At 44.3% G+C, this 57,671-nt stretch carries 57 protein-coding genes and 5 tRNA genes (1 of these 62 running past the window's edge); 16 read left to right on the top strand and 46 right to left on the bottom strand.

From position 1 onward, the window contains the following. Window positions 1–1,024, bottom strand: partial view of a deoxyribonuclease IV gene (locus NSQ66_RS05815; RefSeq protein WP_036681702.1) — the 5' portion only. It extends 86 nt beyond the left edge of the window; the window shows 1,024 of its 1,110 coding nt (coding positions 1–1,024); its start codon is at window positions 1,022–1,024; its stop codon lies off the left edge, out of view. A gap of 172 nt (window positions 1,025–1,196) precedes the next feature. On the opposite strand from NSQ66_RS05815, the gene NSQ66_RS05810 reads away from it, so the two are divergent. Then, the gene (locus NSQ66_RS05810) at window positions 1,197–1,658 is read left to right on the top strand and encodes a DUF2621 domain-containing protein (protein WP_036681700.1); all 462 of its coding nucleotides are present in this window, start codon (window positions 1,197–1,199) and stop codon (window positions 1,656–1,658) included. A 48-nt stretch (window positions 1,659–1,706) separates the two neighbouring features. Then, entirely contained in the window at window positions 1,707–2,609 is a 903-nt protein-coding gene (locus NSQ66_RS05805) for a TIGR01777 family oxidoreductase (RefSeq protein WP_305953632.1), read from the top strand. A gap of 27 nt (window positions 2,610–2,636) precedes the next feature. Here NSQ66_RS05805 and NSQ66_RS05800 read toward each other — a convergent pair whose 3' ends face one another. The 15 genes from NSQ66_RS05800 to NSQ66_RS05730 form a co-directional block, all read right to left on the bottom strand. Then, the gene (locus NSQ66_RS05800) at window positions 2,637–4,214 is read right to left on the bottom strand and encodes a DUF6382 domain-containing protein (RefSeq protein WP_076142339.1); all 1,578 of its coding nucleotides are present in this window, start codon (window positions 4,212–4,214) and stop codon (window positions 2,637–2,639) included. A gap of 18 nt (window positions 4,215–4,232) precedes the next feature. Further along, entirely contained in the window at window positions 4,233–4,742 is a 510-nt protein-coding gene (locus tag NSQ66_RS05795) for a prepilin peptidase (RefSeq protein ID WP_036681695.1), read from the bottom strand. Window positions 4,743–4,767: 25 nt separating this feature from the next. Beyond that, window positions 4,768–5,748, bottom strand: a complete 981-nt coding sequence (locus tag NSQ66_RS05790) for a TadE/TadG family type IV pilus assembly protein (RefSeq protein ID WP_036681693.1) — start codon at window positions 5,746–5,748, stop codon at window positions 4,768–4,770. Between the two features lie 18 nt (window positions 5,749–5,766). Next, on the bottom strand, window positions 5,767–7,995 hold the full coding sequence (locus tag NSQ66_RS05785) for a hypothetical protein (protein WP_051491202.1): 2,229 nt from the start codon (window positions 7,993–7,995) through the stop codon (window positions 5,767–5,769). Between the two features lie 27 nt (window positions 7,996–8,022). After that, a complete protein-coding gene (locus NSQ66_RS05780; protein ID WP_235219464.1) occupies window positions 8,023–8,694 on the bottom strand; it encodes a TadE family protein in 672 nt (223 codons plus the stop codon). Continuing rightward, a complete protein-coding gene (locus NSQ66_RS05775) occupies window positions 8,691–8,879 on the bottom strand; it encodes a Flp1 family type IVb pilin (protein WP_036681690.1) in 189 nt (62 codons plus the stop codon). Before NSQ66_RS05775 ends, NSQ66_RS05780 begins: the two co-directional genes overlap by 4 nt. Before the next feature lie 13 nt (window positions 8,880–8,892). Continuing rightward, window positions 8,893–9,765: a type II secretion system F family protein gene (locus NSQ66_RS05770; RefSeq protein WP_036681688.1), complete on the bottom strand. Its 873-nt coding sequence runs from the start codon at window positions 9,763–9,765 to the stop codon at window positions 8,893–8,895. Between the two features lie 13 nt (window positions 9,766–9,778). Then, complete coding sequence (locus tag NSQ66_RS05765; protein WP_036681687.1) at window positions 9,779–10,582, bottom strand: type II secretion system F family protein; 804 nt, start codon at window positions 10,580–10,582, stop codon at window positions 9,779–9,781. Window positions 10,583–10,611: 29 nt separating this feature from the next. Continuing rightward, the gene (locus tag NSQ66_RS05760) at window positions 10,612–11,844 is read right to left on the bottom strand and encodes a CpaF family protein (protein ID WP_036681685.1); all 1,233 of its coding nucleotides are present in this window, start codon (window positions 11,842–11,844) and stop codon (window positions 10,612–10,614) included. Further along, window positions 11,837–13,000, bottom strand: a complete 1,164-nt coding sequence (locus tag NSQ66_RS05755; RefSeq protein WP_076142338.1) for a hypothetical protein — start codon at window positions 12,998–13,000, stop codon at window positions 11,837–11,839. The genes NSQ66_RS05760 and NSQ66_RS05755 overlap by 8 nt, the downstream gene beginning before the upstream one ends. Window positions 13,001–13,185: 185 nt before the next feature. Next, entirely contained in the window at window positions 13,186–13,623 is a 438-nt protein-coding gene (locus NSQ66_RS05750) for a DUF6526 family protein (protein WP_256716522.1), read from the bottom strand. Window positions 13,624–13,655: 32 nt separating this feature from the next. Next, window positions 13,656–14,561: a copper amine oxidase N-terminal domain-containing protein gene (locus NSQ66_RS05745; RefSeq protein ID WP_076142337.1), complete on the bottom strand. Its 906-nt coding sequence runs from the start codon at window positions 14,559–14,561 to the stop codon at window positions 13,656–13,658. A gap of 79 nt (window positions 14,562–14,640) precedes the next feature. Then, window positions 14,641–15,060, bottom strand: a complete 420-nt coding sequence (locus NSQ66_RS05740) for a thiol-disulfide oxidoreductase DCC family protein (protein ID WP_036681680.1) — start codon at window positions 15,058–15,060, stop codon at window positions 14,641–14,643. A 94-nt stretch (window positions 15,061–15,154) separates the two neighbouring features. Beyond that, on the bottom strand, window positions 15,155–15,433 hold the full coding sequence (locus tag NSQ66_RS05735) for a hypothetical protein (protein WP_036681678.1): 279 nt from the start codon (window positions 15,431–15,433) through the stop codon (window positions 15,155–15,157). Between the two features lie 190 nt (window positions 15,434–15,623). Next, the gene (locus NSQ66_RS05730; RefSeq protein ID WP_036681676.1) at window positions 15,624–16,046 is read right to left on the bottom strand and encodes an organic hydroperoxide resistance protein; all 423 of its coding nucleotides are present in this window, start codon (window positions 16,044–16,046) and stop codon (window positions 15,624–15,626) included. 180 nt (window positions 16,047–16,226) lie between these two features. On the opposite strand from NSQ66_RS05730, the gene NSQ66_RS05725 reads away from it, so the two are divergent. Next, window positions 16,227–16,706 carry a glutathione peroxidase gene (locus NSQ66_RS05725; protein ID WP_036681674.1) on the top strand — a complete coding sequence of 160 codons (480 nt, stop codon included), beginning with the start codon at window positions 16,227–16,229 and terminating at the stop codon, window positions 16,704–16,706. Between the two features lie 171 nt (window positions 16,707–16,877). Next, complete coding sequence (locus tag NSQ66_RS05720; protein WP_051491200.1) at window positions 16,878–17,387, top strand: GyrI-like domain-containing protein; 510 nt, start codon at window positions 16,878–16,880, stop codon at window positions 17,385–17,387. Between the two features lie 67 nt (window positions 17,388–17,454). On the opposite strand, the gene NSQ66_RS05715 is transcribed toward NSQ66_RS05720, so the two are convergent. Both NSQ66_RS05715 and NSQ66_RS05710 read right to left on the bottom strand, forming a co-directional pair. Further along, window positions 17,455–17,537, bottom strand: a tRNA-Leu gene (locus NSQ66_RS05715). Between the two features lie 88 nt (window positions 17,538–17,625). Further along, window positions 17,626–17,991 (bottom strand): helix-turn-helix domain-containing protein, encoded by a 366-nt coding sequence (locus NSQ66_RS05710; protein ID WP_036681672.1) that lies wholly within the window; start codon window positions 17,989–17,991, stop codon window positions 17,626–17,628. A gap of 227 nt (window positions 17,992–18,218) precedes the next feature. Between NSQ66_RS05710 and NSQ66_RS05705 the strand changes: the two genes are divergently transcribed. Next, on the top strand, window positions 18,219–18,842 hold the full coding sequence (locus tag NSQ66_RS05705) for a hypothetical protein (protein ID WP_051491199.1): 624 nt from the start codon (window positions 18,219–18,221) through the stop codon (window positions 18,840–18,842). 87 nt (window positions 18,843–18,929) lie between these two features. Here the strand turns inward: NSQ66_RS05705 and NSQ66_RS05700 are convergent. From NSQ66_RS05700 to NSQ66_RS05635, 14 genes are all read right to left on the bottom strand, one after another. Next, window positions 18,930–19,012, bottom strand: a tRNA-Leu gene (locus NSQ66_RS05700). Window positions 19,013–19,018: 6 nt separating this feature from the next. Beyond that, window positions 19,019–19,090 (bottom strand) — tRNA-Glu (locus NSQ66_RS05695). A 138-nt stretch (window positions 19,091–19,228) separates the two neighbouring features. Beyond that, window positions 19,229–20,419: an ABC transporter substrate-binding protein gene (locus tag NSQ66_RS05690; protein WP_036681667.1), complete on the bottom strand. Its 1,191-nt coding sequence runs from the start codon at window positions 20,417–20,419 to the stop codon at window positions 19,229–19,231. 71 nt (window positions 20,420–20,490) lie between these two features. After that, a complete protein-coding gene (locus NSQ66_RS05685) occupies window positions 20,491–21,192 on the bottom strand; it encodes an ABC transporter ATP-binding protein (RefSeq protein WP_036681666.1) in 702 nt (233 codons plus the stop codon). A gap of 6 nt (window positions 21,193–21,198) precedes the next feature. After that, window positions 21,199–21,981 carry an ABC transporter ATP-binding protein gene (locus NSQ66_RS05680; protein WP_036681664.1) on the bottom strand — a complete coding sequence of 261 codons (783 nt, stop codon included), beginning with the start codon at window positions 21,979–21,981 and terminating at the stop codon, window positions 21,199–21,201. Then, window positions 21,950–22,918 (bottom strand): branched-chain amino acid ABC transporter permease, encoded by a 969-nt coding sequence (locus NSQ66_RS05675; protein ID WP_036681661.1) that lies wholly within the window; start codon window positions 22,916–22,918, stop codon window positions 21,950–21,952. Before NSQ66_RS05675 ends, NSQ66_RS05680 begins: the two co-directional genes overlap by 32 nt. 11 nt (window positions 22,919–22,929) lie before the next feature. Then, window positions 22,930–23,835, bottom strand: coding sequence for a branched-chain amino acid ABC transporter permease (locus NSQ66_RS05670; protein ID WP_036681658.1), 906 nt, complete (start codon window positions 23,833–23,835; stop codon window positions 22,930–22,932). A 471-nt stretch (window positions 23,836–24,306) separates the two neighbouring features. Continuing rightward, a complete protein-coding gene (locus NSQ66_RS05665; RefSeq protein WP_038569085.1) occupies window positions 24,307–24,768 on the bottom strand; it encodes a DinB family protein in 462 nt (153 codons plus the stop codon). 34 nt (window positions 24,769–24,802) lie between these two features. Further along, complete coding sequence (locus tag NSQ66_RS05660) at window positions 24,803–25,348, bottom strand: O-acetyl-ADP-ribose deacetylase (protein WP_212592233.1); 546 nt, start codon at window positions 25,346–25,348, stop codon at window positions 24,803–24,805. Between the two features lie 242 nt (window positions 25,349–25,590). Continuing rightward, on the bottom strand, window positions 25,591–26,196 hold the full coding sequence (locus tag NSQ66_RS05655) for a class I SAM-dependent methyltransferase (RefSeq protein ID WP_038569083.1): 606 nt from the start codon (window positions 26,194–26,196) through the stop codon (window positions 25,591–25,593). Window positions 26,197–26,298: 102 nt separating this feature from the next. After that, window positions 26,299–26,745 carry a hypothetical protein gene (locus NSQ66_RS05650; protein WP_038574166.1) on the bottom strand — a complete coding sequence of 149 codons (447 nt, stop codon included), beginning with the start codon at window positions 26,743–26,745 and terminating at the stop codon, window positions 26,299–26,301. A 177-nt stretch (window positions 26,746–26,922) separates the two neighbouring features. Then, a tRNA-Ser gene (locus tag NSQ66_RS05645) sits at window positions 26,923–27,011 on the bottom strand. Window positions 27,012–27,018: 7 nt separating this feature from the next. Further along, a tRNA-Asn gene (locus tag NSQ66_RS05640) sits at window positions 27,019–27,094 on the bottom strand. 143 nt (window positions 27,095–27,237) lie between these two features. Beyond that, the gene (locus NSQ66_RS05635) at window positions 27,238–27,990 is read right to left on the bottom strand and encodes an MBL fold metallo-hydrolase (protein WP_038569081.1); all 753 of its coding nucleotides are present in this window, start codon (window positions 27,988–27,990) and stop codon (window positions 27,238–27,240) included. A gap of 129 nt (window positions 27,991–28,119) precedes the next feature. Here NSQ66_RS05635 and NSQ66_RS05630 point away from each other — a divergent pair, with 129 nt between their 5' ends. Then, entirely contained in the window at window positions 28,120–28,548 is a 429-nt protein-coding gene (locus NSQ66_RS05630) for an Lrp/AsnC family transcriptional regulator (protein ID WP_038569079.1), read from the top strand. Window positions 28,549–28,969: 421 nt separating this feature from the next. On the opposite strand, the gene NSQ66_RS05625 is transcribed toward NSQ66_RS05630, so the two are convergent. Then, window positions 28,970–35,815 (bottom strand): S-layer homology domain-containing protein, encoded by a 6,846-nt coding sequence (locus tag NSQ66_RS05625; protein ID WP_076142452.1) that lies wholly within the window; start codon window positions 35,813–35,815, stop codon window positions 28,970–28,972. Window positions 35,816–36,019: 204 nt separating this feature from the next. Between NSQ66_RS05625 and NSQ66_RS05620 the strand changes: the two genes are divergently transcribed. After that, the gene (locus tag NSQ66_RS05620) at window positions 36,020–36,658 is read left to right on the top strand and encodes a pentapeptide repeat-containing protein (protein ID WP_076142449.1); all 639 of its coding nucleotides are present in this window, start codon (window positions 36,020–36,022) and stop codon (window positions 36,656–36,658) included. On the opposite strand, the gene NSQ66_RS05615 is transcribed toward NSQ66_RS05620, so the two are convergent. Further along, the gene (locus NSQ66_RS05615; protein WP_081383940.1) at window positions 36,648–37,109 is read right to left on the bottom strand and encodes a SprT family protein; all 462 of its coding nucleotides are present in this window, start codon (window positions 37,107–37,109) and stop codon (window positions 36,648–36,650) included. The two genes, NSQ66_RS05620 and NSQ66_RS05615, sit on opposite strands and share 11 nt — an antisense overlap. Window positions 37,110–37,229: 120 nt before the next feature. Here NSQ66_RS05615 and NSQ66_RS05610 point away from each other — a divergent pair, with 120 nt between their 5' ends. The 3 genes from NSQ66_RS05610 (at window position 37,230) to NSQ66_RS05600 (ending at window position 38,370) form a co-directional block, all read left to right on the top strand. Then, a complete protein-coding gene (locus tag NSQ66_RS05610) occupies window positions 37,230–37,592 on the top strand; it encodes a hypothetical protein (protein ID WP_036686808.1) in 363 nt (120 codons plus the stop codon). A 64-nt stretch (window positions 37,593–37,656) separates the two neighbouring features. Beyond that, window positions 37,657–37,788: a cortex morphogenetic protein CmpA gene (gene cmpA / locus NSQ66_RS05605; protein WP_094903512.1), complete on the top strand. Its 132-nt coding sequence runs from the start codon at window positions 37,657–37,659 to the stop codon at window positions 37,786–37,788. 96 nt (window positions 37,789–37,884) lie between these two features. Beyond that, window positions 37,885–38,370: a hypothetical protein gene (locus tag NSQ66_RS05600; RefSeq protein ID WP_076142446.1), complete on the top strand. Its 486-nt coding sequence runs from the start codon at window positions 37,885–37,887 to the stop codon at window positions 38,368–38,370. 26 nt (window positions 38,371–38,396) lie between these two features. Here NSQ66_RS05600 and NSQ66_RS05595 read toward each other — a convergent pair whose 3' ends face one another. From NSQ66_RS05595 to NSQ66_RS05565, 7 genes are all read right to left on the bottom strand, one after another. Then, window positions 38,397–38,591, bottom strand: coding sequence for a hypothetical protein (locus NSQ66_RS05595; protein WP_036686806.1), 195 nt, complete (start codon window positions 38,589–38,591; stop codon window positions 38,397–38,399). 122 nt (window positions 38,592–38,713) lie between these two features. After that, on the bottom strand, window positions 38,714–39,604 hold the full coding sequence (locus tag NSQ66_RS05590) for a carbohydrate ABC transporter permease (protein WP_036686804.1): 891 nt from the start codon (window positions 39,602–39,604) through the stop codon (window positions 38,714–38,716). A 13-nt stretch (window positions 39,605–39,617) separates the two neighbouring features. Next, a complete protein-coding gene (locus NSQ66_RS05585; protein ID WP_036686803.1) occupies window positions 39,618–40,499 on the bottom strand; it encodes a sugar ABC transporter permease in 882 nt (293 codons plus the stop codon). Window positions 40,500–40,600: 101 nt separating this feature from the next. After that, the gene (locus tag NSQ66_RS05580; protein ID WP_076100035.1) at window positions 40,601–41,923 is read right to left on the bottom strand and encodes an extracellular solute-binding protein; all 1,323 of its coding nucleotides are present in this window, start codon (window positions 41,921–41,923) and stop codon (window positions 40,601–40,603) included. A 111-nt stretch (window positions 41,924–42,034) separates the two neighbouring features. After that, a complete protein-coding gene (locus NSQ66_RS05575; protein ID WP_339279623.1) occupies window positions 42,035–42,823 on the bottom strand; it encodes a response regulator in 789 nt (262 codons plus the stop codon). Further along, window positions 42,802–44,580 carry a sensor histidine kinase gene (locus NSQ66_RS05570; protein ID WP_339279621.1) on the bottom strand — a complete coding sequence of 593 codons (1,779 nt, stop codon included), beginning with the start codon at window positions 44,578–44,580 and terminating at the stop codon, window positions 42,802–42,804. The genes NSQ66_RS05575 and NSQ66_RS05570 overlap by 22 nt, the downstream gene beginning before the upstream one ends. A gap of 300 nt (window positions 44,581–44,880) precedes the next feature. Further along, the gene (locus tag NSQ66_RS05565; protein WP_036686798.1) at window positions 44,881–45,375 is read right to left on the bottom strand and encodes a DinB family protein; all 495 of its coding nucleotides are present in this window, start codon (window positions 45,373–45,375) and stop codon (window positions 44,881–44,883) included. A gap of 220 nt (window positions 45,376–45,595) precedes the next feature. On the opposite strand from NSQ66_RS05565, the gene NSQ66_RS05560 reads away from it, so the two are divergent. Continuing rightward, complete coding sequence (locus tag NSQ66_RS05560) at window positions 45,596–46,159, top strand: CGNR zinc finger domain-containing protein (protein ID WP_076129523.1); 564 nt, start codon at window positions 45,596–45,598, stop codon at window positions 46,157–46,159. A 141-nt stretch (window positions 46,160–46,300) separates the two neighbouring features. On the opposite strand, the gene NSQ66_RS05555 is transcribed toward NSQ66_RS05560, so the two are convergent. From NSQ66_RS05555 to NSQ66_RS05545, 3 genes are all read right to left on the bottom strand, one after another. Further along, window positions 46,301–46,780 (bottom strand): hypothetical protein, encoded by a 480-nt coding sequence (locus NSQ66_RS05555; RefSeq protein ID WP_076142444.1) that lies wholly within the window; start codon window positions 46,778–46,780, stop codon window positions 46,301–46,303. A gap of 308 nt (window positions 46,781–47,088) precedes the next feature. Then, the gene (locus NSQ66_RS05550) at window positions 47,089–47,613 is read right to left on the bottom strand and encodes a GNAT family N-acetyltransferase (RefSeq protein ID WP_076142442.1); all 525 of its coding nucleotides are present in this window, start codon (window positions 47,611–47,613) and stop codon (window positions 47,089–47,091) included. A 311-nt stretch (window positions 47,614–47,924) separates the two neighbouring features. Continuing rightward, window positions 47,925–49,904, bottom strand: a complete 1,980-nt coding sequence (locus tag NSQ66_RS05545; RefSeq protein ID WP_038569059.1) for a TetM/TetW/TetO/TetS family tetracycline resistance ribosomal protection protein — start codon at window positions 49,902–49,904, stop codon at window positions 47,925–47,927. A gap of 175 nt (window positions 49,905–50,079) precedes the next feature. On the opposite strand from NSQ66_RS05545, the gene NSQ66_RS05540 reads away from it, so the two are divergent. The 4 genes from NSQ66_RS05540 (at window position 50,080) to NSQ66_RS05525 (ending at window position 54,339) form a co-directional block, all read left to right on the top strand. Beyond that, entirely contained in the window at window positions 50,080–50,871 is a 792-nt protein-coding gene (locus tag NSQ66_RS05540; protein ID WP_038569057.1) for an SDR family NAD(P)-dependent oxidoreductase, read from the top strand. Window positions 50,872–50,956: 85 nt separating this feature from the next. Further along, entirely contained in the window at window positions 50,957–51,931 is a 975-nt protein-coding gene (locus NSQ66_RS05535) for an S-layer homology domain-containing protein (RefSeq protein ID WP_051491481.1), read from the top strand. 676 nt (window positions 51,932–52,607) lie between these two features. Continuing rightward, complete coding sequence (gene trxA, locus NSQ66_RS05530; protein WP_076142441.1) at window positions 52,608–52,922, top strand: thioredoxin; 315 nt, start codon at window positions 52,608–52,610, stop codon at window positions 52,920–52,922. Continuing rightward, window positions 52,891–54,339, top strand: a complete 1,449-nt coding sequence (locus NSQ66_RS05525; RefSeq protein WP_081386716.1) for a DHA2 family efflux MFS transporter permease subunit — start codon at window positions 52,891–52,893, stop codon at window positions 54,337–54,339. Before trxA ends, NSQ66_RS05525 begins: the two co-directional genes overlap by 32 nt. A gap of 884 nt (window positions 54,340–55,223) precedes the next feature. Here NSQ66_RS05525 and NSQ66_RS05520 read toward each other — a convergent pair. Next, the gene (locus tag NSQ66_RS05520) at window positions 55,224–56,000 is read right to left on the bottom strand and encodes a hypothetical protein (protein WP_036686786.1); all 777 of its coding nucleotides are present in this window, start codon (window positions 55,998–56,000) and stop codon (window positions 55,224–55,226) included. Between the two features lie 169 nt (window positions 56,001–56,169). On the opposite strand from NSQ66_RS05520, the gene NSQ66_RS05515 reads away from it, so the two are divergent. After that, entirely contained in the window at window positions 56,170–57,225 is a 1,056-nt protein-coding gene (locus NSQ66_RS05515) for a GIY-YIG nuclease family protein (protein WP_076141957.1), read from the top strand. A 48-nt stretch (window positions 57,226–57,273) separates the two neighbouring features. On the opposite strand, the gene NSQ66_RS05510 is transcribed toward NSQ66_RS05515, so the two are convergent. Continuing rightward, entirely contained in the window at window positions 57,274–57,606 is a 333-nt protein-coding gene (locus tag NSQ66_RS05510) for a DUF6468 domain-containing protein (RefSeq protein ID WP_076141956.1), read from the bottom strand. Between the last annotated feature and the right edge of the window lie 65 nt (window positions 57,607–57,671).

Here is a 57,671-nt window from a genome sequence, read left to right as displayed (position 1 = left end):
CGTATAAACGCTCCAGTGGTTCACGTGGATCAGCTTTTTTAGCTTTGGCATCGTTCTTCAGCAGCTCCCAGACATTAAGTACATATTGACGGGAATCAATCTCCTGCTTGGCAAAAAATTCACGTAATGTTTCAACATCCTGCACGAATTCCGGTCCAAAGCGTTCAGCTACGTTACCACGCAGCAAAGCGATCTCCACCTCATACATCGGACGTTGTGTCTTAGCATCTTTACCAATCCACGGGGTCTCCAGAATGAAAGGCAGACCTTCCAGCTTTTCATGATGTACGATTTTGTTAATCGTATCAAAGCCAATCCAACCCGAGCCAATTGGAGTGTGACGGTCTTTGCGAGCGCCACATGGATTTTTACTGTCATTAATGTGGATTACACCAAGACGGTTCAATCCGATAGTCTCATCAAATTTGTTGAGAACACCGTCCAAATCATTAACGATATCATAGCCAGCATCATGAATGTGGCAAGTATCAAGACAGACCGATAGACGTTCATTATGTTCGACCTTTGCAATAATAGAAGCGATTTCTTCAAAACTGCGGCCGATCTCTGTTCCCTTACCAGCCATAGTTTCTAAAGCGATATGCACTTCCGTTTCGTTCGTGCCTCCAAGCACCTCATTCAGGCCATCTGCAATCCGCTGAATACCATATTCAGCATCTTTATCAGTGAACGCACCTGGATGTAATACAATATGCTTGACCTCAAGTGCATGGGTACGGCGAATTTCCTCTTGCAGGAAATCAACAGCCAGTTGATACGTATTCTCTTTATAGGAAGCGAGATTAATAATGTAAGGTGCATGGACAACAATCTCCTCTACACCATTCTCTTTCATAACCTGCTTCCCTTCGTTGGGATACATGGCATCAATCGGCTTGCGGCGCGTATTCTGCGGCGCTCCTGTATATATCATAAACGAGCTGGAACCATACTCATTTGCTTCATTTGCTGCGGTCAAAAGACCCTTGTCCGAGCAAGACACATGTGAACCTATTTTCAGCATACTTCTTCCCTCTTTCCTTCACGAATTAACCCCTATTCTACCGTGATCGGAAAAATAAATCTAGACGAGGCCAATATGCCGGGTTCTGCTTCGCAAAACTTTGGAAATAAGCTATACTTTAATATGAGAATAATTCGTGTGAGAATCCTCATTGCCAAAAGGTGGTGTATGCATGTTTATCCAATCAGGACTTGGTTTATTATCCACACCGAGCAATTGGTTTATGAACTCTATCGCTTTCTGGACATTTATGCTGCTTGGTTCCATGTGTATCGGCGGTTTTTTTATGTTCCGCAAATTCCTAAAGGTCCTGCCCAAAGCTGATGGAAAGTCAAAGCTAGACTGGCAAAATTACTGGGTGGAACGTAGCCGCCCGCTCTGGAGTGACGAAACAAAGGCCTTTTTGGACCAGCTTGTTCAACCTGTACCTGGGCCATTTCGTGATATTGCGAAGCATTCTATTGCTGCCGAGATCGGAAAAATCGCCGTCGAGAGCAATGCAAAAGAAGTTACTCGCGATCACTGTATTAAAGGTTACATAGTTGCCACACCGCGGCGCGATAACCGTTTTCTTGTCAATTTTCTCGAGAAGAATAAAATCGATTACTCTGCTTACCAGCATTTGTTTAAGTAATTTTTAATGAATTGTACGATTTAGAACGGAGGCCCTCCTTTGAAATATGTGATATGTGGCGGCACCGGTTTTATAGGTAGCGAACTAGCAAAATACTGGCTGCAAGCAGGTAATGAAGTTGCTATTGTAGGTCGGAATTTACCAAAAGACGCAACAACAATTCATCCTAAGCTGAGTTACCACACCTGGGACAGTCTAAGTTCTAATCCCGCTCCAGTGGAAAATGCAGCTGCCCTAATTAATCTCGCCGGAGCTTCCCTTAGCCAGCGCTGGAGTCCAAGTCGCAAAAAAGCGATTATGCAGTCCCGACTTGCAACCGTTTCCGCAGCAGCTAAGTTAGTAGATCAAATGAAGCAAAAGCCTTCCGTAATCATTCAGGCTTCCGCCGTGGCGATTTACGGTACCTCTTTAGAGGATACTTTTAATGAGTCCTCACCAGCCCAGGTCATGGATTTCCCTTCAGAAGTAGTTAAGACATGGGAAGAGGCTTCAGATGAAACCTACCATGATATCCGCGTGGTCAAGCTGCGTACCGGAGTTGTGCTCGGCAATGAGAGCGGAGCATTCCCCAAAATGAAGCTGCCTTATTTATTAGGTTTTGGCGGAAACATTGGCTCTGGAAAGCAGTGGCTCTCTTGGATCCATCTGACGGATATCATCCGTCTAATTGATTTCTGTACGCAAAATCCAACGATTAACGGACCTGTTAATGCGACTGCTCCACATCCGGTAACGAACGAAGAGTTCGGCAGAACGATCGGCACAGTCTACAAACGGCCACATTGGTTCCCTTTACCAGCCTTCCTGTTAAAAACAGCAGCCGGAGAATTATCCGAAATCTTACTTAAAGGTCAGCGCGTCCTGCCCGCAGCGGCATTAAATCATGGCTTTGACTTTACCTTCCCTACACTTCAAGTCGCTTTAGAAGATTTGAAAAAACAAAAATTGTAGAGCCACATTCATCGTTAGAACTCACCTTCATACTGTATGAAATGTGTAGCTTCCTTTTATAATTTTAAATGTGGTCCCCTCTGTTAGTGGATACTCTTTATACGGGACCATGGCTTCACCTTGAAAAAGCGTTCCATTTCTGGAGTCAAGATCCTTCAGAATATATCCGCTGGTGCTTCTAGATATCTCAGCGTGTACTCTAGAGGCGCCTTCTGATCTTTCCACATATTGAGCCACCTCTGCCGATCGGCCGATAATGAAGCTAGTTCGATTTAACTCGATCATCTCTGCCTCTTCGCCCTCCTCACCGCTTCTTTGGAGATAAGGAATACTCCGATCCAGCTTTTCGATTTGTCGTCCTTGCTCAGGCGGTTTCTCCTGTGATAATAAGGTTGTTGGAGCTATTGCTTCTGGTGCTTTAACAGAACTTTGTTCCTCTGCTAGTGATTCATAACGTGTCGCCGGAACGCTAGCTGCTGAATCAGAGGATTGCGGAGTTATCTTTGGAATTGTTGCTGGAGAACGCGTAGAAGTCACAGGGTTCCTGCCAAAATTCCACTCCAATTCTTTTCGACTCGGATTACAGTTAGTATCTTCAGAATCCTCACCCAGGCCATCAACATCTTCTTTACCAACCTTTAGCCTTCCGCTCCAAACCATCCAGCTTAAAACAGCCAATACAATCGTCACAACTCCACAGACGGCAAGCCATAACGGCTTGGGACTATCCAAATATAGAAACTTCCACAGTAGTGCATCGCCTAATAGAAACCCTAGCACTATATAGGTTCTTGAGCTTGAGGCTTGTGGATTCGTTACCTGCTCATCCTCCAAGCTTAGAGACAGGCTCTCCTCCTCTTTTATCTTAAGATTAGGATAGCTGCTGATCCAAGGAGTAGCAGTCGGCTGCAGCTCCAATTCCTTATCTTCGCGATGCTCATATATTTTTCTTAATGGTGGAGCTGCTGCCTCTTTCACTAGATATTCTTTTACGCCTTCATGAAGCTGTCTTTCAGGTGTAACGGGCTCTCTTTCTGTCAGCAACTCTGATAAAAGAATCTTTAAGCCAGCTGGAGTAAATCCCTCTTCACTGCAATATTGCAATAGTCTTTGCACACCACTGCCAGTTAGCTCTGTGATAGATGCCATTAACACCATGATTAGTGACTTGAGTGACTCTCCAAGCTTTGAACCAGACTTATTCTCCTGAATGGGTATGTAGGTCAGGTATACTTTACCGCTCTGTAACGACCCTTCAATAAAAATGTAATCTGCATGCAAAGCATACTGTTCCGCCCGCAGCATATATAACCTGCCATCTTCCATGCCTTGGGCAATTTGCAGCAATAACCCGAAAAATGAGCTCATACTTAGCTTTTCTCCTTTGAGTAGATGACTAAGCATTTTTTTGCGTAAAACAGCGTATTCCATAGTAACCTTCATATCTATTTCTCTAAGTAACAGCCTCAAATGATGAGGAATGTCGGTGTTCATCAGCATGCGTGCCTGAATCAAATTAAGCTTCTCCGCAGGTATTCCTTCGGGTTCACCAAGGATCATATATATACCATCCTGTTGTATAAAATCACGGGTTAATCCGAACAACAAACATCAGCTCCCGAACTAAAAGTATAGATAAGCGCATATGGAACCAGGGATAACAGCCAGCATGAAAGGGAATTTCAACAGTTCACTATCGTTATTTTTTAATAGAAACGGGCTCTTCCATAAAATAAATCCAGAAATTCTGCTGATGATCTTACGCGAACGACTGACCGCCTCCCGTCTCTTTAAAACAATTAACCAGCCTATTAAAGCACCAAATAGTACGGAGTACATGACGACTTGCAGCGTAAACAACATCCCTGTCCACGCGCCGATTCCAGCAAAAAGCTTAACATCCCCCGCGCCAACCGCCCCTATTAAATGCATGATCAGAAGGACTGTAAATCCTACAGCAGCTCCCCCGAAAGCCCACAGCAGTCCATGCCAGCTATTGATCACCCCTTGTGCAAGCAGACCGGTGAGCAAGCCTGACAAGGTGATCCAGTTTGGTATTCTCATCGACTTCAAATCTGTAATCAGTGCCGCTGCTAAAAACGGTAGACATCCCCAAAATGTCCACTCTGCCATTTATTACACTCCTTTTTCCACCCTTTCACTTCACTACTGTGAACATAACCTCAACAGATCTACCATCATCCAGTTGTATAACAAACGGCCACGAGCCCGGTGTGGTATTTACACCAATTTTCCATTCCCACTCGATATATCCATCTTCATCCGCTTGTTTCCAGCCTAAATATTTGGCAGTACTGCCCCCGCTCTTATAAAAGACTGACAAGCTGGCAGAAGCATTCGGCGGTATTCTGGCACGAACCTTGCCTTGCTTATTCGCTACAGCCGGGTTCGGCTTTTCTAAGATTTCAATGAATTCATCTGGTTGGCCAGTACCGTTCCCCTCCTTGGCTGTGCCTTCTCCCGTGTCCCCGATCCAGAGACGTTCAACAGCACTTGCTTCTAAAACAATACTTTGGTTTAGAAAGGGGACCTTCATCGGCAGCTTATAACTAACCACTAGCCCAAGGTAGGGACGAGTACCCTCTTTTAGCTCCGGCACCATAACATTAGATACATGAATTCGCTCATAATCCAGTAAATCTGATGTCAGGTATGGTTTCAATAAAGGTTTGATCGCAAGATCAAGTACACTTTCACTAGTCTCTGCCTGAAGCTTCTGCAACGGTCCCTCACCACTTTCTAAAGCCGACATAACCCACTCATTTAACGGCTTGGGTAAAGACTCAGCATAACTATCGCCCCAATCAGTAAGTGACAAGCGAGGAATAGTCCAATTCAGGCCAGCAGAATGATCACTGTCATCCCCTCCTGAATCATCACTTACTTCGCTGAATATTCCCCATTTCTGCACCGCCAAAGCCGTAGGATACATATGAGTTGAAATAGACTTTACAGTGTCTGATGCTGTACTTTGCAAAGCTGTCGAATACAAGGTCATCTGTACGATAGAAATCAGGAACAGGACGAATAGCAGGAAGAACGGAAGAACCATCGCCGCTTCTACTACCATGCTACCTTCTTCCTTGTCTTCCCCTCTGATTCCATACCCATCCCCCATCTCCTTACCAACCTCCCGCTAATAAGAATAATCAGCTTTTACTGCCCTCAGATACTTATTCCCTTGTACCCCTCCCGGAAAACCAGCAGTATAATTCAACATTTTAACTACACCTGGCAGAAACCATAACTGCATTTGGAGCTTAATGTCCGATGATACATAGGTGTTTCTTTCCTCTGGATTTATTCCTGTGTTCAGTTGAATCAGAGCCAGCATCCGCGATAGCTGCAATTCCCCGCCTCCATGCATTATCATGAACAGTCGCAGATGATCACGGTAAGTCAGCTGCGCCGGCATATATTTAGATAAAGGAATCGCATCCTTCTCACAAAGCTGCAACATATCCTGAATGGCATGCTGGATTCCATACAACAGTGCCGCCGCTAGAACAGCCAGTGGATTTCCCAAGGTTGCCTTCTCTATAAAACCTTCCATAGTGCGAATGGACAACCTCATCGCGAATATTTCGGCATAGGCTGCGGCCACATTCCCCGCGGGATTATGAAATCCGTATAAAATGTATTCCAGCTCCTGAGCGCGAGGATCAAGCTGATCTGTGAGCTCACTAGTGTCTTCCAGAGAATTCAGTGCCAGACTAGCTAACTTTGAAACATCAAAATGCTGAAAATAAAGCGCGGAATACTCCGTTTGAAAAAGCCTGTCTCTAGCGCCCCCCATAATGCCACTCATTGCTGCATAAATCCCGTCAATATCCTTCATCGCCGAACTTCCAGCAGCATAGGGATCTGAGGATACTTCAGATTTATCAGAGGATTGAGACTCCAATCCGTTGTTAAATGAAACATTGTCCTCATAAAATTGATGAAGGATTTGATAACGTTCCATCGAAGCTGCCGCTCCGCTACCTAGCATTCTAATTTTGTCCAGCAGTGCTCTAACCTCGCCCAGCTTGGATTTGGCTTCCCACTCTACTTGCTTACGTGCTTTATCCGAGCTGCGATGCTGTTCAAGAAAAGCCAAATCACTAGCGATAACACTTCCCTTCTTACCGTATTTTTTATAATAGTTGTCCACTACATGCGAAGCCCCTAGAACAGAGGAAATCATTTGGTAGGAATCGCCGTTGACTCCCAAAGCTTCATGCAGCTCTGCTGACAATCCTGTTACCGTCGGTTCAATGGATTCGTACACACTTTGTTGCATAAATAAACTATTCTCCATACTACTAATGTCAGCCGAAGAGAGGATCAAGGCATCTTCCTGTTCATGCAGCTTTTTAAGTGGCTCAGCACTTATTTCCCCTGAACTTCCCGGAATATCCCAGTCTTTAGCAGGATCGTCCGCCAGATTTACGCCACTTATTCGGGAAGCTGCCAAAACATCTCTCATCTCGTCATTCAATTGCTGCGCCTTGTTTAACGCATCCTTCGCTTCCTCCATTGATTGTCCATGTTCTTCACGAAAGGTTGTTAATAAGGCTGGGAGCCGCGATAACATCTCTGAAGTTCGGCTCTGATAAAGTGCCAACTGATAAGTGTACTTTGCAGGCTTTTTACTATCATGATACAGATCGTCGTAATATTTCCCGAGATAGTCACTATACTGTGCTGGTATATCCGCGGCTGCTTGCATGCTTCCGAGCGAATGGGCCGAGATAGAATCCCCGGGCGGATTCATAATCCATAGCAGTATTCTTCTTCCACTCTCCGCCGCTTGGCTTCTCCGCTCTAACATTAGATCCAAATTCTCTTCACGTTCATCATATAAAGGTTGCAGCTTACTAAGTAATTCGGTAGCTCTTGAGGTCTCTGCCATTACGCCTGACAGCGGTTTGAATTTACCTGCCAGCTCCAAGGCGAAATCTACCGGAGCCTTATACTTCATCTCTTCCAGTATTTGATGACGAAAAACATCATAACTTCCCAGCGGCCGGCTCCATTCCAAGGAGGAGGATTCCAGTGCAAAGGGTAAGAGATTGAACGTATCCCCCCGCCCACTTTTATGCAAATTTTCGTTGAGCACTTTGGACAGCAGCATATCTCCATTGCTATCACCAAATGCAAACAAACCGTACTTCTCTCGTAATTCAACATGATATGAAGACATAACAGAGCGGACACTGGCTCTCGCTAATCGTTCCTCCTGAACGTTGAACGCAGCAATTCGCGCATAATCAATCAGCACAGCAGTAAAAAGAAAGACGAAAGCCAGCACCATGATTAGAAAAATTGTAACTGAGCCTTCTGTTTTGCCCTTAGCAGGACAACCGGTAAATTTACTTTTCATTAAAACCCCCTCCCTTGAGCAGAGATTTTACTTATCCTGAAGCTTGGTCAGCATAGCAGAAGCATCCTTCTTATCCATGTAAACTGCTGATCCACTGCCCTCAGGGCCCCCTTTAAATTTAGCTCCGAAATAACGCATCAGATCGACCGTACGAATAAACTCAACAGGCTCAACAATGATAGACTGGGCTTCAACAGTTGGTTTAGCCTCATCCGATAGAACCTTATCAAGCACAGGTAAGCTCAGTAGACGGTTTAACTCAGCACTTACTCTCCGTCCTGTAAGGCTGTGAGCATAACGCATAGTTCCTGGCATATTGTCCGGAATCATGGTAGACGAATGGCCCAGTTTAAGCACTGGCAAATCACCCTTATCTGATACTTCACCGGGCAACTCTATTGTCACGCCAGCACTGCCAGCTTCTGCACCGAATAATGAGGCTAGCAAGGCATCATCCCCAATTCTCCAATAAAGGGAGTCATACTCACCAGCCATGTAAGAACCAGAGACCTCCTTGTGACTGTTGTCCCAGTTGTAAGCCGCCCGCTCAGTAGCTCCTGAGGCCACTTGCAACAGCATGGACTTCTGATAGCTATACAAGCAAAAAAACAAAAGAAGCATCGTAATAAACATGACGATCGGCAACAGAAGTGAAGCTTCAATGGTAAAGCTGCCTTGATCACCCTTAAGCTTGTTCAATCGAATACTTCCTGGCTCTTTTCACCCGCCGTTTTAATTAAGGCTTCTACTACCTCTTGAATTTTGTCCTTAAACAAAAGAACAACCGCAATCAACACAGCAATAATCAAAATCATCTCCAAAGTTCCTAACCCTTCCTCGTCTTCCCAAAAGTTCTTCATACTGTCCAACATTGTTGATACCATCAGCTTCAGCCTCCTACATTTTTAACATCAAAAATGCTGGCGTTCCCACCAGTACAATTACTATTAAAAAGATAACTACCATCGGAAAAACTAATTTGGAGGATGCCTGCTCTCCGCGCGTCCGGCTAAGTGCCTTTCGTTTATCCCACAGCATCCGCGACAGATCACGTAGCGATAGCACAAAATCCGCTCCACCTCTGCGATAATTCAGCAAAACTGTCGTTGTGAATACCGATACCTCCTGCACAGCGCATCTCTTGCTGAAATTTTCAAACGCCTGCTGGAAGGAATATCCGCCCTCCCATTCACTAGTCATAGTCATTAGCTCCTTATACAGAGGATGATTCGTATCCCCTCGGTGGCTTTCCACACAGCGAATAATAGCTCGTTGCACGGTCTCTCCTGCGCCAACCAACAACACAATACTGTTCAGCAGCTCTGGCAATTCGAGCATAATATTCTGCTCCCTTACCCTCACCTTTTTGTGCAGATCACTGACCATAGCGGTTGGTAGAGCAATTGCCAAAAATAGACCCAATATCATACCTGCCTGTTCGCCACTAAATGCTGTAATCAAGCTTCCACCTACAAGCAACAGCCAGCTGTAACTTATCATCTCACCCATGAACAGCAGGGTCCGCTCTGCGCTATAACGCATCCCATAACTGCGCTGTAGAGAACGCTGAATTCTGAACAGCAGTGAGGGAAACCGACTGGCGATACCACTCTTCTCAATAAGCAGTAATAACGGTTCGCCTAACTTCCGAAGCCGTAATCCTTCCATAGGAAGACTGCGTAACGCGACATATCTGTTGCCGCATTGAATTCGCAGTAGAACCCAGACTATTAGCAAAATAACAGTAACCACCGCACATAGCCAGCGCATGTTTTCACCCCCTTCACAGTGGAATGTCCATTATTTTAGTAGTCCAGAGATAACATAGGAATAAAGCAACAAGCGCTATTGTCGATATGGCTATACCCGCTCCTGTATACATAGGTTGCATATATTCTCCAGCCGTCAAACTCATAAACATCACCATGATCAGCGGAGATATCAGCAGTGCCTTAGCCTCAAATTTCTTCTGAGCAATACTTACAGCAATATCCTGCTGAATATCCAGCTTCTCACCGATAATCGTTGATGTACGGCGCACCACTTCTACAAGATCACCACCAGTACGTTTACAGACCGAGAACACATCCGCGAATCGCTCGATGTCCTCCATTCCCGCTCTTTCACTAAAGTTCCGCAGCGCTTCTTCCACAGGCTGTCCATATTCCATGCGTGCACAGATAATGTTTAACTCGGAGATCATATCACTGCTTCCCTCCGGGTCGAGCATACGTAAATCCTGAACCGCCTCTCGGAATGCATTCTCCACCGAACGCCCAGCTGAAAGGGAGGAAGACAGCGAAAATAACGTCTGCTTAAATTGTAAATTCAGTGCATTTCGACGTCTTTTCAGTAGATAGTTACGCAGTATATGGGGGGCATAAGCTCCGCCCGGCATAAGCAGCAACGACAGCAGCCAATGATGATAAAAAAGATATCCAATTCCATACATCAGCAGTCCACCTGCAATAAGGGTCAGAATCCTCTGCTGCAAGGTCAATTCGTATACCTTATAATCTGGTAATAACGAAGGACCGTCAGGATCCGCTTCTACAGGCTTTGCAGCAACAAATTTAAACTTAAGCATGACCTCCCCCCTTCTGGAATTTTGAATCTCTATTGAGCCAATGGATAGGAGGTTACGCCAGCCATCCTAAGCTTCGTTGTATGCAACAATGGGTTACCACAGGGAAGCAGCCCCCCTTGCACCCTTCCCTCTCGTTCACCAGCTTCTTGAAATTCATATAAAGGATTCAAGATTACTTCCCCGTCTTTCAGCCCCGCAACCTCACTGATCTCCATCACCCGCCTGGAACGATCACGGAGACGTGATAAGTGTACGAAGATATCAATTGCCGATGAAATTTGCTGGCGAACAACAGCTACCGGAAGCTCCGCAGCACTCAGCACCATCGTCTCCAGTCGACTGACCATATCGTGTGCGCTGTTACTATGGCCCGAAGACAAGCTTCCATCGTGTCCGGTGTTCATCGCCTGCAGCATATCGAGACATTCCGCTCCCCGTACCTCCCCCACAACAATCCGGTTGGGCCGCATTCGCAGGGAAGAACGAATCAAATCCCGGATGGAAATCTCCCCTCTACCTTCCGTGTTGGCATTCCTGGTCTCCAGTGAAACAAGGTTCGGCACCGTAACAATCTGGAGTTCAGCGGAATCCTCTATCGTAATGACCCTCTCCTGTGGGGGGATATACTGAGATAACGCATTAAGAAATGTGGTCTTCCCAGAGCCGGTCCCGCCACTAATAAAAATATTGTATTTAGCAGCCACTAAGATCTGCAGCAGCTCTGCGGCTTCCAAGCTTAAGGCTTCACGACGGACTAAATCCTGCATCGTCATCGGTGTTTCAGGGAATTTACGAATGGTCATCGCCGGGCCCTTCAGAGCTACTGGCGGAAGCACGATATTTACACGCGATCCGTCTTTTAGCCGAGCGTCAACGATAGGAGAAGAGTCATTTACAACCCGATTCACACCGGATACAACCGTCTGGATAATATCCTCTAACCTGCTGCTGGACTCAAATTCCAAATGAAGGCGACGAATCTGACCCTCCTCTTCTACAAAAATCTCAGTATGGCTGTTAATCATAATCTCAGTGATCGACGGATTATCCACTAAGGGCTGAAGCACATCCAACCCTCGAAAAGAATCGAACAATCTCTTCACGAGCTCATGTTTCTCCTGTGCTGTTAAATAACGCAGATTTTCGCTGTCCAAAATTGTCCTTTCAATATATTGGGTGAGTTCACGATTTCCAACTGCAGAAGTAACATCTAATCCTGCCCGGATGTCACTACGAAGTGCCTTAAACATTTCCTCATTCATGTAAACCCTTACCAGTGAATACTTGCGGAAGCGACGGTTCTATAATCTGCTTGCACAGCTGTAAGATCTCCCTTTGGAATTGTGGTGAGTTCAGAAAAAGCTCCTCACGATGCTGCAGTGTCCAAGATGGGATATATGGAAGTACACCTTCAACGGTTATTCCTTCGGGAGGTGCCCACACCTCCAAACCATCTGCAGCAAAATTCACTGCAAATCTACTTTTATCCATCACTTGGGAGGGCATACCAGAATTAGGAGCATTGCAATGGGATAGCCATCTCATGGTCTTATGAATGCTTACCTCGTCATTTCTAACTACCCACAATAGAATTCCGCATTTATGTAACACAGCTTTGGCACGTTCTTCTTCAATACTGCCGGTATCTATTATAACTACGTCAAAATTTCTTTCCGCAACCAACAGCGCCAACAAATCTAGCGTATCCTGCGTAGTCATCTGCAGCATTTCTTTTACATTAATAATTGGCCTAAAAGCAGCACTTCGAAGGTGATCATACCTAATCACGTATTGCCCCAAATCAATCGTATCGGCTCCACCCTTATCCCGGCTGGCTTTGATTTCATAAAGGAGCCGCTCTAGTCCAGGCGTATTTCCTGCAGGGGGCCGTAAAAATAATCCACTGCTGTCCACACTTTCAAGATTCAAATAAAAGACCGAAAGCCCCAATTCACCTAGCTGCTTAGCCATATTCATAGCTACTGTGGTTTTGCCCGTGTTCCCGCTTGAGGAGACGATACCGAGCAGCAGCGTTTCATCTAATACAGAGGAACCTCTAGCTCGTTTCACTTCACATAGTTGAATAAATGCTCCCAGCAGAGAAGGCAGTGCCTGATATTTCGCAATCATGATGCCTCCAGCCAGGCTTTTAGAACCCCTGCTAAGATAAGCTCCCTCCTCACTCAAAACTGCCCAAGGCACCTTAGTTCTTCCCTCCACAAGCCAAGCCTCGATAAAAGTAACGTCACCTACAACAGCATCCGGCATATCCTCTCCCCTCATAAAATCGATAAAAGCATCCAGCCGACTAAAAGCCGTGATTCGCAGCATTTCTCCATACTCACTATGATGAAGATAGTGTAGCAATGGTTCGATATATTGGCTTTCACGCACTGCGAGTACAATCCTTGCCGCCATAAAACCTCTCTCCTTTCGCAAGAAATTCATAAATATTGTCAAAAAAAAGACAGCAAAAAAGCACCGACAATAACCGTGGATACGGTACATTGAACGGTGCTTCCGTTACTATCCCTTTAATTTACAGCTATAGTAGCATATATATAAGAAGGCAGCAATAAGTTTTTTCGCACATCAAGTGGTTTTTAGACTCTCATCGTATCTTCACGCCAATTCTTGATGGCAGACCGGATATCGGCAGGACTAAGCTTTTCCTTCACCGCCCGCTGACATAGTGCCGGAAACTCTTCATCTCCTGCATACCGAAGTGCAATAATCTGAGCTAATTCAAGCTTTGGATTTAATGCTTCGCCTGTCAATCGGAAATACCGGAACTGCTCCTCCACCCTCACTACTCGATCCTGATTTTTTGTGGCATAAATTCGAATTCGAGTAATCGCAAATAACAGGCATAGAGATAAACCAAATAATAGCAAGGGCACTGTTAAAGCACCATCATCACGTAACACCTGAACGACATAAATTCCCGACCACACAAATATAATCAGCGCTAGCGGCATAGTTACAAAATGATAAGGCCAATCAAAACGCATAAAACCTTTAGGCTTCCCCTTGTTCATCATTCATCTCCATATTTATATGACTTGTATATTGCTTAAAGCTTAGTCTCTCCGGGAATAGCTACGACAAAAGGTTCATTATTCCCCCAGTACAGAGACTGTCCTGAAACTTTAGTAGTTCCATCCGCATTAACCATTCCATAAATAATCTGACTTCCCCAAACACTCGTATAAAAAGAGGCATAGGATGGAGCTAGAACAGGTGCTTTACCATATTCCTTCGCAACTGGGTAACCGAATATCGCGGTAAAATCTTTATTTGTAGCCTCTTTGGACATATCCAGATCAGCTTCCCAAACTACTTTTACAATATTATCCTTGATCTCATAATACTTTACGAAATGTCCATACAATATAAAATAACCATCAGATCTGCCTTCAGGAAAATAATACGTCATTGACAATGCTTCATTATCACCCGTCAATTTGGAGGGTTCTCTTTCTTCAACCGGGAATTGCAGAGCAGCTATGCGGGAAACAACTAAGTCATTACTATTATAATTCTGCACAAGTTTAGCATTGGCCCGTTCCTGAACCCAGACTGTATTCGTAGCAGCATCTACTGTTACTCTCGCTCCAAGAGCCTCCGCAATAAACCGCAGGGGTACCGCTACTCTTCCATCCACTATTTTGGCCGATACATCCAGTTGTACAGCATCCGAGTTCTTCCAAGCCGTCCGTGAGCCAACCGTAAGCTTAATCTTCATAGAATCTCTAGCAATCGTAGCTTGCTTGGTATTGGCATCCCATTGAATAGAAGTATTCTTGAATCTTTCAAAAGCTTTCAGCGGAACCAGCGTCTGCCCCGACACGATTTGCACACCAACATCCACACTTGAATTGTTCACCATAATACGAAGCTTGGGGGCAGCTGAGGCCGTACCGATCATACTTAAAGATAACAACATGACTATAAAAAGCAGAAGCCCTTTCCGTTTCACTATTCGTTCACCCCTAGTCATAATATGAAAAAACTATACCAATTTATAGTTTCATTATAACATTCTCCCAGATTATGGTTTACAAAAATCTCCGTTTGATCTCTGGGGTAGGGAGCATACACTGCTCATCACGTCCGAACCAACGATAGCGGTTCTTAGCTACATACCGATAAAGGGCATTGCGTAATGGGCGTGGTACTAAGATGAACGCGTATGCGGCAGGCCAAGGAAATCTCAATTTACGGGCAATTCTTAGCACAGCGGCCGACTCTGTATAATACACTCCGTTCTCCAGTAAAATCACCGTGTTTAATTGTCCAGGCTGAAGTCCGGACTCTTTCATTAGATTTGCCGCAATTTCATTCTGTAAAGGTGCGAATAGAAATTTAGCCTCGGGGTCACGCGGGATAATGAAACGAACTACCCCCTGGCAAAGATGACACACTCCGTCTATCAACACGATGGACTTATCTTTCATAAGGTTTAGTTCCTCGTTCATGGCTCCCCCTCCGTCTTAAAGGCGTAAATTTCTGCTTTTTTGGGTAAACAAAAACGCGGGATATCCTCCCGCGCCATCAAGTGCCGTTCTTTAATTATTCTGCGATTGCTTTCTCAATCCATTGATCCCCGATCATTTGCCCTTCGAAATCAGCAGTGAATGCCTCCATGCATTTGCAGATGAAATCTTTGCGGCAAATTGGACATGGAGTTTTAAGCAGGCGGCTGATGTTCGTCATTTTCCATTCCGGAAACCGATGATAAAACGCGCGGCACTCCGTTCCATCAGCAAGCTTGATAATGAACTCGTACAATCCTTCCTTATCGTTGCTGCTGGCTTTGGTCACATTCGTAATATTCGGTCTGTAAGACATCTTCATCACCCATTATTTAAATTTTTGGTTGTAAATTGCACACGCAGGCACATTCTCAGATACTTAGACATATTAAAGAATTTTAAGGGTGATGTCAACCAAAGACGCCTAACACGGCAGCTATTTATTACTCTTTTATGATTTACGTCTCTATTTAGCCATTATTTCCATAAAATATATACAGATACATTTAATCAACAATCTTTAATTCAACCTCGATATTACCTCTGGTTGCTTTGGAGTAAGGACAGAATTCGTGAGCCTTCTTCGCCAGTTCCTCTGCTTTGTCATGCTCAATCCCTGGCAGCTTCACATCCATTCTCACAGCTAGTCTAAAGCCTCCATCACTGTCATCCTTCCCAATGGACACATTACAAGTTACCTCCACGTCATGGAGTTTCACGCCCTCTTTACGAGCGATATTCGCTAGTGCACTCTCGTAACACGCTCCATAACCAGCCGAGAATAATTGCTCTGGATTGGTACCAGAACCTCCCGGTCCTCCAAGCTCTTTAGGCATGCTTAGATTATGCTTTAACACGCCATCCGAGGATTCAATGGAGCCTTCACGACCGCCATGGACTGTTGTAGTTGCTGTGTATAATGCTTTCATGAGTCATCTTCTCCTTCATCAAGCTGTATTGGTCATGCTCATACTTTATACTTTAAACAACAGGTATGATTTGAAACGAAGATGAGGAATGATTCATAATACTTTCTTATTTGGCTCCAGACCATAAATAGTGTACAATTAAATTGTTAAAAACTTAAATTAACTATGGAGGTGTCATCCATGAGTATTTATGATTTTGAGGTCAACACTCTTAAGGGTGAAGAGGAATCATTGTCAAAGTACAAAGGTAAAGTACTCCTGGTTGTGAATACTGCCAGCAAATGTGGATTTACTCCCCAGTATAAAGGTCTTCAGGAAGTGTACGAGAAGTTTAAGGACCGCGGGTTCGAAGTATTAGGATTTCCAAGCAATCAATTTGCTGGACAAGAGCCTGGCGAAAGTGATGAAATTGCGGAATACTGTGAGATTAATTATGGGGTAACCTTTCCTATGTTCGAGAAGATTGATGTAAAAGGTGATGAAGCACATCCATTATTCAAATACTTATCTAAGGAAGCCCCTGGTGTCTTAGGCTCAAAAAACGTGAAATGGAACTTTACGAAGTTTCTAGTTGACCAAGATGGCCGTGTTCTAAAACGGTTTGCTCCTAAAACCACTCCACAGCAGATCGAATCCGATATTTCCAAGCTTTTAAAATAATTCTTTAGTAAAAGGATACTCACCACATCACACAGCCCCCCCTGTTGTTATGCGGTAAAGTATCCTTTTCAACTTGAAAGAACGTCATAATATCGCTATATATCAGCACCCTTTAATCTCTTGGAATATTTTATAATATTGTTGGAATATTTTTTCTGGGAGGGATAATCGGTGACTGTTCAACTGCTTGATATACCCGAACTAAATGTTATTGGCTGGGCAAATCTAAACTCATCTGGGGAGCCATACGCGAATCTTTGGGAATATGTTTTTGGCGAGCTGGATATTGATGCAAAATTTGATGCTATACCCACAAAAGTTCAAAGCAGCGGTTGTTATCTCGGTCTATTTCAGAATCGTACGTCCGTGCCTAAATTGTGGGAGCATACCGCATGGGATACTGATTTTTTCCTTGGTGTTGAAGTCGAGCAGTTAGATTGTATCCCTGAAGGCCTTGTTCATAAGAAAATTCCTGCGTCTACCTATGCTATATTTACTGCAAAAGGTTTCCCTCAGTTGGCTTTTCAACACACCTGGAATTATATACATAATGAATGGCTGCCGGATTCCGGTTATAAGTTCAACCCTGATGGAGTCTTTTACATCCAATACACGGAGAAGTCCGGTCCGGATGATGAAGGATTCGAAGCCAATCTATGCGTGCCGCTTGTAAAGAAGTAGGTTATGTGATTGAGGAATGTACAAAAAAAGAAGCCTTGCATCGCAAGGCCTCTTTCTTCATTCTGTATGCGGTAGAGAGGACTCGAACCTCCACGGGTATACACCCACTACCCCCTCAAGATAGCGTGTCTGCCATTCCACCACTACCGCGCGGTGTGTTAAACATAGAACATAAATTTGTTTGAGGTCAACATTCATTATTATAAATGTACTTTTCTCAAAAGTAAAGATACAGATTTTAAGATTCTTCGTCGACCATTTTCTGTTTACGATATTCAGCAAAAGCTATATATTCCTTGATAAAATTCTTTTCTGCTGGAAGTAATTCATCTACTCGGCTTTCCGATAGCTGAACATCACTCAAATCATAGTCTACGCCGCTCTCTCGTACAGTATCCGGTGTATCTTTGCCGAGAATAAGCCAGTCCAGACTAACATGAAAAAAATCACCGATCTCAATCAGCTTATGTGTTCCTGGAGTAGTCTTCCCCCGCTTCCAATCTCCCATATTACCTGTGCTGATATTTAACTGCTCACAGAATGATTTTTTGGTCAAACCTTTCTGCTTAATCAGGTATTCTATACGTTCGTATATGGTCTGCATCGGTGAATCGCCCTCCATCTAAAAATAAATTACTTATTTACGTAATTTCCTATTGCAAAATAACGTAAATAAGTATATAATTAGTATTGTTATGTATTATCCGATTATATCATATGGCTGGAGTGACGATAAGAGGCGACTCAGGTGACAAGTATCTGTTAGAATACCGTCTGGCCCCCTTTGTTAACTTATCATCCTGAATGATCTCTAGGAGGGAGCGGTGACTTTTGTCAAAATGCTTATCATCTTCCATTATCCATTCACTTGAAGCTTTACCGCACAATGCGGTGGTGATCAACAGTCATGGGATTATCCAGTTCACCAACAGTAGGTGGAAGGCCTTTAGTCATGAATATGGTCTTTCTACTAATAAGAAATGGATTGGTGCGTATTACTCAGAGCTCATGCAAGATGTGATTATCGATCCCGATCAATGGGCCAAGCTTTATGAATCAGTGAAATATATACTCCGCAGAGAGCATCAGGTTTATACTTCCGAATTCTCCATACAAACCGCTAATAAAGGGAAACGAATCTTCCGTTTGGAGATCTATCCATTTCTCTCAGATCCGCACCCAGAAGCCACTTTTATAATTTCACTATATGATGTGGGCCCCTATAAAGAAGAACCTCTTCATCCGGAGATCATAAACCTCCGTTCAACCTTACCATCATCTTTTGAGCTAATCCCAATCTGTGCTTCCTGTAAATGTATTCGTAATCCCAAGGATGAATGGATCACCATTGAACATTTCTTAAAGCATCAGCTTTCTTTGCAATTCACCCATGATATCTGCCCAGACTGCATAAGACAGCTCTATCCCCAGTATGCTGGGGCTTTTAAGAGATGACCTGAGGCCACTGAATTTCACTTCTGATCTTATAAAAAAAAGTAAGAAATCCTCTGCGAACAAAGGGTTTCTTACTTTTTATTTGTATGCGGTAGAGAGGACTCGAACCTCCACGGGTATACACCCACTACCCCCTCAAGATAGCGTGTCTGCCATTCCACCACTACCGCATAATATGACCCGTATGGGATTCGAACCCATGTTACCTCCGTGAAAGGGAGGTGTCTTAACCCCTTGACCAACGGGCCATGCTTTACAAGTTATTTTCTTGTCACAACAAAAATGAGTATATCAAACCATAAGAATTTTGACAAGCCTTTTTTTAAAAAAAGTTTAAACTAAAAGAAACGCGCACCAATAAAGGTACGCGCCTCTAATCACAACGCTTATGGATTTACTTTTGCCTCAAAGGTTTGTACCCCATCTACAAATTTTAGCACCACAGCTGCTTTTACCGGGTCATGCGTTTCATTCATTGTGATTTTACCCGTGGCCAGTTGTAAATCCTTCGTCCCCGCCAGTGCATCCTTCAGCTTCTCAGGTTCTGTGGAATCCGCACGTGTAATGGCGTCTGCCACTAGTTTCACGGCGTCATATCCAAGCGCAGCCATCCCATCTGGAACAAGATCACCGTTAGCAGCTTTGAAGGCATCTACGAACGATTTCACTTCTGGCGAGCTATCTTCAGGTGAATAGTGATTGGACATAAACGTATTGTTTAGGGCATCCGCTCCGGCAATCTCAGCCAGTTGAGGTGAATCCCAGCCATCCCCGCCCATAAACGGAACGGTGATCCCCATTTCGCGAGCTTGCTTTACGATTTTGCCGACCTCCTCATAGTAGCCTGGAAGATAAATAACATCGGGATTAGCTTCTTTAATACGTGTTAATACAGCTTTAAAATCAGAATCTTTTTGTTGATAGGATTCTTCGCTTAAGATAGAGCCACCGTTCTTAGTAAACGTTGCTTTAAAGAAAGTCTGCAGCCCTTTGGAATAATCGCTTGAAGCATCCGTATAAATAACTGCCGTCTTCGCTTTAAGTGTATCCTTAGCAAAGTTAGCCATTACTTCGCCTTGGAAAGGATCAATAAATGAGGCCCGGAATACCCATTCATTCAAATCTCCAGTACGTTCATCAACTGTTACTTTGGGATTGGTGGCTGAGGAGCTAACCAGCGGGATGCCTTTTTCTTGAGCAACGGGAACAATCCCGAGGGTATTCGTAGATGTAGTTGCACCGATAATAGCTACAACTTTATGGGTAGTAATCAGCTTTTGCGCTGCGCGTGTCGCCTCTTCCGACTTGGAAGCATTATCCGCTTCAATCAGTTCAAGTTTTTTGCCGAGTATTCCACCTGCGTCATTAATTTCTTTTACCGCCAGCTTTGCCCCTTTGAGTGCAGAATCACCGAAGGAAGCCTGGCCGCCTGTAAGCTCAAGGTCTGCTCCAATCTTGATGGTCCCTCCACCAGCATTCCCACCTTCAGCAGTAGTGTTGTCTGTCTTGTTCCCACAGCCTGCCAGCAATCCACCAGCCAGTAACGCAGTCAGCAATATGGCCCCGATTTTCTTCATCCTCTTCCAGCCTCCCAAAATAAATAATTTATAGGTTCTTTCTGTGATGCTGTTGTGAACTAGCCGATGAATTAATGTCCCAGATAAGCCATTCTGATCTCTTCCGAATCTGCCAATTCCTTGGCATCTCCCTCAAGCACCACTCTGCCCGTCTCAAGAACGTAAGCCCGATGAGCAATTTTAAGCGCCTGATGGGCATTTTGTTCTACAAGAAGCACTGTTGTTCCAGAGGCATTTACTTCCTGGATGATCCGAAAAATATCCTGAACGAGTAATGGAGCAAGCCCCATCGAGGGTTCATCTAATAATAAAAGCTTGGGATGCCCCATCATCGCACGCCCCATAGCAAGCATCTGCTGCTCCCCGCCGGATAATGTGCCGGCAAGCTGTTTTTTTCTTTCTAAAAGACGCGGGAAGGTGGAGTAGACCTTGGCAAAATCAGCAGCTAAGCTGCCAAAATCTTGTAAAAAAGCTCCTAGCTCCAGATTTTCTTCCACAGACATATTAGCAAATACACGCCTGCCTTCCGGACAATGAATAAGCCCCTGTTTTACGATGGACTGAACACTCTGATTCGTAATAGATTTATCCATGAAATCTATACTGCCTGTTTTGGGTTTCAGCAGTCCCGAAAGCGTCTTAAGCAACGTGGACTTGCCTGCTCCATTTGCGCCGATTAGAGTCACAATCTCGCCTTCTTTTACATTCATACTTAAATCCTTCAAGGCATGAATCGCCCCATAATATACATTGATCCCCTGTACGCTAAGCATGGTCCACTACGCCTCCTGTCCCAAATAGGCTTCTATGACTTTGGGATGATTCCGTATTTCAACGGGCGTACCTTCAGCAATCAACATTCCGCGATCCAGCACATAAATCCGGTCACACACCCCCATAACAAGGGACATATCGTGCTCGATAAGCAGGATCGTCAGCTCAAACTCTTCACGGATCCAGGCAATAAGATTCATTAGATCCCGAGTTTCATTCGGGTTCATCCCTGCGGCTGGTTCATCCAATAGCAAAAGCTTAGGTCCTGCTGCAAGCGCGCGTGCAATTTCCAAACGCCTTTGATTTCCGTAGCTAAGATTCCCGGCACATTCATCACATTGATCGGCAAGATTAAATATTTTGAGAATATCCATAGCCTTTTGCGTAATTCCGTTTTCTTCTGCAAAATGCTTAGGCAGGCGGAGCATGGAAGTGAACATCGAATGTCTGGCATGCTGATGAAATGCGATCTTAACGTTATCCAGCACCGTCATAGAGGTAAACAGACGAATATTCTGAAATGTCCTCGCTGCCCCTTTTCGGTTAATCCGATAAGGCTTCATCCCGCCTACTGCCTGATTGCCGAGGATAATATCGCCACTGGAAGGCGGGTATACACCTGTCAGCAAATTAAAAAGGGTTGTTTTTCCCGCGCCATTAGGTCCGATGAGCCCAATCAACTCACCTTTATTAATATGGAGGGATACCTCGTTAAGCGCCTTAAGCCCGCCAAATGCACGACTCGCTTGTTGAACATCAAGAAGCACTTCCACTGTTGATGCTGTCACTTGGTTTGACCTCCTTTTTAGACCATTTCAAGAAAGAAAAACCCGTGCTGCCAAGCAGCCCCTTAGGCCGAAAAATCATCATCAGAATTAGAATCGCCGAGTAAATAATCATCCGCAGCTCCGGATATTCCTGAAGCACCGTGAAGAGCACCGTCAGTACAATCGCACCCACGATGGCCCCGCTTGTACTTCCTAGTCCACCTAACACAACCATGACTAGAATTTCGAATGATTTTAGAAAATTAAAGCTTCCAGGATTGATGACGTAGAACTTATGAGCAGAGAGACCACCAGCTATCCCCGCAAATAATGCTCCAAGTGAAAAAGCAATGACTTTGTACAAAGTTGTATTAATCCCCATCGCTTCAGCAGCAATTTCATTCTCACGAATCGCTATACAAGCCCGGCCGTGAGTGGAACGTATAAAGTTATTGATCACAACAATCGTGACCAATGTGAACAGAAACATAATCGTCCAAGTCGTTTGATTAGGGATGCCGCTTAGGCCTGAAGCTCCGCCCACATATTCTGTATTGAGCAGGACAATCCGGATAATCTCACCAAATCCCAGCGTAGCAATCGCCAGATAGTCTCCATTCAGCCGCAAGGTCGGAATCCCGATAAGCACACCGAAAAATGCAGCAACCAGTCCAGAGATCACTAGCGCCAGCACGAATGGCATATCAAAGTTCAAAGTTAAAATGGAAGAAACATAAGCACCAATGGACATAAATCCAGCATGCCCGATTGAGAATTGTCCCGTTATCCCATTAATCAGATTCAAAGACACCGCCAGCATGACATTTATACAAATTAGAATTAGCGTAGACTCCATGACATCATCAAATATTCCCGTTGTTAGAAGAACTTGAATGACGATATATAGCATGATAGAAAAGACAATGCCTATCCAAAATGACTTATTTATCTTCTTCATACGGCATCTCCCTACACTTTCTCGCGGACATTTTTACCAAATAGCCCGGATGGTTTAAAGATAAGGATTAGGATGAGTACAGCAAATGCCACACCATCACGCCACGAAGAATATCCCAGAGAAGAAACCTCTGTCTCGACTGTGCCCAGCAGAAGTCCCCCTACCAGAGCACCAGGAATACTGCCAATGCCACCTAAAACCGCAGCCACAAAAGCTTTAAGCCCCGGAAGTACCCCCATCATCGGATCCACTGAATTGTAAGTCATTCCGAAAATAACGCCTGCTGCTGCCGCAAGTGCAGATCCTATAGCGAAGGTGGCTGAAATGGTCCGATCTACATTAATCCCCATCAACCGTGCTGCTTCCATATCAAAAGACACGGCCCGCATCGCTTTACCAATCTTTGTTCGGTGCACAATATACTGAAGGATAATCATCAAAATAACCGTCGTCCCCAAGATCATGATTTGATTGGAGTCCACCTGAATCGAGGAACCAAACAAGTTGTATTGCTGCTTATTAAGAATCTCCGGAAATCCTTTAGCCTGAGGACCAAGCACAAACACACCGCTGTATTCCAGCAAAAAAGAAACGCCAATTGCAGTAATCAACACAGCGATTCGCGAAGCTTTTCGTAGAGGTTTGTATGCTAGCCGTTCGATTGACATCCCCAGCAACGCACTGATTGTCATAGAGATCACCAATGAGATAAGTAAGACCAGTATCGGAGAAAGCCCTGCTGAAGCCAAGTACCTGGCACTGAACAATCCAATAAACGACCCAACCATAAACACATCCCCATGGGCGAAATTGATCAATTTAATAATCCCGTAAACCATGGTGTACCCAAGTGCGATCAGAGCATAGATGCTCCCTACAGAAATCCCGTTAATTAACTGTTGAATGAAATACTCCATCGCCGTCCCCCAATCCCCATATTTATTTTTAAAAACACCTTTCTTTAGCTTACATTCATTTCCATCGTTTTATGTCACTTATATTAACACAGTACTATACATGCGTCAGTAAAATTTGTGGTTTTTACTATAATATTCAATATTTTATGTTATATTACATAACATTTTGAGTTAATCCTTTGGGACGTATATAGATAGAAAGTGGGTAAAGAGAAGAAAACAGGAGAATTATGGAGATTTTTAAAGTTTGATTTTCAGAGGGGGAGTCTTTGATTTTACCTACAGATTGCATTTAATGATAAATAATATAACATTTGTCTCTTTGGATATGTGTTTTTCGAGTTTATTATGAGTTCCTGGTCAAGTTGTATCTCTATTTTTGCGCAAAAAAAAGCTCTGTCCCACACAATAATCGAGTGAGAGAAAGCTAATTAGGGTGGTCAGTTCCATTCTTTGCACTTCCGTCACGAGTCAATTACTCATCATTTTCTTTTTTAATTCTTTAATCTGCATCATATGATGTAGGTCATGCGATATAAAATCCTTTAAATAGGACTCAAAGGAAAACCTTCCGTCCACATATTTGCCTGAGTATTTTCCCTCCTCAAGACTACTTATACAATCTAATATTAAGTTACGATACTTCACAGTCAATTCTATTAATTCGTCTTTGGTTTTTGTCTTACCATATATAACAGCATCATTATTGAATTGATCGAAATCAATAAGTTGAAGTGTTATCGCTTTATCGCATGCTATCGGTTCGATCGTCGATTCATAGAAGTATTTATCCCATAACAAAATATGACTAACAACATCATGAATGGTCCATTTTCCTTCAGCGATGGGTGTTTTCCAATCTAAATCAATAATTTCTAGAACAAATCCATTCCATTCCTTAAACTGATTTAGCAAATCTGATCTGTTATTCATTGGCACATCTCCTTTTCTGGTAAACATCAAAATTCTAACAAAATCTCTTTAATTCATTCCTATATAGTTCATAGTTCGCTTCATCGAAACATATAAAAATAACCTTATTTATTTCCGACTTATTATTTATAATATATTTTGAAACTTCATCTATAGCTATGCTACAAGCAAGATCTTTCGGAAAATTATATATTCCTGTACTTATATTAGGTATCGCAATACTTGTTACTTCATTAGATTCAGCTAATATTAATAAATTTTTATAGCAATTCCTTAACTTCTCTTCTTCGTTATTCTTTCCACTATTCCAAACAGGACCAACGGTATGAATAACAAATTCACATTTCAGATTTCCTCCTGTTGTTATTACCGCTTCTCCAACCTCACAACCTCCCCTTTGGTTACGAATTTTCATGCAATCCTCTAATATCGCTTTTCCACCAGCTCTATGGATAGCTCCATCTACTCCGCCTCCACCCATCAAGCTTGTGTTTGCTGCATTGACGATAGCATCAACATCTAATTTAGTTATATCTCCTTGAATCAACTGAATCATTGAGTTATTTATAATTACATCCATCTGAAATCCCCCCCGAAGTATAATGGTTGCGAACAAGCATCAAGTGCTGATTGACATTCAAGCGGCTTAAATCACCCTAGGAAACAGTAGTTTGCACTAGACTCGTGGGGTTGTCCACCTGGCTAACTCTTCTTCAAACCTTTACCTTCTATCGAACCAACACCTCGTGGTCCACAGCGTGAACGTATTGTTCGCAGATATCTAGTTTTTTCGGAGCTACTAATATGTTCTTCAGCATCCAGCTATTTTTTATATATGTAATCGATAAATCCTTGTCGTATCCATTCGCCTTCAAACTTTCTTTCCAGTACTCGATCTTCTTTGTATAATAACTGCAAATCATCAAACATAGAATCCGCCTCATGATAATCATAATATGAGTGTATTACGAATTCATCGTCTTCCATTTGTTCAAACTGATTATCCCCCAAATCAACTCCATCGCCGACTCTAAAATCCTTTAGGGTTAAAAAATTCACAAATAATAATCCATTAGGTTTTAGAACGCGTTTCATTTCATTTATCGCTTTTTCCACATCTTGTTTTCTCATATGAAAAATAGAGTTATATGAATACACAAAACTCATCGACTCATCACTTAGCGCCAACTGTCTCATGTCGCCTTGTTGTATATTTAGATTCTGTCCCCTTTCAGTTGCGAACTGATTAGCTCTTTTAATTTGTTCGTCATTCATCTCAATTCCGTTTGTACTGTATCCATAGTTCGCAAACAAACTTAGTGGAGGTGAATCCCCTCCCGCTCCGCAGTCTAATATGTTTTTTTCCATACCACTTTCATTGCATAATGCCAAAAATCTGTACAAGGGGATTTGCTTAAACAGTTCCATGTTGATTCCACTCCTTTGACCATGTAGTTATTGGATTTACTCATAGATCTTTCCCATATAAATTATTTGAGCACATCTCTTCCATGGGTTTTCAGGTTTACTTTATTGAATCCCCGCAGTTCCAAATGTCTCTTTAATAACTTTTTCGTATTCATCCCATTTAAAGCAAAAAGGGCCTATATCAATAGTCTTATTACCGGATTCTAATTTGAAATCTCTCCATATGATAAGATCCTCTTCTTTCTCAATAAATACGGATATAAAGCCACACTCTTCATCGCCACACCAGGGACAGACTAATATTGGGTACCTGTAGTACAAATATTCATGCATTTCGTTTAACAAAAAATAATTAATCATTTTCCTTTGATGCTCTTCACTACCCCACCCGAGGGAAGGAACCCTATCATATTTTTTTAACATTTGGTAAAGAGATCTACCATCAATTATTACGTCGGCAAAAATAGTATTTTTATTCCCCTCTTGATCCGGATCAAAACTATCATATCGGCTTGACGGTTTTGTTTGTATTTGATTTATTGTTTTCATGCTCCCTCCTTTAAACTCTTCACACTTATCAATTAAACATTCGATCCCTCCACACCATTCCCCTTCCAAAATATTGAATACACCGTTTCTCAGAATCGCATATAGCAACCGAAAAATAAATTCACACACAACAAAAAAGAGCTCCCAGAATGGAAGCTCTTCTTATGTAATTCAGAACGGAGAGAGTGGGATTCGAACCCACGCACCGCTTACGCAGTCTAACCCCTTAGCAGAGGGTCCCCTTATAGCCACTTGGGTATCTCTCCATGAAAATGGCTCCCCGAACAGGACTCGAACCTGTGACAACTCGATTAACAGTCGAGTGCTCTACCAACTGAGCTATCAGGGAACATTACAAGTGAACATGAATTAATTTATCATGATTTCAAGGTCTAGTCAAGCGGGCAAAATAATTTTTGTGATCGTTTTCAAATTTATGCTATTATTCGGCCGCTTGCTAGATTTTTTAAAGAGATTTCCATCCCTCTCCGTCTATAGATTACACCATTCTCCATCCTGCGGAAGCTGTACCCGATCCCCCAACGATTCCTTCTCTAAATGAGCTTTTAGCTTATCTCGGGTAACCAAACAATGGTTAATGGCGTCCATGTGCACAGCAATCACTTTAGTAGAAGGAGCATATTCACATAGGTCTACGACATCCTGCTCATTCATTGTAATATGGCATCCGCTTAAAAACTGCGCACCACCAGCATTCACAACGGTCACCTCAGGTTTAAAAACCTCCAATGCCATTCTCACCTTATCACACCAAATCGTATCCCCAGCCACATATAGAACAGGTTCGCCTTCCGCCTGAAACACAAACCCGGATACCTTACCCATAAGTTTACCAGTCACTCCAGTGCCATGCCGTCCATCAGTACGTGTTATAGTTATTCCATTAAACGTCAGTGAACCGCTAATTTCCGTGGTATGCTCAAACCCCTGCTTCGCTAATTTATCTCCATCTCCTTCCTGACATAATAGTGGTAGATCATGCGGCAACAAAGAAATAGCAGCGGCATCCCAATGATCCTGATGTAGATGTGTGACAAGAATTGCATTAGGACTCAGCCATTGTTCTACGGCTCCCGGCAAAGGAACGAGCGGATTGCGGCGATCATTGTCAGTATTAAAAATAGGTGGATTAGCACCCTGTTCACTCAACATAGGATCAATTAAAAATGTACTGCCACCATACTCTAGCCATAGGGTCGCGTTGCGAATATGCTGTATTTTCATCGGAAGCCCTTCTTTCTTTCAGATATCTTCTGCTACAATTAATTATAGTTGGACCTTGAAACAGAATACATTGAGATTGGAAAAAGATTGGCCTGTTCTACTTTCACGCAGAAAGGATTTTAGATAATAATGAGTTCTTATTTTATAGATGATGTGGATTTTCGCATCCTGCAGCTTCTAATTGAAGATTCCACGATCAGTCACAAAGATATTGGGCAGCAAGTGCATATGACCGGTCAGGCTGTGGGCGCACGTATTCGCAAAATGCAGGACACCGGAGTGATTGAAGGCTACACGGTCCGCTGGAATCCGGATAAGGTTGGGGAGACTATTCATGCCTTTATTACTGTTTTTTTGGGTTCGAATACGGTTCACCCAGCCTTTCAGACATTCGCAAAGCAGCATGATAGTGTAAAAGAAATACATAGGGTCAGCGGAGAAGGCTGCTACTGGATACGTGTTCGTACCGGAAGCCAAAAGGAGTTGAATAGCTTTCTCGACGAACTGCTGAAGTTCGGAAATTACAGAGTCAATCTATCGATGGGAAAACTGAAATAAGTCTGTATCGGAATCGGATATGAAGCTACTATCGGACCCAGTTGACCTTATACTCAGCATAATCGCATATTTGGCATACTATCGGACCCCATTGCCTCTATTGGCACGAAAAACACCAAATATGAGCCTCTTTCGAACGAATAGCATCACTTGAGTCCGAAACCCTGCCCAAAAGGCTAAAAACTTGCCAATAGCGTCATTGGGGTCCGCAAGCCTCAGCCAATGATAGCTCGGCGATGTTGGTGTTGGTGTTTATGCAAGTGATTGGGTTACTCAAAGTCAATGAGCTTTCGCTTGCTCATAAGCTTTTATAGCAGGCCAGCCATCGTCAAAAACGCAGAGCAGCGATCCTCCAATAACCGGAGGATCGTTGCTCTGCTGTCCTTTTACTTATGCCATATTGTAGCTTCTACTACGGTAGCTAATTCAATAATTCAGCTGCTCTAAGCAACCGTACAAGAATTACGGCGGCTTCTGCACGGCTAGTATCACTGCTAGGTGCAAAGCTGCCTGATGGTTGACCTTTCATAATGCCTTTTGCAGCCAGGTCAGACACTGCTTCTTTAGCCCATGAGGAAATAGTTGAAGCGTCTCTGAAAACATCTGCAGCAACGATTGCTCTAGATCCTTCAGCTTCTAGATTCAGCAGCTTCATTGCTCTGGCTGCCATAACAGCCATTTGCTCCCGTGTAATAGGGACGTTCGGACGGAAGGTTCCATCCTCATAGCCTTGAACCAGTCCTAAGGCTGCAGCAGCTCTGGCGTCCGCTGCATACCAAGATAAATCGGACACATCACTGAAGGTCTTCGTCGTATTCGCAGCTACAAGACCTAACGATCGAATCAGCATAGCTGCGAACTCGGCACGACTGACAGATTTCTGAGGTGCAAAGGTATCTGTGGATTGTCCGGTCAAGATCAGTCGGCTGGCAAGTCTCTCAATCTCATTTCTCGCCCAATGTGTGGAAATATCTCCAAAAGTCACAGGGTGCAGCGCAGCGACAAATACACCGCTCGCAATACTGCTCTTAACCGTAACCTTGGTCATCCCATTAACGAGCTCATACAATGCAGGTACATAACGGAAGGAACCCGTCTGTTCATCGTAAATAAGGACTACACCTGTCTTCGCATCCAGCGCCTCCTTAAGCATAAATGTACGATCTACATAAGTGGTACCGAACCCGCTTGCTGCTACAGAGGTTTTTCCATCCGTTACCTTTAGAGTGAAATTAGCCGGTGTTCCTTGCACAGTAAAGCCTTGCTGCTTAGCTTTGGCAAGCAGTTGTTCCAATCCTTTTCCGCTTAGCGAATTTACATTGAACTCCAGTGTGCCTGCCGGCATTTGTGCGGCTTTGAGCACACTCTCCACAAGCTCTAACGGGAAGCGGTAGCTCATCCCCCCACTTTCAATAACAAGCACAGCTTTGGGGCTAAGTGCCGCCGCCTTACGTAAAGCATCTGCACTAAACCGGGCTGTGCCGTCACCGTTAGCTGAAATCTCGATAACAGCCTGCCCTGCAGTCGCCTTAGCTTTTAGCTGCACATCATGATTAGCTGCTGGCGTAGGTGCTGGTGTAGCCGTCGGTGTGCCGGGTTGAACAGGGTTCACTGACCCTGTAGGGTCTGTTGGACCAGGAGTACTTGTTGGTTCTGGAGTACTCGTCGGACTAGGAGTACTTGTTGGGTCCACAGGATCGATCGGATCTACAGGATCTGTCCCGCCAGGTGATAGCACCTCAATTGTATATCCCCTCTTCTCGTTGCCCACAGTTACCGTGAAGTCTGTGATTCCCGCTTGAATTCCATTAAGACTGTCGTTGGTAAATGTAGCAATCTCACTGCTCATAATATTTAGAGTAGCTTGTGCGGTAAGATCTCTGCCTTCTTTATCTAGTACCTTAAGCGTAGCTGACTTACCCTGCTCTAATATCACAGGCCCGCTCTGTCCATCTGCTAGTTTGATAGAGAACGGTTTAATGGCTGAGGCTATTCCTTGATTTTGTTCTTTAATGCTTAAGTCAGGAGAGGCATTGGTCAGTAGGTTCATCCGTTCACCACGAATAATCATGTTGTCGACCAACAGACTCCCTTTCAGATTTTTCGTAACTTCTATACCGCTTGTACCTGCGCCATCCAATACATTATTCGTCAGCACAACTCCATCAATGGAAGTGAGAGTATCTCCCTCTAGATCACCTTGAGCAATCAACCCCGAATAAGTGCTGTCCAGTGCCGTATTGTTGCGAATGAGTACTTTTCCTTTCAGATCACTCTCACCAGCATAAAGCCATAACGCACCCAGATTCACGCCGTAACCGGAATCGTAACTGCCAGTTCTAAGCAAGGTATTTCGCTCCACAACCGTTGTTCCTTGGAAGGGCTCGGCGGTGAAACGGGTAGAGACTGCAATCCCGGCTCCATTAGTCACAGTGTCTTTTACCACGTTGTCCTGGACTTTGTTATCTTTCCCCCCAAAGATTACAATGTTATCCGCTAACCAAGGCAAGGATACCGTATTAAAACGTGCCGTGTTATTATAGCTCGGTGTACGTTCCGTACCATTCACATCCGTCAACTTGCCGTCTGTAAACGACCACATTGCAATTCCATCATCCCCTGGATAGCGGATGTCACTTTGTTCCATCATGCTGTTGCCAGTCCCTACGGCAAAGTTAATCCCGTCTGCCATAAGATTGCGGATCCGCAGACCTGCCATGTACAGACCATTCGTACGCGCCTTTTCACCCATCGGCTGAGTTAACCACAAGCCTGCTTTGGTATGTTCTATCCAAACGTTCTGTATAATCGAACCTTGGCCAAAAGCACCATGGAAAGCGTTGGTGATCGCTTCATCATCCCGTTCGTTAATGCCGCCTTCAATCATCAGATCGTAAACACCAACCTTACCGCCGTGACCATAAAACTTAGCTCCATTCAGAACCGTATACCACATGCCGGCACCACGTATTTCAGCGGTATCCAGATCCAGCAGACCCTCACCGACATTAAAGGTACCCGCCGGGAACCACACACCTTTACCTGTCGCATTCGCTTCGGCAAGAGCTGCCTTGAAGGCTGCGGTATCATCTCCCTCATCATTTGCTGCCGCTCCAAAATCCGTTACGGAAATAAATTCGTCCGGGCGAGCCAACTCAGGGGCAACCTGCTCCATATCCACCAGGTCAATGACGTAAGAAGCTGCCTTATCTCCTGTTCCCTTCTCTAAGCGAATAGTTGCTCCGGCAGGAGTATCGCCGATCAGAGCATGGATTTCGTCAAAGAAGCGGTGTCCACTGCCTTGGCGAGGATCATTTGACCATGGGTAGCTGCCATATTCCCAAGCATATTTAGATGTCAGCTTAAGCTGCTTCTTAACTCCATCTACATATAAAGTCAGGGTTTCTTCAGCACCAGCCCCATCTGGACTATCAGGAATGGAATATCGAAGAACAATGGAGTTAGCCGACTTCGCAAGCTTGAACTCTAGATAATCTCCCGTATTCTTCAAGGCCACCGCTTGTCGTCCAGAAGCCTCGGAAGCCATGCTGAGATATTTCCGCGACGAGCCAATCAGCGTTCCGTTTGTTGCCGCATCCTCAGCTTCATAGCTGATATATGGAACCGTTGCTCCACGGTATGTTTTGTTAACGCTGTTTTTTACGGTCAGGCTATCAAGGGTTACTTTACTCCAATCCACGTTGTCACTACTTAGAGAAACCGTGTTGATGCCTGCACGAAGCTGCAGTATTACCTGTGCATTCTTCCAAGAGGCAGACTTGCCAAGACTAACCTTGCCCCCTTCGTTTAAACCATTCACCTCTAGCGCCAGATCCGTTGCAGCAGCAGCGGTATTTTTGTATCGAATAACAGCGTCATATTCCCCGGCCTGCTGGGCGTTGACTGCAAACCGTATAACACGATCCCCTTTGAATGCTTCTCCTCCTGCATAAATTGCATCAGTAGGGATAGGTAAGAAGCTCCAGAGCTCACTATCAGTTCCATTTGCAGCAGAACCAAGCTGAACAGCCGATGCGCTGTGAGTAAGAAGACCTGTTCCATTCGCATTTAGCAGAAGAGTATAACCTAACTTCTCTTCCAGCTTCCATTGGGATCTTTCTGTATCTCCAGCAGCTAACAAGACCACTTGGCCCGATTCATTGAGCGAAAGATAATGTTGTGTCTGAACATTCATAATCCGTTTGCGTCCGTTTATCTCCTGAACCAGCCACTGGGATTGAGCCGCCATATCGGAGGCATCTGCATATAGGACAGCCCCCTCTTTTTCGGCCAATACTTTACCAGCCATGCCTTTCGGTACAATGGTTATGATGTTGGTATCATTTTGAACTGGAGTTGTTGTATTGTTATTGCGCAGTTCTCCAGATGGAGTAGTAAATTCCTGTGGAGCCGCGTCAAGTGTCCATAGTGCCGTACCCTCACTCTCTAGCAAAAGCGCACGTTCAGCATATCCTGTCTTATTGGCAATGTTTATTAATTCATCGTCGTATTCTCCAAAGAGACTACGAATGGTGTAATGTGTATAATCGGAAGCCAAGCTTACTTCCCAGGCAGAGGCTCCGTCTACAGCAGGTTCTGTACTACTGCTCTCCAAATATGAATAATCACCATTCAGCGTTAAAAAATGACCTGTTGCCCGGTTGGTGATCATCTGTTTACCCTCCTGCACAGTTACATTCCAGTGCGAAAATCCATTGTCTGCTGACGGCTGTCCGTACAGAACAACCCCATGCTCATTTTCGTATAAATACTCCCCACTGCTTGCATTCTTGAATCTTACAGGGTAATCAGGCAGTGGCGGAGCAATCGCTTCAACCGCTTCAGCAGTAAAATGCGCACTGCTTTTTTCCGCTGTATCTGCAGCTTTACTGATTCGGAGAGTTGGGTTGCCGTTATCATCCGACGCACCATAGATATAGTGACCAGCCCATGAGCTCATAATGGTAGTCACACCGGACGCCTGCATATCAACCTTCCACTTAATGCTGGCCCATACATCGTACACTGTTTGCAAAGTTTGAACGCTAACATTAGGATCAATCTCATCTACAGCCCCACCTATATGCTCAAGGGAGAGATAACGTCCAGTGCCTTTATTTTTTATCTTCACCGATCCATTGCTGCCGGCTATTTCTTGCAACTGCCAGACAAAGGAATCGTCATTCAAATCAAGTGGACCATAAGTAGCCTGGCCTACTGTTACATCCTCGTTGGCAGCTGCTAGAGGTGCAAGATTTTGGTTAGAGTGAGCAGAGTCCTGGTCAGCATAGACAGCTTCAGTAACCGTCTTGGATTCTGGCAATTCCTCTAGTGCAGCTGGAGAAGTCAGCAAAGGACCGTCCTTAAGATATTGATCCTCTCCATTTACAGCATCTAGCTGAAAACGGAACAAGTCTTGTTTTTTCTCGGTAACCGGTACAAATCTCCACTGCGGACTGCCCCAACCTGGATTGATCACTCCGTACTCAGCATATTTAGTGAGGTTCTGAAGTGAAATATACTTCTCTGGGATTTTATTAGGTTCCTTGTCTAGAACGCTACTGATTACGTAGGTGTTGTTCCCAACATTTTTGCCTGTCCAGATGTATTCTCGTTCCACATGATTTCTGTCTGGAAGCTCTGTGACCTGAAGGTGGCCATTTGGCATGTTCATCGTGTTCATGTAATGGCCCGTTTTCTTGTTTTTGAACAGCTTGCGGCCGTTATATTTCTCCACGAGCCATTGATCGGAGCCGTCCTTTTGCATATTTCCATATTTTAAAAGACCATCAACACTCTCATACCAATAAAATGACTTCCAGCCATTCTGAATCCGGTAATATGGCATTGTGCCGTCAGTCGGTGTGTTAGGATCTAAAAGCTGCCACTGAGCGCTCAAAGAAGTCGCATCCCTAATCGCACCAGCCTGTTCTCCACCCAATGTAGACAAATAAATGCCTGTGCTTTCGAGATTCTGAAGCGTCTGGTAATCATCATAATCATCGGAATCATTAAAAATCCATTGATCCGACGGCTGACTTCCGCTAATCTGCAAGGCCTTGGCAGTACCTTCACTATAAGAAACATAATGATCGGTTGCCGCATTACGGATACGCTTATTGCCGTCATAATCCTCTATATACCATAGATAGTCAGAGGTGTTGGCGGCATCTGGCGCAATAATTCCATGCTTAAGCTCGCCGTTTACGGATTCATATAAAAAATCTGTAGCCACTTGTGCATCCGTATAAGTTGCCAGTCGTACAGGCTGTAATTCGGAAATTGGCACGATTCTCCACTGTGCACTTGGATTAGAGGCTGAACCCGGCCAGCTGTTAGATCGCACATTATTGTCATCGCTGAATTGCGGATTTAGCCATAATGGACTACCCTCTTCAGTTAAACCACTGTTACGAAGGGTAATGAAGCCCGTTCCATCAGGGCCTGGTGCATGCTCTTGGGTCCACTCACTTAGCTTCACGTGATCCATATCGACTTCCTGCGAAAAAACCCCAGCCCAGGTCACTTCATTTTGCTTAATATAATGGCCTGTCGCACGGTTGCGAATCATTACTGTTCCGTCATCCGTCCCTGATTCAAGATACCACTGTGCTGCTTCATTGCTGACAGGCTGTTTACCGTAAAGAACGTTCCCTTCACTTTCATACATTACCTGACCGGGGCGGAGACGGCTCTCTAGCCGTACAGGTGCTGCATTTGGATCTATAAAAGCCCACTGCGGACTCTCAAACGTAACATTGATATCCGAGCTTACTTGCGCATAACCAAGCTGATTCTCCTCGTGGATAACCAACTTCCCCTCTGGCACAGTCGCACTTCGGATGATCATGTATCCATTGCGATTGGAAGTATCGATCAGCCACTGATCCGCAACACTTCCTGAACCTTGGCGTTCTGCCGCCTTAAGTGAATCCTCTTTGCCGTTGTTACCATCCATTGTAATGTAATGGCCTGTCTTCACATTCTTGATTCGTGACAGCCCATTCACCGTCTCAACCGTCCAATGCGCTGAAGTATCGGCTGGATTGGTCATGCCATAACGCACGATTCCTGCGGATGTCTCATATAAAAAGTTGTTTTTCCACTTATTCTTGATGAGTACCGTACCTGATGGAATTTGCTCAGCGCCTGTTCCTCCAACCCCTTCTGCTCCTACGGAACCTTTACCGGTTCCCATTACAGGCAAGCTTGAAAAAATCAGCAGCAGCGCGAGCAGACCCGCCATTGCGGACCTGATTCGTTTCATACATGTGCCCCCTCTAATTAATATGGACTTCCTTTTCATATTAGTTTGGGAACGCTTACAAAACGATGTGCGATTTTATCCAGAAAAAGGTGTATTTGTACGGATATCCAATGCCCCGCAACATTCATGATGATTGACAAATCGGTTTAACGCGATGATAGTTAGTTTTAGCTACCCGCAAAGAGTAAACAAACGGAGGTACATATGAATTTCAAAATTGATTCGCCAAAAATAGCAGATCCAGACTCTCTTCTTCCTGAGCAAATATATTCGCTGCAAACCAAGGACGAATTCAGCTGTTGCAGCATCAGCGATACGGTTATTGTTAATCAAGAGGCTAATAAGGTCAGCTTTGATCGCGTGATTTTTAAAAATGTAACGATTACGGAGTGCTCCCTAACTGGGATCGAGCTTATGGACGTGATTTTTGATCGCTGTGATCTATCTAATGTGGATTTTACGAATGGCATTATTCATCGAACTGAATTTAGAAACTGCAAGCTTATTGGCACAGACTTTACAAGAGGCAGATTCCAAAATGTTCGTGTAGTAGATTGTATCGGGGATTTTGCTACGTTTCGATTCGCTAATCTGAAGCAGGTTGCTTTTGAGAGCAGTTCATTAATGAGTTCCGACTACTATCAGTCAAATTTCCAAAAAATCAGCTTCAGCGAGTGTAATATGGATCAAGCCACATTGTCAGGATCAAAGCTTAATGGGATCGATCTTAGTGACTGCGAGTTCAGTGGCTTGATCGTGGATATCAAAGATTTAGAAGGATGCATCATTTCGCCTCAGCAAGCTGTTTCTTTTGTCGGATTATTAGGTTTGGTTATAAAATAAATAACTTCAACTTGCCCGAACATTTACCGCAGCGATAACGCTTAGGGTCTACTTTTCGCTTACGCGGATACTCCATGGCACAGGCACTGCATACAAGCTTATATCGATAGGGCAGCGACTTCCGAGCTTTTGCACCCGGCAGTGTCTGACAGTAGCGGCTTCCGCCGACTTGCGCCAGCAGGCTTTTGAAATCAGCGTCACGATGCATATACCCTCGCTTAGCCAAATGCAAATGATAATGGCAGAGCTCATGCTTGATAATCCGCTCCGTCTCTTCTCTGCCAAACATGGCAAGCTGATGGGGATTAATCTCTATATTATGGCTTTTGGTAAAATATCGGCCGCCCGTTGAGGACAACCGGCTGTTAAAGCTCGCCGTGTGTCTAAACGGCACGCCAAAGCTGTCCCGTGATACCTGCTCAATCCACAGCTGCAGCTCTTCGTTGCTCATAGTTTCCATAGCGTTCTATCACAAGTCCTTTCCACGGGAAATAAGATCTCTACTTGAATTGTAACTTGTGCATAGGCTAAACTGTCAAGAAGGAAGACAAGTACGGAGGGAGAATGAACAATGCCGAAAATGCGGTATGTAATTTTGCAGCAAAATCAAGAATTACAATTCGTGGAAATGCCTGAGGAATATGCGTACCAACTAAGTGCGCTCAATTTACGCCTGAACAAAGAAATCGACAAGCTGACAGCCGATAATGTTCCGGATCTGCCCTTAGCCATCGCCGAATGTGACTCGCTGGATCTGTTACGTGAGGATTACTCCCTGGAGTCCGGTCTGGATTATATCAATAGATTGGAGCAGGCCTTCGCCTCTGTTCAAGAGCAGAAGAACTACCCACTGATCTCCCTGCTTACTGAGATCCGAGCGCTACAGGCTCAATTGGAGCAGTGGTACGAAGAGGAAGCAGAAAGCCTACTGTAATCCGCACCTTTAGGCTTATTTCTCCATATTCTAACTTACGTAAGTTGTTAGAGGAGGGATTCGCTTGCCACAGTGGCTCTGCCATCAGCTAATGAAAGCCTATTACAAAAAAGACCGCCGTCAGATCAAGCTGCTGAATGAGTGCTGGTTCTTTTATCGTAATTCTGCGGAATCGAGTAATGAGATGAAGTTATAGCCTCGGATGATTAAGATCTAGGACATCTTTAAAGCAGCGGATATCGTCTTTTAAAAAGACGGTATCCGTTTTTGTTAAGAAAGGGGACTTATAATCATGATCAGTAGAACAAGACATATACAGCTGTCTCCGGAAAGTGGGACTGAGGAAGAGGACAATTATAATCTCTATGTCATAGTCACATTCCCTGACCGCTCCCGCTGGGCATCGGATTTCTACACCTTCAAGAACATCGAAGCGATCCGACAAGAATACATCCAAAGTGGTGCTTGTCTAAATGGGGCCTACTGGAGTGCACCTAATTATCTAACTGTCGTGGATCATATTGATCGCAAGCGAATTGAAGACGTCGTCGATTTATATATTTCAGAAGGTACATTCAAATACGCCTTTGAATACATAGGACAGGTCACGGAGCGGGATCTGGAGATTATCGATTATCCGAAAGGCTTTTTCAACCCTTTAGAGAAGCTTGAGCACAGGTACGTTATGCGGCAGTTCGCTGCAATTGAGTTTATGCTGGAGAATGCTGCACCAGAAACTATAGCAGTAATAAAAAAGATCATCGCAGAGAAACAATAAAACTCCGCCTTAAGAATCAATTCTTATTAAAACTTAGGAAATACATATTTAACCAAAAAGAACAGAAAACCAAAAAATATTATAATGTAAGCAGCATATTTAATAAAGGTAGATGCGACAACGCTGGAATCCGATTTCCGTTGTACCTCCCTATGCTCCACTTCAACACTTCTATCCTTATAGCCCGGTTCCATCAGCAATCTCTCCTTTCGAATGTTCATCTTTGATAGCCTCCATTAACCCGAGGCTTTCAGGATTGAATCAAAATTCTAGATTGGATTAAAAAAAAAGACCGGAATTCTCTTCAGCTTTTCGAGCTGAGAAATTCAGGTCTTCTTTCTACTTACCCTTTAACCGAACCCGCCGCAATTCCCTCAACGATACGGTTACTGAGGAACAGGAATGTAATCAGGATAGGCAAAATACTGATCATAAGCGTTGCCCCGATCGCACCCCAATCCGTTGTATATTGACCAATGAAGTTTTGCACCCCCACGGTCAGCGTCTTGTAAGAATCAGAACTAATAAATGTGTTTACAAAAATAAATTCGTTCCAGTTATAGATCATATTAATAATGGCTGTAGTCGCGATCACCGAGCTTGTCATAGGAAGTATAATTCTAAAAAACATTCTGTTCACGGAACAACCATCAATAACCGCGGCCTCTTCCACTTCGCGTGGCAGTGCGTAATAGAAACCCAGCAAAATCATAATCGTTATCGGCATGTTAAAAGCGACATAAGACAAAATAAGTGACAAAGGGTGATCCGTTAAGCCAATCTTATTGAATATACTAAATAACGGAATAAGCGTGGAGTGAACAGGAATCATCATCGCTACCATAAACAAACCCAGTACGAACGAGCTTCCCTTCCATTTCATCCTGGTAACTGCATACGTAACCAAGCTCCCGAAGATAACCGTTAACACCGTAGCCACGATGGTAATCCATACGCTGTTGAAGAAATACACGTTGATGTTCCCTACATTCCAGACCTTCGCGTAATTCTCCCAGTGAGGATTCATCGGCAACGATAGAGCAGGAAGGTTGAACACTTCCTGATTATTTTTTAATGAGAAAAACAGCAGCCATACAAGCGGAAACAATTGCAGAGCAGCAACGGCAATCAACACGATATATAGCAATGAGTAGCCGAATTTACGTGTGATCTCCGCACCTGCGCCGCCTGTCTTTGGCCCGATTTCTAGCCTTCCTGCAGTTCCAGACATCATGAAGCGCCCCTCCTTATGAGTATTGGATCGAATCTTTCGTAGCAGTTAATTTGCGAATGACCCAAGTAATGACGAGACAGATGACGAGCAGGAAGAATCCAATTGCACTCCCGTAGCCAAAATCATAAGCCCGAAAAGCCTGATGATACATATAAGACGCCATCACTTCACTAGAGCCATTAGGACCTCCATCCGTCATAACAAAGATTAAGTCAAAATACTTCAGAGAACCTACAACGGCTAGAACAATCGTAACTTTGATGACTTCCATTGCGAGTGGAAGCTTAATTTTCCAAGCGATTTGTAAGGCAGAGGCTCCGTCAATCTTTGCTGCCTCTTCCAGAGAGGTCGGGATATTCTTGAGTGCTGCGTAATAGATCAGAATATAGAAACCAGCATATTGCCACAGAATGGGAATAAATAAAGCAAACAAAACTAATGTAGGCTCTGCAAGCCATGCAGGAGGATTAGCAAAACCAATGGAAACTAATAAGCTGTTCACAATTCCGTTCGTCGGATGATAAATTCTTAGCCAAAGCTGCGCAATCGCAACGGACGATAACAGCATCGGAATCAGATATATTTTGCGAAACAAGTTAGCTCCCTTGATCCGGGCGGCTAATACCATAGCAATTGCCAAATAAATAATGAGACTTAGGGTAGAAAACAACGCTAACTGCAGAGAGTGCCAAGCACTATTCCAGAAGGTTTGGTCTGTTAGCAAAGCTTTATAGTTATCAAATCCGATAAAAGTCAGAGCGCCTATACCATTCCATTTATTCAGTCCGTAATAACCCGTTAGAACAATCGGAATATATACAATAGCCAGAATGAGAAGCAAGGCGGGAAATACGTATAACGCGATTATTTTTTTGTTAGACATCACTTTATCCAAAGTGTCCGACTCCTTTCCTTCATAAACCGTTTGAGGAAAGGCTTATCCGGCATCACGCTGCCGGATAAGCTAATTGTCCCCTTCACCTAGTTGTCGAAGCTTTAGTTGCCTTTGGAGATGGCTGCGTCATGCTCCTCAGAATACTTCTCCGGCGTCACCGCTTTGCCAAAAAGAGCCTGGATCATATTCAGATGCGTTTCTGCTGCATTGGCACGCATTTGAACATCTGCGAATAAAGTGATGCTGCTAGCCTTGTTCATTTCGTTAAACAAATCGATGTACAGCTGTGGTAGATCCAGTGTGGCGGTGTCCACCTTCGTAGCTGGAATAACGCCTGCTCCAGTTACGGATTGCTCTCCCCATTTGGATACGAAATACTCGACGAATAATTTTGCTTCTTCTTTTACCTCAGAGTTCTCAGCAACAAATAATCCTACGCCTGGTCCACCTACCCAGCTATTAATGTCGCCCTTCCCGCCTTCAACTGTCGGGAATTTGAAGAAACCAACACTATTACGGAATTCCAGTGGAATTTCTTCATTGGTTGTGAAATTTGGCAGATCCCATGATCCCATCATGTACATTGCTGCCTTGCCATTTACGAACTCTGATTTTGCCTCTTCATTTGATAAACCGTTGAAACCCTTAACAAATGCATTGCTGTCAACAAGTGATTGAACCTCAGAAGCCGCCTTTACTAATCCTTCATCCATAAATGAGCCTGATCCACTGATCGCACCTGCAAGTGCCTGTTGGCCTGCGATCCGATCAGCCAGATACATATACCAAAGCGATCCTGTCCAGCGATCCTTATTGCCGAGAGCAATCGGTGCAATGCCCCCTTCAGATAGTGTTTTTACAACTTGCTTAAACTGATCGTAGGTTTGTGGGACCTCAAGATTATATTTTTCAAAAATAGCTTTATTGTAGTAGATAGGTGCGATGTTAAACTCAAGTGGAAGCGCATACGTTTTATCGTTAATAGCATAAGCTTCTGTAGTTCCTGCGACGAACTTGTCTTTTAATTCACCATTCAACAAGTCATCTACAGGAGCGAAGAGATTTCCTTCAACGTAAGGCTGCAAAAAGCCAGCGGCCCAAGTTACCCCAACGTCTGGCAATTCGTTAGAAGCAGACAATACCTTCAGCTTATTTTTGTATTGCTCGTTGTCCAGAACCTCTTGCTTGATCACAACATTGGGATGCTCTGTTTGATATTCTTTAATGATTTGATTAACAATTTTATTTTGCCCGGCAGAAACACCTTCTGGCCATAAATGCATGAAGTTAACGGTGACTTTGTCGCTTCCCCCATTTGCACTACCTTTAGATTCACCTGCATTGTTATCTTTTTGACCACAACCAGCTGTGACAAGAACGAGGCACATCGTTAAGAACAATATTGTCCATTTTTTATTGCGCACGCTTACAACCCCTTTTCTATTGTTGTCTAGCGGCCTTGTAACCGCTTAACTAAATTGTAGCTTGGATCCCATGATGTCGTAAGGTCATAAGGATTGGGACTAATACCACTATTATTGGATTCTTTCCTCCGTGGTCATGACGTTCTGGCGGTATTGCCCTGGACTAACATTTTCGAGTGCACGAAATACCTTCACAAAATATTTGGCCGTTTGATAGCCTACTTGTTCCGCGATTTCAGCAATGGACAGCCGTGTGCTCACCAGTAGTTCTTTGGCTCGTTGTATTCTCCTTCTCGTTACATATTCACTGTAAGTCAATCCCGTCTGCTCTTTGAAAAGGACGCTGAAATAGCTGGCATTCATGTGTAATTGCTCCGCTATATCACGCATGGATATCGATTCGTGAAGATGTTCGTCTAAGTATTGGAGTGCCTCACGCACTTGAGTGCTATACACTTTCTCCTGCTGTACCGTTTCCATAAGCTTGGGATCGATCAGCTTCTCCATTCGTTCGATTCGATATATATCCTCCTTGCGTTTCAATGCCAGTTCCACTGCTCGGACCAGCTTCGTTTTGTCGAGTGGCTTCAGTAAATATTCAACCACACCAAACTGCAAGGCTTTCTGTGCATAGTCAAATTCAGGATGGCCGGAGATCACAATAACCACTGGAGGATGAGGCATTTCGTTCAGCTTTTCAACTAATTCTAGCCCTCCAATCTCAGGCATGCGCACATCGGTAATAAGCAGATTAACTTCGTTATTTTGCAGCCATGCCAGTGCTTCAACACCGCTTGCTGCGGTTTCGATGCGATATTGACCGGATGACCAGGCTTCTAATGTTTTACGAACCCCTTCTCTTGTTCTCGGTTCATCATCTACGATGAGTATAGTTTCCACGTGTTTTTCCCCTCTCCAGGTTCATTTGGTATTTCAAAAGAGATGCTAGTTCCATAACCTTCTTCACTTCGTATTTCAAGCCCGTCCGTATTGTCTACGTAACTGAGTTTCAGTCTCCGCTCTATATTAGCAATACCAATCCCAGTCCCTTTGGAAGACCTCATGCTCCCCTTCTCCATGGTGTGATAGATAGACGATATCTTTGCTGCATCCATCCCTGGACCATCGTCAGTTACCGTAACCAATGTATATCCCGGACGACTTGAAGGTCTGACAATTAGCATGACTGTCCCCGGTCCAACCCTTTGCTCTACGCCATGAAGAATCGCATTTTCGACAAGAGGCTGGATTAACAGCTTCGGTAGCGGGACACTTCGGCAAGCTTCATCTGACTCAATCCGCCAGGATAACCTGTCGAGCATACGCATCTCCATAATCTTCAAATATCTTTCGGCATGGTCGAGCTCATCGCCGATAGTCACCCATTCATCATCATCAGTTCGATTGATGACATAACGAAAAAGCCCCGACATATCAACCACAATTTGAGCTAATTCCTCCTCACCTTTTTCATCGAGGGCCCAGTAGAATGCTTCTAATGTGTTAAATAGAAAGTGCGGATTGATTTGAGCCTGAAGTGCCTTTAATTCTGTGCGACTCTGGACGATCTCCTTCTGATAGACGACTTCAATTAGTTCATTCAGAGAGTGAACCATCTGGTTGTAAGTATTATTGAGCTCATTGATCTCCATAGTGGTAGAAGTGACTGAAATCGGTTTCAAGGTTCCAAATCGTGAACCGCGCATCACTTTTATCAAATTCAGTATGGGCCGTGTAATCATCGTGGATAAAATAAAAGTAAAGATGAGAAACAATAAACTGCCAACAACACCGGATACGATGATCGCTGTACGAAGGACAGATATCCCCTCTGTCGTATAGTCAACTGGAGTAAGGATTACTAGCCTCCAACCTGTTGCCTTGGACTGCTTCTGAATTACAATGTAGTCTTCTCCGCCAACCTCAACCTTTTCTCCTCCATGATCCAGTATCTTATTTGCATTGACATTTACGGAAAAATCGGAAGAAATTTGCCGTCCCGCTTCATCAAATAATCTCATTAATTCACGCGTTTCCGCCTGTGAGCTGTCCACCTCATCCGTAAGCTGGAAGTAACTTTTCTCAATTTGAACCATAATATAGCCAGCTTTCGTGAATGAATGATCAATCAGCCTAATATTACGAATCGCAATGACGATATCCGAATTCCGCGGGTCAAGTCCAAACCATACGAGACGTCCTTTGCCCTCGTCCACCCGGCTGATCCATTCTTCGGATACTCGATTGTTCAGGCTGGCGTCATCAACCGAAAGTAATTTCTGATAATCACCTGCATACAGCTCAATGGAACGAATCCCTGTCGCATACGCCTCATATTTACGTACTTCCTGCTGGATGGTTTGACGTTCGGCGAAGCTGATCGGCTTTCCTTCAGCCTCTTGAGCGAGCAATCGCTGAATGGAGGCGTTGGTTGCCACTTGCGCCGTCAACGTATTAATCTGCCGGATCAGTACATCCAATTTGCCCGTTGCCTGAACTGCAGTCTGTTCAATGTGCTTCTCCGCACTATTGCGTAATAGAACCGAAACTTGCCCGTACATAAAAAAACCAACCGTGGCTAGTACGATCACCATGACAAACATAAAACCCAGGAAAATTTGATTACGCAATGTGTTTAACTGTCCAAACCTCGTCAATCTTTACACTCCCTTCCGCCTGATAAACTTGATTCCTCATCAAAAAAGATGACCCTTAAATCTTCAGGAATCATCTGCAGCTCTAGTTCTTTGTTAATTCAGCCTTTGGATTATATGATATCAGTGATTAGTTTCTGAGCCCATATCCATATCGCGTTTTAATTTATCCAAATCAACCAAAAAAAACAATATAGAATATATACTCGTGCCTACCAGAGTTGCACAAAAAAAACCGTACCTCCGCTGACCCGGGTATACCGGAATAGCAGTGTACGGCTTGTATTTTTAAATGTGGAGGTTCTAATTAAAACTACGGTTGGACACCCAAGAACCCTGCAATTTACGCAGCATAATAATTTGTCCAGTATGGTAAGAATCGTGTAGGATAAGGCTCATTACTTCTTCCCCTGGCGCATGACCCGAACCGCCCCAATCATACGCGCCTTCTTCCAACGCTTCAATGATTTCTCTAAGAGCAGCATGCACGTCCTTCAGGTCTGCAACGGCTTTCGCCCATGCTTCTTCTCCTTCAGCTGTTACAGTAAAGGTATCATCGTTGCTTTCAGCATCGGGTTGTTTGGGCAACCCTTTTAGCTTTCGCAGCAAACGCACCTTATAATAAGTTAGATGGTTAACCGTTTCCCAGATAGAATTGGCCGCCCCACCCTCTGGCTTCCAAAGAGCCTGTTTGCTATCCACACCTTCCAGCGCATCGCTAAGCGGCGGAGCCCAATCCTCGATATCCATGCAATAATCCCAATTTTGGAGCAAGACCTCACTGATTTTATTTTGCATGTTCAACCTCCTAAAAATTTGTGTAAGCATAAACTTCATGGTGTAGCTTCAAAAAGAACTACTTCAAAGCGAACTAATATGTAACTACTTAAACCATAATATAGTGGTTACAAAAGAAATGTAGCATATTTCCAGATTGTATTCAAGTAACTAGCTAAACTTATTTTTAACTGTTACAATGATTTGTAATGAGCGTTGAATCGGAAAGGATGAACAGACCGTGTTGTGGGAGGATTTCATTAACAGCTACTGGCGGGATTGGCGAACAGGAGATAAGAATAAAGATCGGGACAGGCTCGATGAAGAAGAATGGGTTTTTAAATGGCTGAAGGAGTATTCTCTTTTAGAAACACAGATGCCGAACACGATAGAAATGGCGCAGCTTAAAAAGCTTCGCTCACTACTATGGAACTGGGTACAGGCTATTGTGCAAGGAAACTCGGTGTATGGAGAAATGCTTGAACAGCTCAATATCTATTTGGACAAGGGTCCTGTTACACGGCGAATTGTATGGAAAAGCGACGAGCAAGCGGAAATAAAGCTGTTGCCACTCCATAGCGGTTGGGAACAGGTGATGGCGGAGATTGCGGCGTCTTTTGCCGAGGCATTGCTTGAAAAAGAACCCACCAGATTCCGCATCTGCGAGAATCCCGATTGCCTCTGGGTCTATTACGATGATACACGCAACCGTTCCAAGCGATACTGCGATGACAAAGCTTGTGGCAACCTTATGAAGGTGCGGCGCTTCCGGGCGCGGAAGAAGGCTGAGTCTGAGGGGGAATAGAGTCTATAGGCTAATAGTTCATATTAAAACTCTTATACTTAATGTAAGCTTGTTCCGTGTAGGAAGAATAAACTTGAGGTTATTAGCGCAGTGTGAATTACGTACATTTTTCACTCTCTATGCATCCATTAGAGCCTATAGTTAAGCTGGTAGTGAGGGAGGCGTGATCCAACCCACTGTCAGATCCCCCTCGTGATAGCTTTCAATGATAATTCCTTTATCCATATTTATAATCCATGTATCAAATCCAACAGCAATAACATCATTGAAGTTATTTATAATATTATTTAAATTAGTTTCCACTACCGGAAGATTGATCTCATTCCACACAATAAAATAGTTATCACGCAATAAAATAGATTCTATGTCTTTCAATTCTTCCGGCGTCTTAAAGGATTTCTTTTGATCAATAGATTCCCAGTCAATCCGCGCCCACTGTGTGAAATTAACTATACTCTCCATCATAGATACAATCTCGGACGACTTTTCTAAACTATATATTCTTGTGTTGGGACCTAAAGCTTCGATACACTCACTGTAAAGAGAACCTAGTGGGTTTTCTATTTTCACTCTTTTTTTCAGTTGCTCCATACGAAATAGCCGTGCTTGTTTATCACTCACTTTCTCACAACCTTTAACTCATCATATTTTTTAGCGAAAAAAACCTGGCCTTCTCTAGATAGTTTTGTGCACTGAGCTTTATGAACTCGTAAAATAACTGCATTTCATACACTTATTCCGCATCCAAGGGGGATCATCAGGACTTTAATTGTATTCTGTACACTTAAAAACTAGAAAATGTGCCCATAGAGTAATAAATCACAAAAATAGGTGTACGAAATACAGTTATATCCTTTGGCGGGTTATTTGTGGGATTATAGTTGTACAAAATACAGTTAAAAGCTTCTGCACATCGCTCTCCTTGGCTCTTAATCCCCAACAACCCCAATATCCCTCCACCCGATCATGATCTCTTCAACAATCTCATTCCCAAGCTTCACTTCTTTTGTCGCAACAGATTGCCCACCCACTTTGTGGTAGAAATGAATCGCGGGATTTCCTGTTACCACCCAAGTCATGAACGAGCTATAATTTTTCTCCAATAAATTCTGTGCTACGCTTCTTATGAGTTGCCTTCCAAGACCCTTTCCTTGCTGTTCCTTAAGCAAATAGAGTGCATATAGCTCCGCATCATAGAGATCAGAGAGATCTGACCCTCTTCGCGCTCCTCCATTTGCAAAACCAATAATCGTCCCAGCCTCATCTTCAGCCACATACATAACCTCGTCTTTATTGGGTGTTTCAAAATTCCGAATCCAGAGCTTCCTTCTAGCTTCCACTGTAATTTTATCGAGAAACTCATCTGATATTAGCCCTCTGTATGTGGTTTTCCAACTCGCAGCGTGGACAAAAGCGATCCCGTCTATATCACTAGCTGTTGCTTCTCTAATCATCAATTTAATTCCCCCTTAGATTTCCGATAAAAGCTTCAGCTAGTCCAACATTGACTAGTGTTCAACCACTTATTCCTCTCAAACAAACTATTGAAATCACTTTGGGCTACTGAATTGATATGTTTTTCTGAGCTGTATAATATTCACATGCCAACTAAAAAACGAGGAGATCTCTTCTACTTCTACTTCTACTTCTACTGGAGCTACTTTCATATCTTCTAATAGTTTTCTGAGTATATCTTAGTACCAACATCCTCGCACACTCTCTAGTTTTTTATTCCCCGTCAGCCTATTTAACACTCAAGCTCAATTTAACCTTGCAGTGCCTTTCGCACACTTAATATATATTTCGCCTGATCAAGTGGGTTCACGCCCCGGCGGGTGCGCTCAGCAGATACGTCTGGTGGACATTCTTCATAGCCGGCAAAAAAAGAAGTAAACGTGCTGCGCCCCTTCGTGTAGGAGCTTAAGCTGACGGGATAATCGAGCGATGTTGCCAGCGGCAGACGTCCTTCGATGATCATCCGCTCGCCTTGCAGCACGGGAGGCTCGAACGTGCCGCGCATCTGAACGAGGTCGTTCATCACCCGTCCGCCATTCTCCTCAGGAACCACGATGCGAACCTGCAGAATCGGCTCTAGGAGTTTAGTGCCTACCCGAGCGAGTCCGTCCATAATTCCCATCGGAGTCGCCACCGCAAAATCCAGCGGATGGGTATGCCACACATGATGTTGTCCCTCGATCAAGGTCACTTTAAGATCGGTAACCTCCCAGCCATACAAACCCTGTTGTAAGGCTTCTGGTACTCGGCGTGCGGTTTCGCTCTGGTATTGCGGCAGCAGGTCGGAACTCCGCACTACCGAATCGTAGACTAAACCACTGCCCGGAGATCCCGGCTCAATCTGAAAGCGTAGAATCGCCCAGCACGGTTTCGGCATCGTGTAAGCGATAAAACCTTCCCCGGCACGGGCTGGCGTTTCTTTATATATGACAGAAGGCTGACCGAAAGTAACCTTCAGCGCATATCGCTCCTCCAGAACACTGTTCAGAATCTCCAGCTGAATCGGTCCCATTACTTTGATATGCAGCTCCCGCTCATCCTGCAGCCACTGCGCATCCAAAAGCGGATCTTCATCCGCCAGTTCCTGCAGCGCTCCGATAACCTTATGGTCATCCACATCTGGTTCCCAGAATACACGCACCGTTAGCAGCGGCACAGCCAGCTTCGCCTCCTCCGGAATGGCCCCCGGATGGCCGAGCACATCTCCGATGCGCACCCCTGAAAGGCCATAGATAACAGCAATATCTCCGGCTTCAAGCGCTCCGACATCCTCGGTCCGACCACCTTCGACCTTGCGGATCTGGGTCACTTTCCCCTGAATATCCTGCGTATAATTCATCAGCGTATCGCGGTTACGGATCGTCCCTTCATAAAGGCGGACAAACGCCATCCGTCCCATACTTTTATCACGCTGAATATTGTATACGATGCCTGACACCGCCCCCTCCACATTCCCACCAGCGCGCGGAAAATACTCAACCATCGCATCCAGCAAGGCAGTAATCCCAAGCCCCTTGGCGGCGACGCCATAAACCATCGGAAAAAAGCGGCCTGATGAGGAGGCTGTTTTCATATATTTTTTCCATTCAGCCAAATCAATAGTGCTACCTGACATATACTTCTCCAACAGCTCTTCGTCCCGTTCCGCTAACGCCTCTAATAATTCTGTTCGTGCGCTAGCATCAGCTTCGTTCTCCCATAAATCTCTTGCTCCTATGTACCCCTTCTCTTTGCCGATGGGTTGCTGAACTGGAATGATATCACTAGACAAATAATTTCGCGCTTCTGCCAGCACAGCTTCAGGGTTAGCGCCTACGCGATCCATTTTGTTCACAAAAATAAGCGTGGGGATTCCCAGCTTCCGCAGCGCGTTCCAGATCATCTCACTTTGGGCCTGCACACCCTCCACGGCTGAAAGAATAAGCACCGCACAATCCATCACCCGCAAAGACCGCTCAACTTCGGACAGAAAATCGACGTGCCCCGGGGTATCGACCAGATTAATCTGCACACCTTTCCAAGCAAAAGAAGCCAATGCCGCCCGTACGGATATCCCCCGCTGCCGCTCCACATCCATTGAATCCGTCAATGCCGTCCCAGTGTCTACGCTGCCAAGCGCGCGAATGCGACCGCTTTCATACAAAATATGCTCCGTTGTTGTCGTCTTCCCGGCGTCCACATGGGCAAATATCCCCACATTAATCCGTTCTGCTCCCTGCTGCTGAATCATCTATAGTTCCCCTATCATGAGCTAGATTTATCTGAATTTATATTATTTACATCCTTATATTCCATAGTAATATATCCACCCACGTTGTTCCACCCTCCAGTTCAATTGGTTAGATTCAGCTATGCCGGGTATGTAATTACTAATAAGAAATCTAACGCCGAGGAGGAAATTCATCATGACAGATAAACGTTTGCAGGATAAAGTTGCAGTGGTTACAGGTGCTGGTTCCGGTATTGGAAAAGCTACAGCCATAAGGTTTGCCCAACACGGAGCTAAGGTATATATGCTTGACCGCACTCCCGAGGATTCCTATGAAACTAAACGTGAGATTGAATCTATTGGCGGTACAGCAACAGTAATTGAATGCGATGTCTCCAATCCAGGTCTGGTCGAAGAAAGTATTCGTAAGGTTGGGGAGGCGGCCGAGAAGATTGATATTGTTTTTGCCAATGCTGGCATTAATGGTACATGGTCTCCAATCGAAACACTAGAAATCGAAGATTGGGACCAGACACTGGATACCAACCTACGCAGCACCTTTGCCACAGTAAAATATGCCATCCCCCATATGAAAGAAAATGGCGGCAGCATCATTATCACCAGCTCCATTAACGGCAACCGAGTATTCTCGAACATTGGCGCTTCCGCTTACTCATCTTCCAAGGCAGGACAAGTTGCTTTTATGAAAATGGCTGCACTAGAGCTGGCGCAATACGGCATCCGTGTAAATGCCATCTGTCCTGGATCAATCGATACACAAATTGGAGATAATACGTATAAAAGCGATGATCTTCAAGAAGTGAAGATTCCTGTGGAATTTCCGGAAGGTAATCATCCGCTGGAAAATGCACCGGGTAAGCCTGAGCAGGTTGCCAATCTGGTATTATTTCTCGCATCGGATGAATCTTTTCATGTTACGGGAACTGAGATTTATGTAGATGGTGCCGAGTCACTCCTGCGCGGATAAGTTTTTACTCGAATCGTTATAATATTTTAAAATCTATGCAACATTTTGGTCTAATCTACCATCTAAGAGTATGGAGGTGACGCAAATGAAAAAACCATTATTCATAAATAACGCTAAAAAAATGACTATAGCCTGCGGCATTTTGGCAGCGAGTGTGTCTTTTGGGGCATCCGCTTTTGCTTTTTCAGATTTGAAAGGTGATCCTGCGGAAGCAAAAATCAACTCTTTGCATAAAGAGGGGATTATAAACGGAGTAGACAAAGATAAGTTTGCCCCTAAATCTAAGGTAAGCTTTGCGCAAGGGATACAATTCATCGTTGGGGGTCTGAATCTGACTCCGCAACCAGCGGTAGGTAGTAACTCTTCCAAAGCCAGTGATTATTTCGATAAAGTAAACGACAAAGCCTGGTATGCTTCGGCTTTCCTGACTGCCAAGCAAAATGGTCTTTCACTCGACCGGACAGTGGATCCTAACGGAACCATCACCCGTGCTCAGTTCGCTCACTTATTGACGCAAGCGCTGCAAAGTAAAGGTAACTTCCCTGTTACGCTGATGTATGTAGACATTAAGGATGGCGATAAACTCTCTACGGAGGTTATAAATAGTCTCCAGATCCTGCTGAATACACATATTGCCACACTCGATAAGAACGGTAATTTCCGGCCAAATGATGCTATTACCCGCTCTGAAGCAGCCGCTCTCATCTATGATGCAGCCGCTTTTGCTAAACGTGTAATTGTATCTAATGGCAGTCCCACTACTCCCACCTACGAAACAGAGGTTACGTTGACCAAAGCGGGTGAAGGCGTAAATAAAGCCACACTTACCGTTAATAATCTGCCTAACCCCGGGTATGGGCTGGTGATTGAGCGAATCGAATTTGGTAAAGACAATACGGCTGTGATTTACTTTAACGTGACTGCTCCTGAACCAGGGAAAATGTACGCGCAGGTGATCACAAAGGCATCTGTTGCCACTTATCTGCCAGATGGATACAAAGCTGTCGCTCAACCTGTAACTGGCTCTGCTTCTTATTCGTCTTCTAGCGCGGCACAATAATATAAATTCAACTTGAAGGTTTTAGAGTTAAGAGTCCAACGCAACTGCGGTGTATATTTGGACTTCCAGCTGCCGTTTATGACGGCTGAGATACGGAGAAGGGATGCCTCAAAAGCCATCATATGGCTGCTGAAGCATCCCTTGTTTGCTGTTTGTTGTTCCTTCCCCCTTTATCCCAACTCCGAACTCTAATTGATTAAGTAACGCCGCTATCGGACTCAGATGACCTTAAACACAGCTGTTTCTTGTCTAGTTCTCTCTGAGTTCTCTCTGAGTTCTTTCAAACTTACAAAATTGACTGCGTTTTGGGTGAACTCGGCATCCCCTTGTTGTGCTTGAGAAAAACAGAAAAACCGCAAAAATCCTTGATTATACAAGGATTTTACAACCCGCTAGTGACCGAATTGCATGCCCGATTCAGGTTCGTGTGGCAGCAATATCGTGGAGGTTCGAGTCCTCTCGACCGCATCATTTACAATCATAGATCTATCAACTGCTTCAAGCGCACTTAACGGATCTTTTTGTTTTATATGTACAAGCACAGGAGTAAGTGAAAATCGGTTTGACAAAATACTGATTTAGATATATTGTGGATACACTAAGTCTATTATTTATCCTAATTATAGATATAATGGATCTATAATATATTTTATTAATCTTGAAAGGATGATTCATAATGGCAGTTCTCCATGCGGAAGATGCTACTTTTGCACAACTCATTCAATCGAAAGGAATAACTGTAGTCAACTTCTGGGCGCCCTGGTGCGGACCGTGCCGGATGTTTGCACCTGTGCTGGAAGAGTTTGAGCGGGAGTCGGATGCTACAATAACTGTAGTGAAGGTCAATGTGGATGACAACCCGGAGACGACTGGAAAATACCACGTGATGAGTATACCGGCCACACTCATATTCAAGGATGGACAACTACGGCAACAAGAGGTGGGGATGTTATCCATACATGCCTTGCAGCAGCTCGTTGCATCCCAATAATACCTCTGAAAGCGGTGAAGACAGCTTGACTAATAAACCCAGCATTATTGTAGCCTCTCTGGTGGTTGCCAATTTTCTAGCCCAATTAATGCAAACGATGTTAAATACGGCGTTGCCGCGTGTCATGCAGGATCTTGCCATTCATGAGAATCAAGCGCAGTGGCTGATTACGGTGTACTACCTGATGATAGGTATAACTGTTCCTGTTGCTGGATTTTTGATCGGAAAGTTTACTACGAGGGCCTTGTTCATGGCCTCTGTCGGAGCGTTCACAGCAGGAACACTGATTGCCGGGATCGCCTGGAGTTTCCCCCTAGTCCTGACGGGGCGTTTGGTTCAAGGCATCGGTGCGGGTCTGCTGTTCCCTCTGTTTCAGACGACGATACTCAGAGTCTTCCCGAAGGAGAAAATCGGTGCAGCGATGGGAGTAGTCGGTTTGGTTCTGGGGTTGGCTCCTGCACTTGGGCCTACTCTGTCTGGGTTCGTGGTTCAGAATCATTCATGGAGACTGTTGTTTTATGCTGTGGCTCCGCTCGCAGCCGCCAATTTATTCTTAGCGCATTTCACGCTGCGGAACGTGGGAGAGACTCATCAGACCAAGCTCGACACCAGGTCCATTATCTACTCTTCACTCGGATTCGCTGGTATATTATATGGTTTTAGCATTGTCGGGGAAGAAAAGGGAAATCCTGTTGTCGCAGGGATCATCCTTCTGGCCGGATTCCTGATCGTGGCGCTGTTTATTAAAAGACAGCTCAAGCTCACGGCACCTTTGCTCGATTTCAAGCTGTTTCGGCACCGCTCCTTTACCCGTTCTTCTATTGTGGGGGTGATCTTATTTGCGGTGATGGTGGGAGTTGAACTCCTTCTTCCTCTGTATGCACAGACGATAAGAGGCTTAACACCAAGGGAGTCCGGGCTTATGTTGTTGCCAGGTGCACTGCTGATTGGTGTCTCCGGTCTGATCTCAGGCAGACTATATGACCGGTTTGGGGTTAGCCGCGTAACCCAGGGAGGATTTCTGCTCATTCTGATCATGGCAGTGGCTCTTGCCCTCACGTTATCAACAGAGACGTCCTTTAATCTACTGGTTATAATGTATGCCCTGCTTATGTTTGGAGTAGGGGCAGTTATGGCTCCAATTACGGCCTATGCCATGGCAAGTATCCCCAACACCATGGTTGCACATGCTTCTCCAATGACAATCACGCTGCGCTCGCTCAGCGGTTCAATAGGAGGCGCCTTGCTTGTAACGATAATGACTTCTACTGCGAGTGCCAGTTCCTTATCCTTTCCATTGGATATGCTCAAAGGGGTCCACATTGCATTCTGGACGTTGACGGCTCTTGCCGGATTAGGATTATACTTGTCTTTTCATCTGCAAGAAGCGAGAAAGCTTAAACCTGCTAATATTTAATTTCTTAATCTATCCTGTATTACCCGGCAGAATCCTCTGCCGGTTTTTTTGGTGTGGCTTCCGGTGCAGGGGGAAATTCCTGAAGCGCACTTGAGACTCCATGCTTAAAGCATATTTCCCGAAAAAAAAGCTGTACTGATTATAATTTTTGCCCCCACTTTTACAGAGGAGGCCCCACCAGGGTCTGACACATATTTAAGCAGGGGTGGGACGTCTTTGGTAATTCCCCATAGATCGTCTCATAATCCAACTTGTTGTTAGCTATCGGACTCCATCGTCGCTATTGTCTCAAAAAGCACCCAATATGAACCTATTTCTAACGAATAGCTGCACTTGGGTCCGAACTGTGCTCCAATCGCTAAAAACATACGAATAGCGTCATCTGGGTCCTCAAGCTAACTCAGGCTCAGAAATGCTGATTACTTGGCAGTGAGGATTATCAAACTACGAGCGATTAGATCATATTTGTGTGCATGAAGCTATTTGACGGTAATGAACATCAAACTTCGAGCGATTAGATCATATTTGTATGCATGAAGCTACTTGACGATGATGAACATCAAACTTCGAGCGATTAGATCATATTTGTGTGCATGAAGCTATTTGGCGATGATGAACATCAAACTTCGAGCGATTAGATCATATTTACACGGACGCAGCAGCTATCGGACTCAGATGACCTTATACGCAAAAATATGCCACTTTTACGATGCTATCGGACTCCATCGTCGCTATTGGCTCAAAAAGCACCATAGATGTGCCTTTTTCTAATGAATAGCTGCACTGGAGTCCGAAACTGTGCTCCAATCGCTAGAAACACGCGAATAGCGTCATCTGGGTCCGTAAGCTAAGGCGTCCATATTAGCGTCATCTGAGTCCGTAAGCTAAGGCGTCCATTGATCATGAATAATGCCGACTAATGCATGGTCTTCTCCGATCTTCTCAAAAACTAGACGCAGGCTGCGCCAATCCATTCCCTCGACAGAAGGATCGATACCAGCAATATGATATTCAACGAAATCATATTGCTCCTTTGGATACACTTCGTTTAAGTTGTTGATCGTCGTCCCTTGTCCAAGCCCCTTGTTCACAGCAATTTCGGCCTTCTGAATGAAGTCCGCATCGTAGACAAACCGCTTGTAGTAATCTGCGAATGTAAGCTCGATTAAATCACCGGAGCCAGCAAATGTTCGCCAGACTCTTTTGGTAGAGTCATTCATTAATCCTTCTACTTCCTCCTGGGTGAATACAAGATCATTTTTTGTATCCACGTATGCATATGGAGAGAAGCGTAGCCCTTTATCCCGATGTACCCACGCCGCTAATTGCTTCATATCCTTATTCTTAATGGAGTTCATTACCGTAGACGCCGCTTCCTCAACTAATGGCGGCAATCCCTCTAGATCCTGCGGCTGCCCCGTACTTGATGTCTTCGTCTCCTGTGGTAGTTCCGTCTCCTGTGGTGGTTGTGTAGTAGCCGCTGGCTGTGCAGTTTGTGTGTGCTCTGGTGTCTGCTTTGGCGTCTGCACTGGTGCCTGCTCTTGTGACTGCTCAGGCGTCTGCTTCGGCTCCGTTCCCGCTTCTGGCGTTCCACTGCAGGCTGTAAGCCATAACATAGCTGCTATAAGCGCCAGCCCACCGATTTTTTTTGCGAAGTACATAAGATCCCTCCTTAGCTTTGATTCTTCACTCTTTAGACTGATTTGAACAAATGAAGGTTGCAAGCTTATACTAAAACTATCAATCATACAACTCTTATGAGAGGGCGGGGTTACTATTCATTTAACAGAAAAACTTAAAAGCCTTCCCCTAACTCCCGGCGTTTATCTCATGAAGGATAATCTCGGTCATATTATATATGTTGGCAAGGCAAAACAGTTAAAACGGAGAGTCCAATCCTATTTTCAAAACTCAAAATCTCATTCCCCAAAGGTTAAACAGCTTGTAAGAAATATTAAAGATCTGGAAATCATCCTTACGGATACCGAATTTGAAGCCTTTATGCTGGAATGCAAATTAATTAAAGAGATCAAACCCATGTACAATAAAAAAATGAAAAATCCGCAGGCTTATACCTATATCGTAATAGGAGCGGATGAAAAAATACGTTCGTTAGAGATTACCTATGATCCTGCGGTCAAAGAAGGCACTCAGGTTTTTGGTCCCTATACAAGCAGAAGCACCGTGGAACGGGCCGTGCAAGGCATTAAAGATAGTTCAAGAATCCTTTGCAGTAACCCTAGCTTTAAAAATTCCCTATGCCTTAACCATTCGCTTGGCCTATGCATAGGGATGTGTGCAGGCGGAGATGCCGCTGTTCAATATAATAAAATTATTGATCGAGTCATTGGCTTACTAAACGGCTCAGATTCCAGTATCCTTGAGGAAATGGAGCAACGGATGGCAGTGGCCGCGGAGTACTATGACTTCGAAACCGCCGCCAAATACAGGGACTATATTGGAGCTGTCAGCTTCCTGATTCACAAAGAGAAGGTCATCGAATTCGCACAGGAGAATCAGAATATCGCAGTTCTTGAGGCCATGAATGAACAGACGCTTAAACTTATTCTGCTCAAGGGCAACCGTATCCTGTCCCATACCAAGCTACAATATGATCAACCGGATATCACCCACCTGCAAGCGGCAATAAAGTCAGCGATTATGAACACCTTTCAGAGTGAAACCAATCAGACCTCGGCAGCGATCGGGCGCCATGAGATTGACGAAGCACAAATAATATACAGCTATTTAAAAAGCAGCTCCTGCAGCTACATCATCATTCAAGAGGATTGGCTTGCAGCTGAGCAACGTTCCAATATGGAGGCTTCGGTAAATGAGCTGTTGCAGATTTTTTTAAATGCGGTTCCTTCTCATTCTTATAATTAAAAAGATTTCGTAACTGCGGTAAATGTTTGGACTTCCGGCTGATTATAGTTAACGGCGGCCTGCCTTTGCAGGCTGCATTTTTCGGTTTCGCTTCAACAATTTTTTATAGCGTTTCTGAGTGTATAACACCTCGCCCGCCTCCATTACCGTTTCCTTCGCCTCATTAACAACCAGCTTAGTTTCCTCCACACATTCCTTCATACGACTGATCTCGGATTTAAATTCCTCAGATCTGTCCTTCGCTTGCTCCAACGTGACCTGAATATTTCCCTTCATCTCATCTATAGGTTCTTTCAATCCCTCTACCGATTGCTTAACTCCATCAAGGGATTGCTTTAGGCCATTCACACTATTCTTTAATTCTTTCAATGGATTTCCCACATCTATCTCCTCCTAGTAATAAACGCTTAGTTCAACTGTTACTCTAAACTTACCCAAAGAGTGCA

Source organism: Paenibacillus sp. FSL H3-0329 (assembly GCF_037963285.1).
In the GTDB taxonomy this organism is placed as follows: Bacteria; Bacillota; Bacilli; order Paenibacillales; family Paenibacillaceae; genus Paenibacillus_AQ; species Paenibacillus_AQ odorifer.
Note: the sequence above shows the minus strand (reverse complement) of the source record. Positions and strands in the feature narration are given on the sequence as shown.

Coding starts and splice junctions, on each gene's coding strand:
- NSQ66_RS05670 (WP_036681658.1), bottom strand. CDS start 23,835: ATGGAGTATTTCATTCAACAGTTAATTAACGGGATTTCTGTAGGGAGC.
- NSQ66_RS05520 (WP_036686786.1), bottom strand. CDS start 56,000: ATGTACTTCGCAAAAAAAATCGGTGGGCTGGCGCTTATAGCAGCTATG.
- NSQ66_RS05665 (WP_038569085.1), bottom strand. CDS start 24,768: ATGAATAACAGATCAGATTTGCTAAATCAGTTTAAGGAATGGAATGGA.
- NSQ66_RS05590 (WP_036686804.1), bottom strand. CDS start 39,604: ATGATGTCTGGAACTGCAGGAAGGCTAGAAATCGGGCCAAAGACAGGC.
- NSQ66_RS05740 (WP_036681680.1), bottom strand. CDS start 15,060: ATGAACGAGGAACTAAACCTTATGAAAGATAAGTCCATCGTGTTGATA.
- NSQ66_RS05625 (WP_076142452.1), bottom strand. CDS start 35,815: ATGAAACGAATCAGGTCCGCAATGGCGGGTCTGCTCGCGCTGCTGCTG.
- NSQ66_RS05630 (WP_038569079.1), top strand. CDS start 28,120: ATGAGTTCTTATTTTATAGATGATGTGGATTTTCGCATCCTGCAGCTT.
- NSQ66_RS05675 (WP_036681661.1), bottom strand. CDS start 22,918: ATGAAGAAGATAAATAAGTCATTTTGGATAGGCATTGTCTTTTCTATC.
- NSQ66_RS05595 (WP_036686806.1), bottom strand. CDS start 38,591: ATGAACATTCGAAAGGAGAGATTGCTGATGGAACCGGGCTATAAGGAT.
- NSQ66_RS05795 (WP_036681695.1), bottom strand. CDS start 4,742: ATGGCAGAGTGGACATTTTGGGGATGTCTACCGTTTTTAGCAGCGGCA.
- NSQ66_RS05785 (WP_051491202.1), bottom strand. CDS start 7,995: ATGAAAAGTAAATTTACCGGTTGTCCTGCTAAGGGCAAAACAGAAGGC.
- NSQ66_RS05545 (WP_038569059.1), bottom strand. CDS start 49,904: ATGATTCAGCAGCAGGGAGCAGAACGGATTAATGTGGGGATATTTGCC.
- NSQ66_RS05635 (WP_038569081.1), bottom strand. CDS start 27,990: ATGAAAATACAGCATATTCGCAACGCGACCCTATGGCTAGAGTATGGT.
- NSQ66_RS05710 (WP_036681672.1), bottom strand. CDS start 17,991: ATGCAGACCATATACGAACGTATAGAATACCTGATTAAGCAGAAAGGT.
- NSQ66_RS05540 (WP_038569057.1), top strand. CDS start 50,080: ATGACAGATAAACGTTTGCAGGATAAAGTTGCAGTGGTTACAGGTGCT.
- NSQ66_RS05565 (WP_036686798.1), bottom strand. CDS start 45,375: ATGCAAAATAAAATCAGTGAGGTCTTGCTCCAAAATTGGGATTATTGC.
- NSQ66_RS05610 (WP_036686808.1), top strand. CDS start 37,230: ATGCCGAAAATGCGGTATGTAATTTTGCAGCAAAATCAAGAATTACAA.
- NSQ66_RS05810 (WP_036681700.1), top strand. CDS start 1,197: ATGTTTATCCAATCAGGACTTGGTTTATTATCCACACCGAGCAATTGG.
- trxA (WP_076142441.1), top strand. CDS start 52,608: ATGGCAGTTCTCCATGCGGAAGATGCTACTTTTGCACAACTCATTCAA.
- NSQ66_RS05765 (WP_036681687.1), bottom strand. CDS start 10,582: ATGCTTAAGTTTAAATTTGTTGCTGCAAAGCCTGTAGAAGCGGATCCT.
- NSQ66_RS05535 (WP_051491481.1), top strand. CDS start 50,957: ATGAAAAAACCATTATTCATAAATAACGCTAAAAAAATGACTATAGCC.
- NSQ66_RS05655 (WP_038569083.1), bottom strand. CDS start 26,196: ATGGAACTGTTTAAGCAAATCCCCTTGTACAGATTTTTGGCATTATGC.
- NSQ66_RS05690 (WP_036681667.1), bottom strand. CDS start 20,419: ATGAAGAAAATCGGGGCCATATTGCTGACTGCGTTACTGGCTGGTGGA.
- NSQ66_RS05600 (WP_076142446.1), top strand. CDS start 37,885: ATGATCAGTAGAACAAGACATATACAGCTGTCTCCGGAAAGTGGGACT.
- NSQ66_RS05650 (WP_038574166.1), bottom strand. CDS start 26,745: ATGAAAACAATAAATCAAATACAAACAAAACCGTCAAGCCGATATGAT.
- NSQ66_RS05775 (WP_036681690.1), bottom strand. CDS start 8,879: ATGGTATCAACAATGTTGGACAGTATGAAGAACTTTTGGGAAGACGAG.
- NSQ66_RS05660 (WP_212592233.1), bottom strand. CDS start 25,348: ATGGATGTAATTATAAATAACTCAATGATTCAGTTGATTCAAGGAGAT.
- NSQ66_RS05735 (WP_036681678.1), bottom strand. CDS start 15,433: ATGTCTTACAGACCGAATATTACGAATGTGACCAAAGCCAGCAGCAAC.
- NSQ66_RS05760 (WP_036681685.1), bottom strand. CDS start 11,844: ATGAATGAGGAAATGTTTAAGGCACTTCGTAGTGACATCCGGGCAGGA.
- NSQ66_RS05620 (WP_076142449.1), top strand. CDS start 36,020: ATGAATTTCAAAATTGATTCGCCAAAAATAGCAGATCCAGACTCTCTT.
- NSQ66_RS05525 (WP_081386716.1), top strand. CDS start 52,891: ATGCCTTGCAGCAGCTCGTTGCATCCCAATAATACCTCTGAAAGCGGT.
- NSQ66_RS05685 (WP_036681666.1), bottom strand. CDS start 21,192: ATGCTTAGCGTACAGGGGATCAATGTATATTATGGGGCGATTCATGCC.
- NSQ66_RS05730 (WP_036681676.1), bottom strand. CDS start 16,046: ATGAAAGCATTATACACAGCAACTACAACAGTCCATGGCGGTCGTGAA.
- NSQ66_RS05550 (WP_076142442.1), bottom strand. CDS start 47,613: ATGATTAGAGAAGCAACAGCTAGTGATATAGACGGGATCGCTTTTGTC.
- NSQ66_RS05750 (WP_256716522.1), bottom strand. CDS start 13,623: ATGATGAACAAGGGGAAGCCTAAAGGTTTTATGCGTTTTGATTGGCCT.
- NSQ66_RS05615 (WP_081383940.1), bottom strand. CDS start 37,109: ATGAGCAACGAAGAGCTGCAGCTGTGGATTGAGCAGGTATCACGGGAC.
- NSQ66_RS05515 (WP_076141957.1), top strand. CDS start 56,170: ATGAAGGATAATCTCGGTCATATTATATATGTTGGCAAGGCAAAACAG.
- NSQ66_RS05755 (WP_076142338.1), bottom strand. CDS start 13,000: ATGGCGGCAAGGATTGTACTCGCAGTGCGTGAAAGCCAATATATCGAA.
- NSQ66_RS05790 (WP_036681693.1), bottom strand. CDS start 5,748: ATGGGGGATGGGTATGGAATCAGAGGGGAAGACAAGGAAGAAGGTAGC.
- NSQ66_RS05725 (WP_036681674.1), top strand. CDS start 16,227: ATGAGTATTTATGATTTTGAGGTCAACACTCTTAAGGGTGAAGAGGAA.
- NSQ66_RS05770 (WP_036681688.1), bottom strand. CDS start 9,765: ATGCGCTGGCTATGTGCGGTGGTTACTGTTATTTTGCTAATAGTCTGG.